Source organism: Variovorax sp. F042 (assembly GCF_057814215.1).
The window spans coordinates 107,860-152,041 of record NZ_JBVASX010000017.1 but is presented as its reverse complement, the minus strand read 5'-3'; the positions used below and the strand labels follow the sequence as shown (position 1 = coordinate 152,041).

Below are 44,182 nucleotides of genomic sequence, written 5' to 3'. Positions count from 1 at the left end.
AGTCGTTCTTGCCGATCATGTCCTGGTCCTGGCCACGGAACTTGTAGTTCGTGGTGATGGACACGTTGCCCGTGAGATTCGGGGCGGGAGCGGCTGCCGGTGCTGCTGCGGCATCCGTCGTTGCTGTCTGCGCCAGGGCTGCGCCCGAAGCGGCGAATGCAGAGATCAACACGAGCGCGTGCTTGACTGTGATGGTGGAAGCGGCCCTGCTGGGGATTTTTTTCATGAGGCAATAGTTAAAAAAACGGAAGCGCATAGCCTAGAAGCCGCCTCATAAAAGCCTTGTAAAAAGTAGCGCCGCGCGCATAAAGATTTCATCGCGGCTTCATGCTCCGGCGCTGCCGGACCTGGTCAGACGGACAGCCTGTAACCCACCGCCGTCTCGGTCAGCAGATGGCGCGGCTGCGCAGGGTCGACTTCCAGTTTCTGGCGCAGATGCCCCATGTAGATGCGCAGATAGTGGTTCTGCTCCGTCTGCGCCGGACCCCACACAGTGATCAGCAACTGGCGTTGCGTCAGCACGCGCCCCACGTTGGCAATCAACACCGACAGGAGGCGATATTCCGTTGGCGTGAGGTGCACTTCGACACCGGCGCGCCGCACCACCCGGGCGACGTGGTCGACCTCCACCTCGCCGAAGCGAAAGACGGCTTCGGCCTCCTCCGCACCGCTGATCGGGCGCGGCCGGCGCAGCGTGGCCCGCACGCGCGCCAGCAACTCGCCGGCGCCGAAGGGCTTGGTCAGATAGTCGTCGGCGCCGGCATCCAGCGCGGTGATCTTGTCGGCCTCGCTGGCGCGTGCCGACAGCACGATGATCGGCACGGCGGACCAGCGGCGAACGTCGAGGATGAGCGATACGCCGTCGCCGTCCGGCAATCCAAGGTCCAGAACGAGCAGGTCGGGCCTGCGGGTTCCTGCGGCCGTCAGGCCTTCGCGCAGCGTGCCGGCCTCGTGCACCTGCCAGCCTTCGGTTTCGAGCGCACCACGCACGAACCGCCGGATCTGCGGCTCGTCTTCAATGACAACGGCTGTGTGTGAGGACATGTTCTTCAGAGCTGGGCTTCCATGGATACCGGCGGGGCCCGCCGCGGCAATGTCACGACGAACTCGGCGCCACCGTCCTGCGCGTTCGAGGCAGTCACGTCTCCGCCGTGTGCATTGACCACGGCCTTGCAGATGGCAAGACCCAGGCCGACGCCGGGCGTGGCCGATTCCGCCTGGCCACGCGTGAACTTGTCGAACAGCGTCTGCTCATGGCCCTTCACGACGTCGGGCAGGCCGGGCCCGTGGTCGCGCACCGTGAGCACCAGGGCGGCGTCGGTGACGGAGCCGCTCACCACGATCGGCGGCGCGCCGTATTTCGCGGCGTTTTCCAGCAGGTTGACGAGCACGCGCTCGATGAGCACGGCATCGAACTCGACGAGCGGCAGGTCGACCGGCAGCACCGTCTGCACATGCACGCCGCCCAGCGCCGGTTCGGCCGCCCGGATCGCCGACCCGAGGACTTCTTCCACCGACTGCCAGTCGCGCCGCAGGTTCACCGCGCCGCCGGCAATGCCGCTTTCGAGGCGCGCCATGTCCAGCAGATTGCTGACCAGCGCGTGGAGCTGGTGTGCCTGCGAGACGATTGCGCGAGCGGCCTCCACGTGCTCGTCGGACGGCAGGTTCTGCAGCGACTCGGCCAGTGCGATCAACGCTGTGAGCGGAGTGCGCACATCATGCGAAATTGCTCCGAGCAAGGCGTTGCGCAGGCGCTCCGATTCCATTTCGACCACCGCCTGCTGGGCTACCTCGACGTAATGCACGCGCTCCAGCGCGATGGCGATCTGCCGCGCCAGCGTCTCGAGCTGCTGCGCCTGCTCGGGAATCAGCAGCCAGCGCGGCTGCGCCGGCGACAGCGCGAGCACGCCGCGAATGCGCATCGGCGCCTGCAGCGGCACGTAGTGCCAAGGTTGTGCCGCCAGCGTGGCAGTTGCGAGTCCGGCCGGCTGGCCCTGGCGAAACGACCAATCGGCGACGGAGGCGTCGAATCCCTTGGGTGCCTGCGACGGCATCACGAGACGGTCGTTCGCGTCCGTCACCAGCACCAGCGCACGGCCGCCGAAATGGCCTTCGACCGCCGCTGCTCCGAGCTCGACGACCTGTGTGCTCTCGAGCGCAGCCGACAGCTCGCGCGTGAGTTCGAACAGCGATTGCGCCCGCCGCTCGCGGCTTGCCGAAACGCCGGCCGCGAAGCGCAGCCCGGCCGTGAGCTGTCCCACCAGCAGGCCAACGCCGAGCATGACGACGAAGGTCAGGACGTACTGCACGTCGCTGACGCTGAAGGACAGCCGCGGCGGCACGAAGAAATAGTCGAAGGCCGCAACATTGAGCAGCGCGGCGAAAGCCGCCGGTCCACGCCCGAAGCGCAGCGCCGAACCGACCACGCCGAGCAGGAACAGCATCACGATGTTGGTCAGCTCCAGCACATTCGACAGCGGCATGGCAACCAGCGTGATGCCCACGCTGATCGCCGCGGTAAAGGCGTAGCCGGGCCATCGCGCCCGTGGCCGGTCCGTGTCTTCCACGTTGTCGTCGGCAAGCCGACCGGGGCGCCCATGCGCAATGCGCCGGGAGCTTTCGGCTCGCGCGACCTCGACGATGTCGAGGCCTGGAGCGTGGCGGGCGAGCTCACGCGTCAGCGCGGCCGAAGGCCACCATCGCAGCCAGCCTTCGGCCGGTTCGGCGCGCCCCACGACCAGCGTTGCGCAGTTGAGCCGCTGGGCTTGCCCGGCAAGTTCCACCGCGACGTCGACGCCAGTCAGCACCGCAGTCACCGCGCCCAGTTCCTCGGCCAGCTTCAGCACTGCAAGGATGCGATCGCGCTCCTCCGCGGCAAGCCGCTGCAGCCTGGGCGTTTCGACATACACCGCATGCCAGCGCACATTGAGCTGGCCCGCGAGACGCGCGGCCGTGCGCACCGTCTGCGCCGCGCCTTCATGCGGGCCCACGCAGGCGAGGATCGCGCCCGAGGTGTTCCAGGCCTGCAGCTCACGGCCCTGCCCGTTGCCGCCAGCGCCCGATTGCTCCACGCGCCAGCCGCGCACGTCGTCTTCCACATGCTCGGCGGTGCGGCGCAGTGCGATCTCGCGCAATGCGATCAGGTTGCCCTTGCGAAAGAAGTTCTGCGCGGCGCGCTCGGCCTGCTGCGGCAGGTAGACCTTGCCGGCCGCGAGCCGCGCCGTGAGTTCGTCGGGTGTGACGTCGACCAGCACCACCTCGTCGGCCTCGTCGAGCACGGTGTCGGGCACGGTCTCGTGCACGCGCACGCCGGTGATGGTGCCGACCGTTCCGTTGAGGCTTTCGAGGTGCTGCACGTTGAGGGCAGACCACACCTCGATGCCCGCGGCCAGCAGCTCCTGCACGTCCTGCCAGCGCTTGGCGTGTCGCGAGCCGGGGGCGTTGGTGTGAGCCAGTTCGTCGACCAGCAGCACGGCGGGTTTGCGGGCGAGCGCGGCGTCGAGGTCGAATTCGGCGAGCGTGCGGCCGCGGTAGTCCAGCTCGCGCAGCGGCAGTGTGTCGAGCCCCGTGAGCAGCGCGGCGGTTTCGGTGCGGCCGTGGGTCTCAACCACGCCGATGAGCACGTCTCGGCCGGTGGCCCGCTCGCGCTGCGCGGCGCTCAGCATCGCCCAGGTCTTGCCGACACCGGCACTGGCGCCGAAGTAGATGCGCAGCTTGCCGCGCAGTGCGCGCGCTTCGTCGTTTCGCAATTGGGCCAGCAGGGCATCGGGGTCCGGGCGAATGACATCTTGCATGGACAAGGCCTGCTAGCGTTGCGTGGGGCCCTTGCGCGAGGCAGGACTGCTTGCCTTGGACTCCCTGCGCCTGGCTCCACGCGCATGCCGGCGCGCAGTGCGGGACACGATGAACCACGCGAACCCCAGAGGAATGAACAGCGCCGCCATCGCGCAAAGGACGTGGAACAGGTCAGTCACCATGGTGCAGCTCGCGCGACGCGGGAGTCGTCGCTCCTTACTTCACCTTGTCGAGGGCAATGTTGAGCGACAGCACGTTGACGCGCGACTCGCCCAGCAAGCCGAACAGCGGAGCCTGGGTGTTGCTTGCAATCAGCGCGTTGACCTGCTCGATCGGCACGCCGCGCACGCGCGCCACGCGCGCGGCCTGGTATTGCGCGGCGGCGGGGCTGATGTCGGGGTCGAGCCCGCTGGCCGAAGCCGTGACGAGGTCGACCGGCACCGGCGCGGTGTTGCCCGGATCGGCCGCGCGCAGCGCCTCGACGCGCGCCTTCACCGCATCGGTCAGCGCGGGGTTGAGCGGCCCCTGGTTCGAACCGCCCGAGGCGGTCGCGTTGTAGGGCTGCGGCGCGGTGGCCGACGGCCGGCCCCAGAAGTGCTTCGGGTCGCTGAAGTTCTGGCCGATGAGCCTGGACCCCACGGTCGTGCCGTCGAGCACGATCAGGCTGCCCGCCGCCTGCGAAGGAAACACCGCCTTCGCGGCGCCGGTGACGGCCATCGGATAGATCAGGCCGGTGAGTGCGCTCAGCAGTGCAAAGACCACGAGCACGGGACGAACGATATTGCCGTTGTTGTTCATGATTGGGAACTCCTCAGACGAGATGGACGGGTACAAGAAGCCAGTCGATCAACTTGATGCCGATGAAGGGAACGACCAGGCCGCCCAGGCCATAGATGGCAAGGTTGCGGCGCAGCAGCGCGGCGGCGCCGACGGGCCGGTAGCGCACGCCCTTCAATGCCAGCGGAATCAGGAACACGATGACCAGCGCGTTGAAGATCACGGCGCTCAGGATGGCCGACGACGGGCTCGCGAGCCGCATCACGTTGAGCGCGCCCAGCTGCGGATAGGTCGATACGAAGATCGCCGGAATGATGGCGAAGTACTTCGCTACGTCGTTCGCAATCGAGAAGGTGGTGAGCGAGCCGCGCGTCATCAGCAGCGCCTTGCCGGTTTCCACCACTTCGAGCAGCTTGGTCGGGTTGGAGTCGAGGTCGACCATGTTGCCGGCCTCCTTCGCAGCCTGCGTGCCGCTGCCCATGGCCACGGCCACGTCGGCCTGCGCGAGCGCGGGGGCGTCGTTGGTGCCGTCGCCGGTCATGGCCACGAGGCGGCCTTCGGCCTGGTACTGGCGGATGAGCGCGAGCTTGTCTTCGGGCGTGGCTTCGGCCAGGAAGTCATCGACGCCGGCTTCGGCTGCGATGGCCGCGGCCGTGAGCTTGTTGTCGCCGGTGATCATCACCGTCTTGATGCCCATGCGGCGCAGCTCGGCAAAGCGCTCCTTGATGTCGGTCTTGACGATGTCCTTGAGCTCGACCACGCCAAGCACGCGGTTGCCTTCGGCCACGGCCAGCGGCGTGCTGCCGCGACGGGCCGCTTCTTCGGCCGCGCGCAGCACCTCGGGCGCCATGCTGCCGCCTAGCGCCTCGACGTGGCGGCGCACCGCATCGACCGCGCCCTTGCGCAGCTGGACGGCATCAGTGTCGAGGCTGTTGGGCGCGGCGGGCAGGTCAACGCCGCTCATGCGGGTCTGCGCGGTGAAGGGCACGAAATGCGCGCCCTCGACCGACGTCGCTGCGTCGAGGCCGTCGCGGCGGGCCAGCTCCACGATGCTGCGGCCTTCGGGCGTTTCGTCGGCCAGCGATGCGAGCATCGCAGAGCGGGCCAGGCGGGCTTTCGGAATGCCGGGCGCGGGCAGGAATGAAGTGGCCTGGCGGTTGCCATGCGTGATGGTGCCGGTCTTGTCGAGCAGCAGCACGTCGACGTCGCCGGCGGCTTCCACCGCACGGCCCGAGGTGGCGATCACGTTGGCCTGCATCATGCGGCTCATGCCGGCCACGCCGATGGCCGACAGCAGGCCGCCGATGGTGGTCGGGATCAGGCACACCAGCAGCGCGACCAGCGCGGTGAGCGACACCACGGTTCCCGCATTGGATGCACCGACGCTGAATATCGAGAACGGCAGCAGCGTGGCGGTGACGATCAGGAACACCAGCGTGAGCGCAACCAGCAGGATGGTGAGCGCGATCTCGTTGGGCGTCTTCTGGCGCTTGGCCGCCTCGACCATGGTGATCATGCGGTCGAGGAACGACTCGCCCGGGTTCACCGAGACACGCACCACCAGCCAGTCGGACAGCACGCGGGTGCCGCCGGTCACAGCCGAGAAGTCGCCGCCCGATTCGCGCACCACGGGCGCCGATTCGCCGGTGATGGCGCTTTCGTCGACCGAGGCCACGCCTTCGATGACTTCGCCGTCGAGCGGAATGACGTCGCCGGTCTCGACCAGCACGACGTCGCCCTTGCGCAGGTTGGGCGCCTGCTCGGGCAGCCACTGCGCGCCATGGTGCGGCTCATGCAGCTTCTTGGCCCAGGTGTCCTTGCGCAGGCCGCGCAGCGAGGCGGCCTGCGCCTTGCTGCGGCCTTCTGCCAGTGCTTCGGCGAAGTTGGCGAACAACACGGTGAACCACAGCCAGATGGTCACGGCCAGCACGAAGGCGGGCTTCATGCCGGTGTCGCTCGGGAAGCTCATCGCATGCACCCAGAGCAGTGTCGTCAGGATGCTGCCGATGTAGACGATGAACATCACCGGATTGCGCCACTGCACCCGCGGGCTCAGCTTGGTGACGGAGGCCCAGAGGGCGGGCCGCAGAAGCGCTGCATCGAACAGCGAAAGGGAAGTATTGGTCTTTGTAGTCATGGTCCGGGCCTCACTTCGCCCACAGCATCAGGTGCTCGACGACCGGTCCCAGCGCGAGCGCCGGCACGTAGTTGAGCAAGCCCACCAGCAGCACGGTGCCGATCAGCAGCGTCACGAACAGCGGCCCATGCGTGGGCATGGTGCCGGCCGTGACCGGAAGGCGCTTCTTGGCGGCGAGCGCGCCGGCAATGGCGAGCACCGGCACGATCACGCCGAAGCGGCCGAACCACATGACGACCGCCAGCAGCGCGTTGTAGAACGGCGTGTTGGCCGACAAGCCCGCGAAGGCGCTGCCGTTGTTGTTGCCGGCCGAGGTCAGCGCGTACAGGATCTCCGAGAACCCATGCGCGCCGGGGTTGGCGATGCCGGCCTTGCCCGCATCGGCGATCACGGCAACGGCCGTGCCGGCCAGCACCAGGATCGGCGTCACCAGGATGGCGACCGAGGTGAGCTTCATCTCATAGACCTCGATCTTCTTGCCGAGGTACTCGGGCGTGCGGCCGATCATCAGGCCGGCGATGAACACCGCCAGGATCGCGAAGATCAGCATGCTGTAGAGCCCGGTGCCCACGCCGCCGAACACCACTTCGCCGAGCTGCATCAGCACCATGGGCACCATGCCGCCGAGCGGGGTGAGCGAGTCGTGCATGGCGTTCACCGCGCCGCACGAGGCGGCCGTGGTGATGGCGGCGAAGAGGGCCGAGGCGTCGATGCCGAAGCGCACTTCCTTGCCTTCCATGTTGCCGCCGCTTTGCAGCACGCTCGACACCTGGTCGACGCCCAGCGGCGTCAGCAGCGGGTTGCCGGCCTGCTCGGCGGGGGTGAGCACGACCACGGCGATGACGAAGATCACCGTCATGGCCGCGAGCACGGCCCAGCCCTGGCGGATGTCGCCGACCACGCGGCCGAAGGTGAAGCACAGCGCCGCCGGGATCACGAAGATCGCGAGCATCTGCAGCAGGTTCGCAAACGCCGTCGGGTTCTCGTACGGATGCGCCGAGTTGGCATTGAAGAAGCCGCCGCCGTTGGTGCCGAGCATCTTGATGGCTTCCTGCGAAGCGACCGGGCCCATGGCGAGCGTCTGCGTCTTGGTGGTGGCGTCTTCCATCACCGGCTGGCCCTTGTCGTCCTTCAGCGGCTGGCCATTGGCGTCGTTCTTCGGCTGCTGGAAGGCGGTGGTCTCGAGCGTGTCCACCGTCTTGTAGGCGTCGAAGTTCTGGATCACGCCCTGGCCCGCGAGGAGCATCGCGAGCACGAAGGAGATCGGCAGCAGAAGCCAGGTCGTGATACGCGTGATATCGACCCAGAAGTTGCCCACGAAGCCCTTGCCGTCGGTGCGGCGCGCCGCAAAGCCGCGCACCAGCACGAAGGCCACTGCAATGCCCGTGGCGGCAGAGAAGAAGTTCTGCACCGTGAGGCCGAGCATCTGCGTGAGATAGCTCATGGTCGATTCACCGGCATAGCCCTGCCAGTTGGTGTTGGAGACGAAGCTCACCGCGGTGTTGAAGGCCGAGTCGGGCGACACGGCCGTCATGCCCGCCGGGTTGAACGGCAGCCAGCCCTGCAGTCGCTGCAGGCCATAGACAGCCAGTGCACCGACCGCGTTGAACGCGAGCAGCGCAAAGGCGTAGCTGCGCCAGTGCATGGAGCTGTCGGGCGAGACCCCGGCAAGCTTGTAGAGAGGTGCTTCGACGCGTTGAGTCCAACGCGGCATATGGCCATTGCACATCGCCGCCAGGAAACGTCCGAGCGGCCATGCAAGCAACAGCAGCACGACGAGATAGAAGGCCAGAAGCCCCCAGGCCGAGCTACTCATGATCAGAACTCCTCGGCGCAGATGAGCGCAAAGACGAGGTAGGCGAACAGGATCACGGCGATAAGCCCGGCGAACCCGTAGAGGACTTCAAGTCCGATCATGGCCGTTCTCCCTTGGGCGTATCGAGCTTGTGCAGCCCGACTACCAGTTCGGCCACTACGACCCACATGACCGCAATGGCGGCAATCCACACGATGTCCATTCATCACTCCTGCAAACGAAACAAGTCAGTGAGTCTCTGCAGGCGCGCGTAAAAACAGGGATAAATCTTGGGAGCGGGCTGTAAAAAGAATATAAAAATCCGGAGAGCGCGGTATGCGAAGGAACGACGCATCGCTTGAAACAAGCGAAAGCACGTGCCCCTTGACGGCTGCCGGTAGGCCAAGGCTGCGGTTCGCCGCTGCGACAGCGCTCGAAAGACCCCACAAAGGACCCCGATGAACGCGATCAAAGAAGCACGCCAGATCATCACGGCCGACCCGAACGGCGAGGAGTCCCTGACTCTGGCCCGACTGGTGCTGGCCCTGGAATCCGAGGGCGACTTCCCTCTTGCCAGCCTCTACACGCTGAGCCTCGGCACCTTCAGTCTTGCGATGGAAGTCCTGAAGGAGTGGCGGCTCGACCGCTACTACGCGAGAAAGGGAAAGCTGCTGGATGTGTCCTATCAGGCGCAGGTCCTGGCAGCACACTGAAACTCCGCCAGAGGCCGCACCTTGGAACGCACCATGGTCCCGGCAAGCCAGCTCCGGGTCATCATCGACGAGGTTGAACCTCACGCGTTTTCCTGGACGCTCATGGAGCGCAAGGAGACGGACATCATCGATGTGCAGGTGGCGCGCTCTCCGAAGAACTTCCCTGAATTCGATCTTGCATTGGAAGACGGCTTTCTCGCGCTGAAGGAGTTGGCGCGCGAGCACAAGCGCTAACTGACGGTGCTGCCCGGTGCGTCGCACCAGGCAGCACCCGGATCCATTACTTGGCGGCGGCGGCAGACACCTTGTTCGCGGCTTGCTTGATCAACGCTGCAACAGCCTTGGGATTCGAAACGTAGACGGCGTGGCTGCCAGGGACTTCCGTGACGACGGAACCCGCGCGCTTGGACATGTTGCGCTGCGCAGGCGGCGGGATCATCTTGTCGTCCTTGGCCACGAGGTACCAGCTCGGCTTCGACTTCCATGCCGGTTCGCTCACCGCGCCGGCGAGGGCTGCAACACCCCATGGCACCTGCGAATTCGCCATGAACGCGGCCGTTTCGCCCTTCACGTCCGCTGCGAAAGAGGCAGCGAACTTCGTCTTGTCAAGCATCAGGAAGCCGTCGACCGGCGGGAGGATCGGGGGCACCGGCGCGCCAGGCGGCGGGTTCTTGATCAACGAATCGACCGACTCGCCCTTGTCGGGAGCGAACGCGGCGATATAGACGAGGCTCGCCACTTTTTCGTCATTGCCTGCCTCGGTGACGACGACACCGCCGTACGAGTGGCCGACGAGAACGACCGGCCCCTTCTGGGCGGCAATTGCGCGCTTCGTGACGGCGACGTCGTCAGCCAGCGAGATGGTCGGGTTCTGGACGATGGTGACGTCGTACCCATCCTTCGTGAGGATCTTGTAGACGCCTTCCCAGCCGGAACCGTCGACGAAACCACCGTGCACCAGAACGATGCCGGGCTTTGCCGTCGTGGCGGTGGCAGCGCTGGCTGCACCCGTTGCGATGACTGCGGCGCCGAAAGCGGCGGCGAAGAGCTTTGCGATCTTGAGCATGGACATTTGCAACTCCTGAATGCGCGCATCAGCGCGCTGCTGATTGAACAAGTGCGTTACGGGCGATGCCACCGAAAGCCGCACACGAACTCTCGTGGCGCCGTAAATTTATGACTCAATAGTTTACGTGTCAAGTATTTAGTGGTGAAGCTGTTTTCCGCTCTTGAGGGTTGACGGCAGCCGCGTTGGCGGGGATGAAAGTGACGCACGAAATTACGGCCGTCGGCACCTCGCGGGCGCGGACGGCCGTAATCTCGTGCGGCAGCGCGAGTCTTGGCTTATGCCTCGTAGTGGCTGAGGAACAGGTCTACCGCCGCATTGGCGATCTGCCGCTGCGCACGCGGCGCCAGCTTGGGCTGGCCCAGCGCGACCTGCGGCCAGAAGGCCACGCCCTTGACCAGGCTCTCCAGTTGCTGCGCGGCCAGTGAAGCGTCGCCTGCCTTCAGGCGGCCATCCTTCTGTGCGGCGCGAATCCAGCCGAGCACCCCGCCTTCCTTCTGGCCCAGGCGATTCATCATCTCCTGCACGCGTTCGGGCGAATGGATGGCGGCCGCGATGGCCACGCGTGCGAGGTCGAGAAAGTTGTCGTCGGCCAGCAGGGACATTTTCTGCATCAGCAGCGCGAGCAACTGCTCGCGCACCGGCGCATCGGCGCGATAGGGCAGCTCTTCCTGGCTCGCGGCGCTTTCCCACAGCACGCGCAGGATCTCGGCGAAGAGTTCGTCCTTGCTCGGAAAGTGGTTGTACAGCGTGCGCTTCGAAACCTCGGCGCGGGCGGCGATCTTGTCGACGCTCGTAGCCTCGAAGCCGCTGGCGCGGAACTCGGCGATGGCGGCCTGGACGATCGCCTCGCGCTTGCGGTCGGTAAGACGTATAGCCTGGGTCATAGGTAGATTTTACACCGCTGAGTTTACTTTTTTGAATTTCGCTGTACACTCCGAAAAATTACACCGCGTGGTGTACTTTTTATCTTCCCTCTTGATCGGAGTGCTCCGCATGACCAACCAGTCCCTCTGCCTTCGCCGCAGCGAGCCCGTCGTTCGCGCCTCGTCGCCGCGACAGCTTGACGGCAAGTTCCGCAACGCCGTACCACGCGAGGAACCCGGTTTCGCCAAGACGCTCGCCATCGCCTGGCGCATATTGACGCAGAAGCCCGACACCACGGTGCCGCGCGCGCCGATTCCGGTGCAGCCCCTCAGCACGGCAGCTCTGGCCGCCGCACCCGACGCGAGCCTGTTCCGTCTCGGGCATTCCACCCTGCTCCTGAAGCTCGCCGGCGAGTTCTGGCTCACCGACCCGGTGTTCTCCGAACGCGCATCACCGTTCCAGTGGATGGGGCCGAAGCGCTTTCATGCGCCGCCCATTGCCATCGACGATCTGCCGCCGATCAAGGGCGTGATCCTGTCGCACGACCACTACGACCATCTCGACCACGCAGCCATCATGAAGCTGGCGCCCAAGGTGGATGTATTCATCACGCCCATCGGCGTGGGCGACCGTTTGATCGCCTGGGGCGTGGACGCGGCCAAGGTGCAGCAGCTCGACTGGTGGCAGCAGACGGCTGTGGCGGGCGTGCGGCTGGTGGCGGTGCCGGCGCAGCATTTTTCCGGGCGCAGCCTTACCGACAGCGATCGCACCCTGTGGGTGTCGTGGGTGATCATGGCCGGCGACCTGCGCCTGTTCTTCAGCGGCGACACCGGCTACCACGCCGACTTCAAGACCATCGGCGAGCGCTTCGGCCCCTTCGATGTGACGATGCTCGAAACCGGCGCCTACGACGCACAGTGGCCCGAGGTGCACATGCAGCCCGAAGAAACGCTGCAGGCCCATCTCGATCTCAAGGGCCGCTGGCTGATGCCCGTGCACAACGGCACCTTCGACCTGGCGATGCACGCCTGGCACGAGCCCTTCGACCGCATCCAGGCACTGGCTGAAGCAGCCGGCATCGAACTGGCCACACCGGCCATGGGCGAGCAACTGTCGCTGGCCCAGCCGCACACAGGGCGGCGCTGGTGGCGCGAGCTCTAGCAGCAAACTCCGCATCGAAGGCACCCGCACAAAATAGAGAATGATTCTCATCCGTACGCATGAGATAAACTTCGCGTGAATTCTCTTTGAGTACTGCGCGCTTGCACGCGGCGCGGGCTCGCACGCTCCCATGCACAAGCTCCTTCTGGCAACGCCACTCGCGCTCGCGGGCGCCGTTTCTTACTCTCACGCACAAACGCCCGATCCCGCCTCCGATGCGTCCGGGCAGCTCAGCACAGTTACGGTGCAATCCAGCGCGACCAACGGGTTCGTCGCGAACACCGTGGAGGCCGGCACATTCCGGGGCGCCAACATCCTGGAGGTTCCCGCGACGGTCAACACGGTCACGAGCGATGTGTTCGAGCTCCAGGGCGCGACAGGTATCTACGACGTGCTGCGCAACACCGCCGGCGTGACGCGCCAGCAGAACGGCGGCGACACCTTCGACCAGCTCGTGATCCGCGGCATCGCGGTCGAGAACCGGACGAACTACCGGCTCAACGGCTCCCTCGCAATTCCCAACGTCTCCGAGATCCCCATGGAGAACAAGGAGCGCGTCGAGGTGCTGAAGGGTGCCTCTGCGCTCTACTACGGCTTCACCACGCCGGCCGGCATCATCAACCTGGTGACCAAGCGCGCCGGCAGCACGCCGGTGACTTCCGTCGGCCTCACCGTCGACGACAAGGGCTCCTTGCAGGCCTCCACCGACATCGGGCGCCAGTTCGGCGACCAGAACCAGTTCGGGGTGCGAATCAACGCGGCCGGCGGCCGCGTCGGCTCCAACATCGACGGCATAGACGGCAATCGCCGGTTCGTGTCGGCCGCTTTCGACTGGCGCGTCAACAGCCGCCTCACCCTCAAGGCCGACGTCGAAAACTACCGCAAGCGCATCACCGAGCAGGCCGGCATCACGAGGCCGGCGGCCGTCAACGGCGTGATCACCCTGCCAGCCCTGCCCGACCCGAACAGGCTGCTGGGCCCGGCCTGGGCGGTCTTCGACGCTGAAGTCACCAACACCCAGCTGCGCGCCGACTATTCGCTCAGCGACAACTGGGCGCTGACGGTGGAAGCCGGCCACTCCGAAGCCGAGCGCGACCGCAGGCTCGCCAGCTTCAGCAACTACAACGTGCTGACCGGCGCAGGCCGCATCACCGGCAACGACCAGAGCCTGAAGCAGACCTCCGACCTGTTCCGCACGGAGCTTTTCGGCACCTTCTCGACCGGCAGCGTGCAGCACGAACTCACCATTGGCGCCGCGCAGAGCAAGAAAACGCAGGATCCGATCTACCAGCGCAACTACGGCGGCGCGAGCACCGCGCAGAACCTGTACAACCCGGTCGTCATCGGCTACCTGCCGCTGACCGCGCTCCCGACCCGGCCCACCACCGGGGCGCAGGACAGCAAGGAACTGGGTCTTTACGCACTCGACCGCATCACCTTCTCGCCGCAATGGCAACTGGTGGTCGGTGCGCGCCATACGCACTTCGAGAGCACGCAGGGCGCCAGCGCCACGATCCCCCTGATCGCATTCGACGTGCGCAAGACCACGCCGCTCGCGGCGCTCAGCTACAAGTTCACGCCCGACCTGGTGGGCTACGTGTCGTACGCGCAAGGTGTCGAGGAAGGCGAAATCGCACCCGCCGGCACCACCAACCAGAACGCCCACATGCCGCCCGGCGTGAGCAAGCAGAAAGAAATCGGCCTGCGCTGGCTCACCAGCGGGGGCATGCTGCTGTCCGGCGCCCTGTTCGACATCGAACGCCCGGGCGCCTACACCAACAGCGCCAACACCTTCGTGGCCGACGGCCGGCAGCGCTACCGCGGCCTCGAACTCTCGGCACAGGGCCGCCTGACGCGCGCACTCGCTTGGCAACTCTCGGCCCAATCGCTCGACGCCGAGTTCCGCGACATCAACGCGCAGTACAACGGGAAGATGCCCGAGAACACCGCCAAGCAAACGGCCAGCGCCTTCCTCTCGTACGACATCGCGGCAGTGCCGGGCCTGTCGGTCAATGGCGGGGCCTACTACACGGGGCGGCGCCCGGTGGACGACCTGAACCAGGCGTTCATCGGCGGAAGCACCATCTTCGGCCTGGGCGCCCGCTACGTCACGCAGCTGTTCGGCAAGCGCACCCTGTGGCAGATCAACATCGACAACGTCGCCGACAAGCGCTACTGGGCGGCGGCCGGCACGCGGCTGGCCGTTGGAACGCCGCGCTCGGTCAAGGCAACGCTGAAGATCGATCTCTGACACCAACAACAACCCAGCCGCGCCCACGGCGGCCTCAACCCCACTTCCCGACATGGCCCTCCTGAGGCGCGCCTGGTTCCAGATCCACTGGTTCATCGGCATCACGGCCGGGTCCGTGCTCGTGCTGATCGGGCTGACCGGCGCCACGCTCTCCTTTCGCGCCGAGATCATCGACGCGATCAATCCCGAACTGCGCCATGCACCCAACCCGGGCGGCGCGGCGGCGCTGGTGCCCGCGGCACTGGCACAGCAGCTGCAGGCGGCGCATCCGAAACGCCGGATCGTCACGCTCACCGTGTTTGCCGAACCCGGGCGGCCAGCGCGCGTCAACTTCGCCCCACCGGAAGGCCAGCGCCAGGGCGAAGTGCGGCTGGTCGATCCATGGACGGCCGAGCTGCTGCCCGAGCCGAAAGGCGACGCCTTCTTCGAGTTCGTCGAAAGCCTGCATCGATGGCTGCTGCTGCCCCGCGACACAGGCAAGCCCGTCACCGGCACCCTGGCCACGGGCCTGCTGATCCTGGCGTTGTCGGGCCTCTATCTGCGCTGGCCGCGCCGGCCGCTTGCCTGGCGGGCCTGGCTGAAGCTGGACTTCGCGCTCACCGGTCGCGCATTCCTCTGGAACCTGCATGCGGTGGTCGGCACCATTGCGCTGCTGGCGTACCTGGCCTCCAGCCTGACGGGCCTCTACTGGGGCTTCGATGGTGTGCGAACGCTGATCGACAACGCAGCAGGCGAAGGTCGCATGGTCCGCACGCAGCGCATGCAGGCCGGCGGCGCGGCTGCCAAGGCAACTGCGGCGCCCAAGCCCGACCTGCAACGAGTGTGGCAATCCTTCCTGCAGGAAACCAACGGCGACTGGAGCCTGGTCACGCTGCGCATGCCCACGCGCAACGCAACGCAGATCGAAGCGACCTACCTGCGCGCCAACCCCGAGCACGAGCGCGCGCGCAACCGTCTCTATCTCGACGCCGTCACCGGTGAAGCCACGCAGCATGAACGCTACGCCGACAAGCCATTGGCGGGCCGGCTGGTCAACAGCATCTATCCGCTGCACATGGGAACCTACTGGGGCCTGCCGGGCCGCATCGTGATGACGCTCAGCAGCCTGGGGCTGTCGCTGTTCGCGATCACCGGATGGATGCTCTATCTCGGGCGCCGACGCACGAAGCGCGCGGTGCGCGACGAACGCGCACGCCTCAGCCCGGCCCTGCCACTGGACAGCCACGGCGCCGAGCCCGTGCTGCTCACCTTCGCGACCCAGACCGGCCATGCAGAGCGCATCGCGTTGCAGACGGCGGCGGTGCTGCAATCGGCTGGCGTCGCGGTGGTGCTGCAGCCACTGGTGCGCCTGAGCGTGGATGCGCTGCAGCGCTACCGCAAGGTGCTGCTGGTGGCCAGCACCTTCGGCGACGGCGATCCGCCAGACAGCCTGCGCGCCTTTGCACGCCAGTTCGCGCGACAGACCGGTTCCGGCTTGCAAAACGTGCACTACGGTTTGCTCGCATTGGGCGACAGGCACTACGCCAACTTCTGCGGCTTCGGCAGGGCGCTCGACCACGATCTGCGCGGCCATGGCGCGCAGGCGCTGTTCCCGATGATCGAGGTGAGCAACGGCGATGCCGGCGCCCTCGCGCGCTGGCAGCAGTCGCTGGCCGACACGTTCGCCGTGCAGGTCGACACTTGGCAAACGCACCAGCCGAAGGTGGCACCCTTCGAGCCGTGGCGCCTCGTGCGCCGCACCCTGCTCAACGCAGGCAGTCAAGGCGCGCCCCTCTTCGAGATCGAACTGGCCCGCCCCGATTCGGAAGCCTGGAAGCCAGGCGCACTCGTCGAACTGCTGCCGCGCCAGGCTGGCCCCGCAGTCGAGCGGGTCCTGCGCGACGCCGGGCTCGACGGACGAACACTCGTCCGCTTCGATGGCCATGAGCGCACGCTCGAAGATGCCCTGTCTCGCAGCACGCTTACGACGGCAACACCCGCCGCAACCGCGCAAGCGCTGGCCGACACACTGGTGCCGCTGGCGCCGCGCAGCTACTCGGTGGCATCGATCACAACGGACGGTTGCGTGCAATTGCTGGTGCGCCAGGTCCGCCACGATGACGGGCTGGGCATCGCATCGGGCTGGCTGACCGCCTCGGCCCCCGCTGACGCCACTATCGAGCTGCGCCTGCTGCCCAATCCCGGTTTTGCGCTGGTCGACGACGAGGTGCCGTGCATCTTCATCGGCAACGGCTCCGGCTTTGCAGGCCTGCGCGCGCATCTTCGCGAACGCGCGCGGCGAGGACACGGGCGCAACTGGCTGGTCTACGGCGAACGGAACGCCGCGCACGATTCCTTCTGCGCCTCGGACATCGCGCAATGGCAGGCCGCCGGAGCGCTTGAGCGCGTCGACCTGGTGTTCTCCCGCGACCAGGCCCAACGCCGGTACGTGCAAGACCGGTTGCGCGAGGCTGCCGATGCGTTGCGGCAATGGGTTGCCGAGCGTGCCGTGATCTATGTCTGCGGCAGCCTCGAAGGCATGGCCCCGGGCGTCGATTCGGCGCTGCGTGAGGCTCTCGGTGAGCAGGTCTTCGATGACCTGGTCGCGCAGGGCCGCTATCGCCGCGACGTCTATTGAGTCACGGCGGGACGCCGTATCCGGCGAAGGCCCGGCTCATGTGCAGCATCCCGAAGAGATTGGTCTCGAGTTGCTCGCGCTACTGCTTGCGCGTTGTCTTCCGTGGCTCGATGTCCATCCCTGAGATGCCGTTGACGAACAGCTGAGTCGCGATCGGCACCATCTGCTCGTAGGTGAATCGCCCCTCGGGGCGGAACCAGGTGAACATCCAGTTGAGCATGCCGAACCGGAACATCTGTCGAGCTGACGATCGTCGGCGCCTTGAAACGGGTCTTGCGCCGATCCGCAGAAATCCGGATGGGCACGAAGACGATCTTCAAAGCCCCGCGAAGGGCCTCGCGACTTCGCCGGCGGCCACGAAGCGGCGCTCGCGCATCCACTTGGTCATGACCCACTTCTCGCCAAGGGTCACGATCGCGCTGGCGTGCAGGGAGCGCGTGTCGACGCGGCCGTTTTCATCGGCGTACTCGAAGTAGCAGGCATTGCCGCGAATCGGCGAAACCGCCAGGCCAAGCTGCGGAAAGACGGTCTGGCCGCCGTCCTGCACGTCGTTGAGATAGGTCACCAGGGTGCTCACGCGCTGGCCGCTTCGCGCGATGGATTCACGGTTGGCGGCGTTGGTGGGTGCCAGATAGTCGTAGTGAGGCTCGCTGCCCGCGCCGCTCGGGTAGTACAGCACCTGCAGCCCCTCGCCGTTTTCCAGCGGAAGGTTCATCAGCGCCGACAGGCGCCGATCGAGACGGGCGACCAGGTCGTTCTCGCCCAGGCGGAAGAACATGCCCCAGCTGGCGCGCTTGTCGCTCACCACATCGCGGCCGCTGGTTGGATCGACCAGCGTGGAAGGCTTCAGGCGCGGGCGCGCCATTTCGATGATGCCCTTGCACTCGTCGGCATCCACAACGTTGCCGAGCGCAGCAAAGACCGGGTCTTCGCCGCGCGAGTGCACGACGATCTCGCGGTCGGCCGCTGCAATCCGCGTGCCTGGTGCAAGTCGCGCCACGGGCTTGGCCGGAGCCTCGTCCGGCAGTTCGATGGCGTCGGCCGGCATCGCTGCGCCACGCTGGCGCGCATCGACATAAGCCGCGACGATGGCCTGCGCCGCGCGCTCGTTCATGCCTTGCTTGAGCATGGTGGCCACCAGCACGTGCGGCGCCTGGCCGGCATTGAGGTTGTGCGTGAGCCAGCGGCCCAGGTCAGGCGAGAAGCGGATGACGGTGCTCATGAGGCACCACAGGTGCGAGTCAAACCGGCCCCTTCCGGGCGACCCAGCCCTTGTCGCCGAGCGTGAAGCCCTGGCGCAGCTGCAGCTGCCCGCCCGCGCCATTCGTGATGCGCGTGATCATCGGGAACACACGCTGCGCGTCGGCGTTCTGCATCCACGGCGCCGTGTCGATCTGGTAGGTGTAGCTCACCACCGCCAGCGGATGGCTTGCGTCGGATGCATCGACCTTGACGTCGACGATCTTCTCGCGCTTGAGGTGCGCCACGCAGAAGTCGTTGGCGTGCTCGGTGCCGTGGTTTGCGTACGGATGCGGCTTGTAGAACTTGCGGCCGGCGTCGGTCAGCTCGAATCGCTTGACCGCGCCGTCCGGGTTCTCGCTGCTCTTCGGTACAGAGACGATGGTGCTGTGCACCAGGCCCAGTTGCTCCATCACCGGAAACTGGATGGCGTGGCGTGCACCGGAGCCGGCCTCGGCTTCGGTCAGGTCGATCGGCCAGTCGAACATTGAAAGGCAGATGTCGCCACGCTGGGCCAGGTGGTCATCCAGTGCAGCCGCGAGGTTCTCGGCGGTGGGTGCCTTGGCGTCGTGGCTGGCGCTGCACGCGGCCAGCGCGCAGACAATGGCGATGCCCGTCAGGGTCTTGATCGAAGTCCGGGTGTGCCGGCCCGGGCGGATGGAGCGGAGATTCATGGGGTCTCTGGTTGATTTACGGGTAGCAGGCAGTGCATGGCGATCGCGGACCTAGTGCGCATCCAGTTCGTCCGCGACCCAGCCGCGCCGCGTGAGGTGAACGCCAAGGCGCACCTGCATCGTTCCTTCGCGCTGGATGGCGCGCGCCAGCAACGGAAAGACCTGCTGCACTTCGGGCGCTGTTGCCCAGGGATCGGGCGCGATGCGGTAGGTGAAGAGCAACGAGGTCGCGGTGCGGCCATCGCGTGTTTGCGGCGGGTCCCAGCCGATCAGGCGATCCAGGCTCAGGGTGGCCGCGCAGAAGTCGGCCGGGTGCGTGACCGTCTGCGTCGTGGTGCGGATCACCACGGGCACCTGGAGGTAGTACTTGCGCCCCGCATCGGTCAGCGCGTATTCGCGGGCCGGCACGGTGATGGCGACATCCTTGCCGGTCACCAGGCCCAGCTTTTCGAGCACCGGCATCTGCTGCGCATCGGGCTCGTGCGATCCGGCCGGCACCGTGATCGGCCAGGCGTATTTGGCCAGGCAGACGTGCCCGCGCTGCGCGAGATAGTCGTTGACTGTCGCCGTGAAGTTGTCGCGATCCGGAAAGCGCGCCTGTTCGTTGTCGCAGCCGGCGAGCAAGGCCAGCGAGGCCAGCAACACCAGCAGGGACGCGACGCCGCCGACGCGTCGGGCAAGGACCGAGGTTGTGTTCATCTTCACTTCACGCACCTGCCCGTGGTCGGTGCAGCGGAGGGAGGCTGGTAACCGTCACTGAACGTGCCCAGGAAGCAGACCAGGTCGGCGATCTGCTGCGGTGTCATGACCGGTGGGGAGCCGGGCGCGCGCGGCCGCGTGCCGCTGGCAAGCGTCTTCTCGCCGCCCTCGCCGGTGCCCAGCGGCACTTCCTCGTCGATGCTGCCTTGCTGCGAGCGCGGCAGGTCGTTGTACTTGTTGACCGTTGCGCCCGGCACGTGGGTGGGTTGCAACGCCCAGCCCGGGTTGGCCTGCGGCGCACCGGAGCCGTCGTTGTTGGCGGGGTACCAATACTCCGGGTTGGTATCCCGCGTGTTGTAGAAGTTGACGACCTGCTCCAGCGAGTGGAGCACGCCGTTATGGAAGAAGGCACCCCGCGTCGCCACGTTGCGCAACCCGGGAACCTTGAACATGCCGCAGTACGGGTTGGGCGTGTCCGGCGTGGCGGGCATGTGGTCGGTGCGGTAGGGGCCGCACAGTCCCATGTCGAAGTATTTCGGGTCGTCGTTGGCCGGAATCGGATCCGGATTGTTCGGGATCGACCTGTCATTGCGCGGCGCACCCAGGGCCTGGTAGGTGAAGTCCGTCATCAGGCCGGTGTTGCCGTTGAAGTTGGCGCCCGTGTAGTGGCAGCCCGAGCAATTGGTGACGCCGGTGCTGTGAAACAGAACCTCGCCGCGCCGCTCGGCCGGCGTCAGCGTGCCGCCGAGCTTGTTGAAGACATGGAGGTCGTACTTGCTGCTGTACGGGTGAAAGCTGATGTCTTCAGTCTCCAGCGCCTGGATTGCGGTGCCGAGGGCGTCGAAAGCCTTGTCGGTGTTGTTGAACACGTCGGCGCCAAAAGCCTGTTTGAACAAGCCGGCATAGGTGCTGCTCTGGACCACCTTCATGACGGCCTCCTTGGAGGCGTTGTTCATCTCGAGCGGGTTGAGCAGCGGCATTCCGGCCTGCGTCGCCAGCGTCGCCGCGCGGCCATCCGCCATGAAGCCGCCGCCGGGCGAACTGGTGGTCACGCCGTCGGGGTTCGGCGCGTTATCGTCGTAGGCCGGTGTCGATTCCCTGTAGCGCAGCGAGGGCACGGCGCGCGCGCCGGTCTGCTTGATGTCGGAGCCCAGCTGCACCGAGATGCTGTTCGGCGGACCGTAGGCGTATTGCGGGTCATGGCAGCTCGCGCACGACATGTTCCTGCCGCTCGACAGGTTCTTGTCGAAGAAGGCCAACTGCCCGACCTGTGCGCCCAGGCTCAGGGGCGGCTTGTGCGGGCCAGTGGTGCTGCCTGCCGTCGTTGCCGCGCTCTTGCCATCGCAAGCCACCAAAGCCAATAGCGCTACCGAGAGCGCCATGACGAGCGGGACTGTCTTGTCCATTGCCAGATTCATCATTCACCGTTGCATCTCGCAAGAGCTGCCATGTCGCCTTGCATGAGTTCGCCTTGCGCGAGCTCGAATGCCATAAAAATCTGTTCCAGGCGGCCCCGCGAAGGATTCCGCCTGGAACGCCGCCTCTTGGCGGGCGGCTTTCTGCTTACTTGGTCGCCCAGACGTTGTTCTGGCTCGCGTCAGGTCCCACCTGCGGGGTGATCTGGCCTTCCAGCTTGCCCGTGAGGGCGTCCTGTACACCCACGATGTCGTTCGCGTACAGCTTCTGGGTGTAGTTGGCCGGGATCACATAGGCATGGTTGATCGGCCGTACGGAGTCGAAGTGCGTGTCCGCGCTGTTCTGGTATTCCGGCAGCGCAAGGATGTTGGCCGTGATGAACGCTTCCGTGTATTTGGTGCGGTTCAGGTAAGACGCATCCACGGCCGGGTCGGCGATCTGGAACATGTCCTGCAGCGTGCGCAGGAACGCGAAGTGGCTGTATGCATCGCTGTCCGCAACCTGCTTCTTCGCCGTGCCCACGTCCTGCTGGTTGGACATGATGCCGAAGATCGAATTGCCGTGACCGAAGTTGCCTGCGGCGTAGTTGGCCGGCGGGGTGGTGGCCGTCGCCTTGCCGCTCGCGTCCACGGTCACCGGCGCCGCGCCGGAAGTCGGACCGCCCGCGTTCCAGCCGCAGCAGGAGCCGTTGCTGCCGCCTTCGCCTTCGTCGTACATCACGACGATCGCGACGCGCTTGTGCGGGTTCTTCCACAGCGCCGAGCTGCGGATCTTGTTGACCACCATGCCCAGGTAGATGTCGGCGCGCACGGTGCCGGCGGCCTGGCCGTCGTTGTTGGTGTTCGCGCAGCTCGTGTCGGAGCCGACACCGTGCATGTCGTCGCACTGGTCCGGAACGATGAAGTTGATGTTGCCCACATCGCCCGTGTCCAGGTCCTTGCCGAACTGGTCGTAGATCCAGCCGCCAGGAACCGGGAAGATCGATGACTTGAGCCAGTCCGCTTCCTGGTACTGCGTGCCGAAGATGGTGCGGTTGTTGGCCACGAAATCGGGCAGGCTGCGGGCGCCCTGGAAGGCGATCGACGGGCCGTGCTTGACCTTGTAGAGGCCGCCCTGCGCGGCGAAGTTGGGGGAACCGACGAGAGTGGGCGGGGCGGAGCCGTCGAGGCTGGTGGCGCCCTTGAGCTTGCTCGAGTCGTACGTGGCGGTCACGGCGTTATCGAGGATGCTGTCGGCGCGCACGTCCTGGCCGGGGTTCATCGACTCGCTGTAGGTGCGGATGGTCAGGCCCGCCTTGGACATCGCCGTGAACAGGTTGCTGCCCGGGATGTTGTGCACGGTGCCGCCGGTCGGGTTGTCACCGCAAGTCGGATCGGCTGCGGAGTAATGGGAGCGGCTCTGGCTGTTCGCCGGCGGGAGCTTGCCCTGAGCGGGCATGGTCTGGCCGTCGGAGGCCGCACCACCGGCAAATGCGACGTCCTTGATTTCGTAGGGGCTGCCGGGAACGGCGCCGCAACCGAACCAGTTGTCGTCGGTGATGCCGAAGTCGTCGCCGCCGCCCAGCGCGGTGTAGTTCGGCTCGGACGGGTTGCCGGTCGAGTAGTACGTCTTCAGCTGGTTGTAGTTGTTCAGGATGTAGTTGATGTTGGCCGCGCGCGGGTTGCCGACGATCACGTCGGTCGACTTGTTTTCCTCGACGATGACGAAGATGTTGTCGTAAGCCGGCACGCCTTCCACGTTGAAGGCCGCCTGCTGCGCCTGCGCGAAGGTGATGGGCGCCTGCTTCTGCGTCGGCACCGTGGGGGTGGCCTTGGTGCCATCGCTGTTGGTGAGCGTCACGCTCGACAGGCCTGCGAGACGAGGGTCGCCGCCCACGACGGCCAGGTTGTCGGGGAACAGGTCCTTGCGGTCGAGCTTGGTCGTCGCGTAGGTGTAGCGGTTGGTCAGCTGGTTGTCTTCATACAGCGCCGCATACTGGGTCGCGCCGGCCAGGGTGTTGATGTCCGCCAGTGGATCGGTGAACGCGGCCGTGCCCAGATTGAAGGCCGGCCCATTGAGGCGTGCGACGAGGTTGGCCTTTTCGGCCGCGTAGTTGCTGCCGTTGGCTTCCACCAGGCGTTGCGCTTCGCTCGACAGCGGGCTGATGACGATCTTGCCCGCGCCCTGGTCGGCGATCTGGGCAGTCGAGGCGCGCAGGATCAGGTGGCTGGCCACGGTAGCGCCGGTCGCGGTATTGATCGCGGCGGTGCCGATATCGGCCACCAGCGGTCCGGTCTGGGTGGTCGTCAGCGTGAACTTGCCGCTGGCATCGGTGGTGGTCGAGACTTCGCCGCTGTCGAGCACGCCATTGCCGTTGGCATCGACGAAGACCGTGGCCTTCTGGTAGTAGCCAGGCTTCAGGGTCGGGTTGCCCGTGGTGCTGCCCGGCACGTAGCCGCTGGCGGTCACCACGCCGCTGAAGGTCGTGCCGGGAGTGCTGGCGGGCGGAGTGGTGATCGGGAAGAAGCCGCCGCCCCCGTCGTTTCCTCCGCCGCAAGCGGCGAGCACGCAAGCTGCAACCGTCGTCAATGACGTGAGCAAAGCCTTTTTATTGAGAATTGGCATGTATATCCTGGGGCAGTGAGTTATGGATGGTTTTTACCGACCGGCAAGGGACAGCTGGGCATCGTCTTTTTCAGCAAGAAGCGCCAGATCGAGGAGGAATGTAGAAATAACGGGTGACATTCATGTGTCAAAAGAGCGATGAATATCCAATTCACGGAGCACGTGCCGACCCGTAATTTCGCTGCTTCCGCAATTAACTGACCGCAAGCTGACCAGAGAATTAGAAGACAATTAGCAACCAATTAGAAAGGAATTAGGAATGCAGTTTGCGGATACACCTTCGGCCTTTCCATCCAGCGAATGGAGACCGGTTTGCGCAGAGCTTCGCCTCCGGAATTTCCTGTTTGGAAATTGGAGATGGAGTTCTGCCTGGGAAGTCCTGGAAGGAAACTGCTGCGTCAAGTGCGCCGTTTTTCGGCAGCAATAGATTCACGGAATCAATGAATCCTCCGAGGCACGGCCCTACCCCGACCCGATTGCGAGCGCGAAATCAGAGACCCTCAGGCCTGGTGCGAGTTGGCGGGCCATGCAATTGACCACCGCCGAATTTGTGGAATTCAGCGCCCGTGGCGCGGAATCCAATACGCCAGCGTCCCCGCCGCAGCGAAGGCGATCAGTCCTGTGACGGCGATTCCCGCGGCAAGGGACAGGCCGCCCGCCAGCAGAGACAGCAACGCCGGGCCGCACGAGGAGCCGATGTCGGACATCAGGCGCCATATGCCGAGGAAGTGCGCGCGCCCGTGACGCGGCGAGTGGTCGGCGCCGAGGGTCATGATCATTCCCGAGCCGATACCGTTCCCGAAGCCGATCGCCAGTGCAGCGATCAACAGCGTGAGAACGCCGGACGTCAGGGGCATCAGCAGCATTGCCAGCCCCATGATCAGCATCGACGGCACCGCGACCCAGCGCCTGCCCTTCCTGTCCATCACCTTGCCGGCCGGGTAGAACACCAGCATGTCGACACCGCCGGCCAGGCCGTAGATCAGCGAGGCCACCGAGGGCGCAAGCATCAAGTGGTCGGCCCACAGCGGGATCACGGCCTGGCGCGAAGCACGCACCGCGCTGACCAGCACCACGCCGAGACCGAGCGTGAGGAACACATGACGGTGATCCCGCAGCGTCGAGACAACGGACGTCGAAGCCGGCGCCGCCTGCCCGGCCGGGAGCGGCGGCGCCTCGAGGTCGGGGATGCGCGCGCCGATGGCCGCAGCCGCCATCACCGCCACGATGCCGACCACATAGGCCGCCGACAGGCCGAACACGTGCACCGCCCCGGCAGCGAGAAAAGGCCCGGCGAACATGCCGATGCGCATGACGCCGCCCAGCGTCGACAGCGCCCGTGCGCGGTATTCGATGGGTACCGCCTCGGTCATGTAGCTCTGGCGCGCGAGGTTGTAGACCGCCTGCGACATGCCCACCATGAAGCACCCCGTGGCGAACAGGCCGAGATGCGAAGTCAGCACGCACAGGAGCATGCCAAGGCCGCTCCACACACCCGCCGCAACGATGGCCCAGCGCTCGCCCCAGCGCATGGTGATCATCGATGCCGGGATGTTGTTGAGCAGCGAGCCGATGCCGATCATCGCGATCACCAGCGCGGCCATGGGCACGGAAGCACCGAGGCCGCGCGCGGTCAGCGGCACGATCGGCAGGATGGCACCCTCACCCAATCCGAACAACAGCGAAGGGGCGAAGGCCGGTACGGCGATGCGCCAAAGAGAGAACGAAGGCGTGGGGGAAGAGGTCGAGGCGGCGGGCGGGGTTGACATGCGCAGAAGGGTTCGGATTTGTTGCCGCCACCCGCCGGGCGGACAAGGCGCGGCAATTGTCTCGCCGATGCCGAATGTCTGCAGGGCCTCTCCTTTCCTCACTCCGTCCTGCGCTGCAAAGCCTGCGCGGCGGCCACGTGGATTGCGGGCCTGCGATGCCCGGCATCTCAAGCGGTTGTGGGCCGCGCAAACTCGATCGGCAGATCCTTGAACTGCTTGCGCAGGCCCGGCACGGGCGCCCCGCCCACCACGATGCGCGCAAACGCATCGAGCGGACTGAAGAAAGCGGGCCGCAGGCGATTGAGCTTGCTTTCATCCACGATCAGGAAGCTCTGCGACGCGCTGCGGATCGCCGCCTGCTTCACCGGTACTTCGTGAAAATTGGAACAGCTCGCGCCCCGCTCCAGGTCCAGTCCGCCGGCCGAGATGAAGGCCTTGTTCACGCCCAGCCGGTTGAGATATTGCAGCCCCTCGTCGGAAAAGAACGTGGCCGACGACGCGTGGTACAGCCCGCCCAGCAGCATCAACTGCGTGTTCGGCCGGCGGCTGAGGATCGACGCGATGTTCGTGGAGTAACACACCACGCTCAATGGCATGTCGGGCGGCAAGGCCTCCGCGAAATGGACCATGGTGGTGCCGCAGTCGATGAACAGGCTGTCGTGCGCCTGCACCCACGTGGCGGCGCGTTCGCAGGCCACGCGCTTGTGCGCCGCGTGCTGGTCGCTGGCCTCGTCGAGCGAGTACCTGTCGGCGCCCGGCAGCGTGGTCGCAAGCACGTAGCCGCCGAGGGCGGTGAGCGGTGAATCGGCGGCCGACAGGTCGCGGCGGATCGTCATTTCCGTCACGTCCAGCCGCTGGGCGGCCTGCTTGATCGGCAACGGTCCGCCGGCCTCGACGAGCTCCTGCATCTTTGCAAGGCGCAAGGCCCGGGCCTCGGCGCCGGCGGTCTTTCGCATGTTCTGGTTCCTCTGGTCCACAAGCCTGAGTATCGGGCATCAAAAATGTTATTTCAAAAACATCTTGCGCAGATAAATGTTATTGAAATAACATTCACGCCAATGCGCCACCGGCCCTGCACGGCGGTCTGCACAACGATCGGAGACAAAGACATGCCCCTTGCCTGCCTGCCGCTCACGCGGCGCCTGCGCGCCCCGGCGCTCATCACTCCATGACCTCCACTTCCCTCGTTCGCGCCAGCGGCGCGGTGCGCTCGCGCCCCATTCCGGCCGCCGCGACTGCGTCGCCTCCAGCCACTGCCACCGCGACGACGCACGACAAAAAGCCGCACCCCATCGCACGCAACACTGCGCAGCCCTTCGACGCCGGCTGGTTCGACAACATCCGCGTCAACCTCTCGGCCGCCGAACGCCGCGTGGCCACGCTGCCCGGTCGCCGCTCGGTCAAGAAAGATGCGCAGGCCGGCTGGCTGCTCAAGGCCATCACCTGCATCGACCTGACCACTCTCAACGGCGACGACACGGCCGAGCGCGTGCGCAGGCTGTGCGCCAAGGCCGCGACCCCCGTGCGCCCCGACCTGCTGGCCGCGCTGGGCTTTGCAGATCGCACGCTGCACACCGGCGCGGTCTGCGTCTATCACCGCTTCGTGGCCACGGCCGTGGATACGCTCGCGGGCACCGGCATTCCGGTGGCGGCGGTGTCCACGGGCTTTCCGGCGGGGCTGATTCCGCACGAGCTCAAGCTCAAGGAGATCGAAGCATCGGTGCGCGACGGCGCGGCCGAGATCGACATCGTCATCACGCGCGAACACGTGCTCACCGGGCAGTGGCAAAAGCTCTACGACGAGATGCGCGACTTTCGCCTGGCAGCGGGCGATGCGCACGTGAAAGCCATCCTGGCCACGGGCGAACTGAAGACGCTGCGCAACGTCGCCAAGGCCTCGATGGTCTGCATGATGGCCGGCGCCGATTTCATCAAGACCTCCACCGGCAAGGAAGGTGTGAACGCCACGCCGCTGGTCACGCTGGTGATGCTGCGCATGATCCGCGAGTACGAAGCCCGCACGGGTTTTCGCGTGGGCTACAAGCCCGCCGGCGGCGTCTCCACCGCCAAGACCGCGCTCGACTACCAGGTGCTCATGAAGGAAGAGCTGGGCCGCGCCTGGCTCGAGCCCGACCTGTTCCGCATCGGCGCCTCCACCCTGCTGGCCGACATCGAGCGCCAGCTGGAACACCACGTCACGGGCCGCTACTCGGCCTTCCACCGCCACCCGATCGGATGACCCGATGAGCAGCAACAGCAGCGTCGCACGCTATTTCGACACCATGGATTACGGCCCCGCGCCAGAGAGCGACACCGACGCCCGCCAATGGCTCTCGCGCCATGCAGAAGGCTTCGGCCACTTCATCGGCGGGCACTTCACCCCCGCATCGGCCGGCCCGCATTTCGACACGGCCGAACCAGCCACCGGCCAGCGGCTCGCCGGCATCGCACAGGGGTCCGCGCAGGACGTGGACGCCGCCGTCGCCGCGGCGCGCGCCGCGCAGCCCGGCTGGCTGGCGCTCGGCGGCCACGGCCGTGCACGGCATCTGTACGCCCTGGCGCGCATGGTGCAGCGCCATGCGCGCCTGCTCGCGGTGGTCGAGGCGCTGGACAACGGCAAGCCGATCCGCGAGACCCGCGACCTCGACGTGCCGCTGGTGGCGCGCCACTTCTATCACCACGCCGGCTGGGCCCAGCTGCAGGAGCGCGAGTTCGCCGACCAGGTGCCGCTGGGCGTGATCGGCCAGATCATTCCCTGGAACTTCCCGCTGCTGATGCTGGCCTGGAAGATCGCGCCCGCGCTGGCGCTGGGCAACACGGTGGTGCTCAAGCCCGCGGAGTTCACGCCGCTGAGCGCCCTGCTGTTCGCCGAACTCGCGGCGCAGGCCGGCCTGCCCGCCGGCGTGCTGAACGTGGTGACCGGCGACGGTGCCACGGGCGCGGCGCTGGTGGCGCACGAAGGCGTCGACAAGATCGCTTTCACCGGCTCGACCGACGTGGGCCGCCTGATCCGCGAAGCCACCGCCGGCTCGGGCAAGTCGCTCACGCTGGAGCTGGGCGGCAAGTCGCCCTTCATCGTGTTCGACGACGCCGACATCGATGCCGCCGTGGAAGGCGTGGTCGACGCCATCTGGTTCAACCAGGGCCAGGTGTGCTGCGCCGGCTCGCGGCTGCTGCTGCAGGAGGGCATTGCGGCCGACTTCATCGAACGCCTCAAGCGCCGCATGCAGAGCCTTCGCGTGGGCCTGCCGCTGGACAAGGCGATCGACATCGGCAGCCTGATCGACCCTTCGCAGCTCGAACGCGTGCGTTCGCTGGTGGCCACCGGCGTGCGCGAAGGCGCAGTCTGCTACCAGCCGCCGGGCGCGCTGCCCGCGGGCGGCAGCTTCTTTCCGCCCACGCTGCTGACGGGTGTGCACCCTGCCTCCACCGTTGCGACCGAAGAGATCTTCGGCCCGGTGCTGGTGACCATGACCTTCCGCACGCCCGACGAGGCCGTGGCACTGGCCAACAACACGCGCTACGGTCTCGCGGCCAGCGTGTGGAGCGAGACCATCGGCCTTGCGCTGGGTATCGCGCCGCAGCTGCAGGCCGGCGTGGTGTGGGTCAACGCAACCAATCTGTTCGACGCGGGCGTGGGCTTCGGCGGCTACCGCGAATCGGGCTACGGCCGCGAAGGCGGACGCGAGGGCTGCTACGAATACCTGAAGCCGCGCGCATGGGCCGAGCGCAAGCCGCGTTCGGCAACTGCATTTGCCCAAGCTGCGAACGAGGCAGACAAGGCACCGGTCGCCGCGGGGCTTCCGGCCATCGACCGCACGGCCAAGCTGTTCATCGGCGGCAAGCAGGTGCGCCCGGATGGCGAGCTCTCGCACCCCGTGTTCTCCGCCACCGGCCAGCGGCTCGGCGAGGTGGGCACCGGCAACCGCAAGGACATCCGCAACGCCGTGGCCGCCGCGCGCGCCGCCACGGGCTGGTCGAGCGCCACGCCGCACCGCCGCGCGCAGGCGCTCTACTACCTGGCCGAAAACCTCTCGGCGCGGGCCGGCGAATTCGCCGCGCGCCTCACAAGCCTGACCGGCGCGGCCGCGCGCGCCGCACAGGCCGAAGTCGACGCCGCCGTGAGCCGCCTCTTCGCCTACGGTGCGTGGGCCGACAAGTACGAAGGCACGGTGCACGTGCCGCCGCTGCGCGGCGTGGCACTGGCCACCGTCGAGGCCATCGGCGTGGTCGGCGTGGTGTGCCCCGACGAAGCGCCGCTCTTGTCCTTCGTGAGCCTGCTCGCGCCGCTGCTCGCCATGGGCAACCGCACGGTGATCGTGCCGAGCGAGAAGCATCCGCTGATCGCGACCGACTTCTACCAGGTGCTCGAAACCTCCGACCTGCCGGCCGGCGTGGTCAACCTCGTGACCGGCCCTGTCGCCGGCCTTGCGCAGACGCTGGCCGAGCACGACGACGTCGATGCGCTGTGGGTCTTCGGTGCGAAGGAGCTGTCGCGCACCGCGGAGCGGCTGTCGATCGGCAACCTCAAGCGCACGCTGGTCGATCACGGCCTGGCCACCGACTGGCACGACGGCGCGGCGGCCGAAGGCCCGCTGTTCCTGCGGCATGCCACGCAGGTCAAGAACATCTGGATTCCCTATGGCGAATGAGCGCTGTCAGTGCTTCCAAAGCCTCGAAAACCAAGGGAAATCCCTCAATAGCAAACGTTTGCGCAAACGTTTTCTTTCCCTAAGATCGCAGCCAACCGAACCGTTCCATCGTCAGGAGTCCGCATGCTGAAGTCCATCCATCCGCTGCTCAATGCCGACGTGCTGTACGCCCTGCGCGCCATGGGCCATGGCGACGAACTGGTGCTGTGCGATGCCAACTTTCCGGCCGACTCGGTGGCGCGCCAGACCACGCTGGGCCGGCTGCTTCGCATCGACGGCGTGGGCACCACGGAAGCGGCGCGCGCCATCCTGTCGGTGCTGCCGCTCGACGAGGCGGTGGACGATCCGGCGCGCCGCATGGAAATCATGGGCCAGCCGCACGAGATCCCGCCGGTGCAGCAGGAAATGCAGCGCGAGATCGACGCCGCCGAGGGGCGCGCGCGCCCGCTGGGCTCGATCGAACGCTTCGCCTTCTATGAAGCCGCGCGCCGCGCCTACTGCGTGATCGCCACCGGCGAGCGCCGCTTCTACGGCTGCTTCATCTTCAAAAAGGGCGTGCTCGCGCCGCAGGCCTGACCCCATGACCGTCCTCACTTCCAGGCAGCACGGCGTCGCCGTGCTCGGCATCTTCGTTGCCGACCTTGCGTTTCGCGCGTCCAGCCTTCCGGGCGTGGGCCAGACCATCGCCGGCTCTGGCTTCGCAATGGGCCCGGGCGGCAAGGGATCGAACCAGGCCGTGGCAGCCGCACGCGCAGGCGCCGGGGTCACGTTCATCTCCAAGCTGGGGCAGGACGCCTTCGGCAACGACGCGCTCGCCCTGTGGTCGCGCGAGGGCATCACGCCGCGCGCGCCGCAGGTGACGGCGCAGCCGACCGGCGCGGCGTTCATCTACGTTCATGAAGTCACCGGCGACAACGCCATCATCGTGGTGCCAGGCGCCGCGATGCTGATCGATGCCGCCGACGTCGATGCGGCAGCCGATGCGATCCGCGGCGCACGCGTGTTCGTCACCCAGCTCGAGCAGCCGGCCGCCGCCGCGCGCCGCGGGCTGGAGATTGCCCGCGAGGCCGGCACGCTCACCGTGTTCAACCCCGCGCCCGCCCTGCCCTTCGACGACGCGCTCTACGCACTGTGCGACTACATCACGCCCAACGAGCACGAAGCCGCAGCCCTGAGCGGCATGCCCGTCGAAACCATCGAGGACGCGCGCCGCGCGGGCGACTTCTTCCTCGCCAAGGGCGTGGGCTGCGCGCTCATCACGCTCGGCGACAAGGGCGCCCTGCTGCACAGCGCCAGCGGCTCCGAGCACATTCCGGTGTTCCGCGCCGGCGAGGTGAAGGAAACCACCGGCGCGGGCGACGCCTTCAACGGCGGCTTTGCGGCCGCGCTGGCCGAGGGCGCCACCGCCCGCGAGGCGGCGCGCTTCGGCGCGGCGGTCGCGGCCATCTCCGTGACACGTGCCGGCACGGCGCCCTCGATGCCCACGCGCGCCGAGGTCGATGCGCTGCTGGCCCGCGTCGCCTGACAGGACCCTGCCCATGAAGCTCAGGTTTTCAGACCGCGAACTCAACTTCCTGGTCGGCATCAACGTCCTCATCCTCGTGGTGGCGACGGTGCTGTCCAAGGGGGACTTTCTCGACGTCTACAACTTCCAGTCCATGGGTGGCCAGCTGCCCGAACTCGGCCTGCTGGCCATGGGCGTGGCGCTGTCGATGATCTCGGGCAACGGCGGCATCGACCTGTCGGGCGTGGCGCTGGCCAACCTGGCGGGCGTGGTGGCCGCCACCCTCGCGCCGCAGCTGGCCGCGCTCGATGTGTCGCCCTGGCTCTACACCGGCTGGTTCGCCGCCATCGCGCTGGCGGTGGGCCTGGCCGGCGGATTGCTCAACGGCGTGCTGATCGCGAAGGCGGGCCTCACGCCCATCCTCTGCACGTTGGGCACGCAGCTGCTCTACACCGGCCTGGCAGTGGTGCTCACGGGCGGCTCCAGCCTGCGCGTGGGCGATGCCGAGGCGCTCTCGGCCATCGGCAACGAGATGGTGCTGGGCGTGCCGATTCCGTTCGTGATCTTCCTCGTGATGCTGCTGGCCGTCGGCTGGCTGCTGCGGCAAAGCCCCTTCGGCATCCGCCTGTTCCTGCTCGGCACCAACGCCAAGGCGGCGCGCTACGCCGGCATCTCGCAGGCCCGCATGCTGATCGCGACCTACGCGCTGTGCGGATTCCTCGCAGCCGTGGCCGGCGTGATCATTGCCGCGCGCACCGCGAGCGTGAAGTCGGACTACGGCAACTCCTACCTGCTGATCGCCATCCTCATCACGGTGATGGCGGGCGTGCGGCCGCAGGGCGGCTACGGACGCATGGTGTGCCTGTTCTTCTCGGCGGTGGCGCTGCAGCTGCTGTCGAGCACCTTCAACCTGCTGGGCATTTCCAACTTCTTCCGCGACTGCGCCTGGGGCCTGCTGCTGCTGTTCTTCCTGGCCTACGGGCGCTTCGGCCTGCAGGACCTGCGCATCTTTCTTTCCACTTCGCGCTCCAGCGCACCGCCGCACCAGCTCCCTCCTGGCGCGACGCAAAGAAACCCCGAGGGCTAGGAGACAACATGCTGAAGAAAACAAAGATCGCCTGCACCGCACTCGCCCTCACCACCGTGGCCTTCGCCTCGGCACTGCACGCGCAGGGCAAGCCGCAAGACATCGTCACCGTGGTGAAGATCACCGGCATCAGCTGGTTCAACCGCATGGAAGTGGGGGTGAAGGAATTCGGCGCGAGCACGCCGGGCGTGACCACGCGCCAGATCGGCCCGGCCCAGTCGGACGCCGCGCAGCAACAGCGCCTGGTCGAAGACCTGGTAGCCAAGAAGGTCGACGCCATCGCCGTGGTCTCGATGGACCCGCCCACGCTGGAGCCGGTGCTCAAGCGCGCGATGGAGCGCGGCATCAAGGTCGTGACGCACGAGGCCGACAACCAGAAAAACACCATGGTCGACATCGAAGCCTTCGACAACACGGCCTACGGCGCGCGCATCAACGAGCGCCTGGCCGCCTGCATGGGCCAGCAGGGCAAGTGGACCTCGCTGGTGGGCTCGCTGGGCAGCCAGTCGCAGGTGCAGTGGGCCGACGGCGGCGCCTCGAACGCGAAGAAGTATCCCAAGATGACGCTGGTCGACGCCAAGAACGAATCGCTCAACGACGCCGAAAAGGCCTACGGCAAGGCCAAGGAAATGCTGCGCAAGCACCCCGACCTCAAGGGCTTCCAGGGCTCGTCGTCGCTCGACGTGCTGGGCATCGGCCGCGCGGTGGAAGAAGCCGGCTTGCAGGGCAAGGTCTGCGTGTTCGGCACGGGCCTGCCCAGCGAGGCGGCCAAGTTCCTCGAGTCGGGCGCGGTCGGCGGCATCGCCTTCTGGGACCCGAAGGACGCCGGCCTCGTCATGAACAAGGCAGCCAAGATGCTGATCGACGGCAAGACCATCACCGACGGCACCGACATGGGCGTGCCGGGCTACAACAAGGTCTCGGTCAAGAAGGGACCGGGCGTCGGCATCGTCGTCACGGGCCAGGCCTGGGTCGAGGTCGACAAGCAGAACTACAAGAAGTACGCCTTCTGAGCCTGCGAACCATGACTCTTGCAGCAGCGCCCTCCATGCAGGCCACGCACGCCCCGGCCACGCCGACGGGGCGCCGCGTCTTTCTCGAGGTGCAGGACGTGCACAAGCGCTTCGCGGGCGTGCACGCGCTGCGCGGCATCGACCTGACGATCGAGGCCGGCGAGATCTACCACCTGCTCGGCGAGAACGGCTGCGGCAAGAGCACGCTGATCAAGATCATCTCGGGCGCGCAGCCGCCGAGCCAGGGCCGCATCGTGATCGACGGCAGGCCGCACGATGCGCTGTCGCCGCTTCAGGCGCTCACGCTCGGCATCGAGACGGTCTACCAGGACCTGTCCCTGCTGCCGAACATGAGCGTGGCCGAGAACGTCGCGCTCAGCGAGCAGTTGGTGAGCACCGGCGGCAAGCTGGCGCGCCGTTTCGACGGCAAGGCGGTCGCGGCCACGGCCGTGCGTGCGCTGGAGACGGTGAAGCTGCCGACCGACGCCGCCTTCCTGGCGCGCCGCGTCGACGAACTGCCCATTGCCACGCGCCAGCTGGTGGCGATCGCGCGCGCCGTGGCCACGCGCGCGCGCATGGTCATCATGGACGAGCCCACCACCTCGCTCACGCAGAAGGAAGTGGACAACCTCGTGCACGTGGTCGAGGCGCTGCGCGCGCAGGGCGTGGCGGTGCTGTTCGTGAGCCACAAGCTCGACGAGTGCATGGCCATGGGCGGCCAGGCCATCGTGTTCCGCGACGGCACCAAGGTCGCGCAGGGACCGATCAAGGGTTTCACCAAGGCCGAGCTCGCGCACTGGATGACCGGCAAGCAGCTCGACGGCGCCCGCTACCGTCACCGCTCGCACGACGGCGACGTGCTGCTGAAGGTCGAGGCGCTGGGCCGCGGCACGCAATTCAGCGACGTGGGCTTCACGCTGCACAAGGGCGAGATCCTGGGCATCACCGGGCTGCTCGACTCGGGGCGCAACGAGCTGGCGATGGCGCTCGCGGGCGTGCAGGCCGCGGACCGCGGCCGCATCTCGCTCGCAGCGAAGGAGATCACGCTGAAGACACCGGCCGACGGCATCCGCCAGGGCATCGGCTATGTGCCCGAAGACCGGCTCAGCGAAGGCCTCTTCCTCGACAAGCCCATCCGCGACAACATCGTCACGGCCGTGCTCGGCCGCCTGCGCGGGCGCTTCGGCGCGCTCGATGCGCGCCAGTGCCAGGCGCTGGCCGAACGCACCGTGGCCGACCTGCAGATCGCTACGCCCGACGTGGACCGCCCGGTGCAGTCGCTCTCGGGCGGCAACCAGCAGCGCGTGCTCATCGGCCGCTGGCTCGCCATCGATCCGCGGGTGCTGATCCTGCACGGCCCGACCGTGGGCGTGGACGTCGGCTCGAAAGACACCATCTACCGCATCGTGCAGCGGCTGGCCGAGCAGGGGCTGGGCGTGATCCTGGTCAGCGACGACCTGCAGGAACTGCTGCAGAACTGCGACCGCATCCTGCTGATGCGCAAGGGCCGCATCGCCCACGACTTCGACGCGCAAGGGCTGGCCGAAAGCGAGCTGTACCGCGCGCTGGTTTCCGACACCCCCTCTCCCGCATTCTCATGACGGCTTCCACCATGCAAGCGCACACCACCGCTGTGCCCGCAGCGCCCGAGCCCCGGGCCCGCACGTCCTGGCGCCACTGGCTCGCGCAGCGCCCCTCGGTCTTCACACTCGCGCTGATCGTGCTGGTGAGCCTGGTGGTGGGCGCGATCAACCCGAGCTTCTTCCAGTTGCCGGTGCTGTTCGATATCGTGCGCGCCTGCACGGTGCTGGGCCTGTTCGCGCTCGGCGTGCTGATCGTGCTGGCCGCGGGCGGCATCGACGTGTCGTTCGCGGCGATTGCCGCGCTCACGATGTACAGCATCACCAAGCTCGTGCTGAACTACTTTCCGGAAGCGCCGATCGCGCTGCTGCTGGTGGCGGGTGCGGCCAGCGGCGCGGTGCTCGGCGTGCTCAACGGCCTGCTGGTGCACTGGCTCAAGGCGCCCTCGCTGATCGTGACCATCGGCACGCAGTACCTGTACCGCGGCATCCTGCTGACCTTTGTCGGTACCGTGTTCTTCATGAACGTGCCGCTGCCGATGGATGCCTTCGGCAAGCTCGCGCTCTGGCGCTTCGACACGCCGCAGGGCCTGCACGCGGTGCTGCCGGCCACCGTGCTGGTGCTGGCCGGCGCGGCGGCGCTGACCTGGTGGCTGCTGAACCGCACGCTGATCGGCCGCGCGGTGTACGCCATCGGCGGCAGCCTGGCGATTGCGGAGCGGCTGGGCTACAACCTGCGCACCGTTCACGTCTTCGTGTTCGCGTACGCGGGTTTCCTGTCGGGCCTGGCGGGCATCGTGCATGTGTCGAGCACGCGGCTGGCCAATCCTTTCGACCTGGTGGGCAACGAACTGGACGTGATCGCCGCCGTGATCCTCGGCGGCGCCCGCATCACCGGCGGCAGCGGCACCGTGGGCGGCACGCTGCTCGGCGTGGTGCTGGTCACGCTGATCAATAACGTGCTGATCCTGGCGGGAGTGCCCAGCACCTGGCAGAAGGTCATCATCGGAGCCTTCATCCTCGTGGCCGGGGCTTGCTTCGCGATGCGCAAGCAGGGCTGAGGGCTTCACGCCGCTACGCGCGAGCAGGTTGACGGCCTTCGGGATGTGAAGGCCCGGCGGCCATGTCGCCGCGCCCGGCTCGACTGAAACACCGGATGTCTGGGCCTGCCGCCCCCTCGCCGTCACCTCGTTCGACGGAAGAAATCTTCCCGTCTGAAATCCCGATGGCGTAGTGGTCGTCACCGAAGTAGCGGTCACCATCGACCAATCTTGCGTGGGTGAGAACGAGCTGCGGTGACATGGATGCCCCTTTTGCGGGAATTCTAGAAATGGGGGTGGCATTTCTCTTGTCCCTGCATGCATGGCGATTGATCCTGCGTGCCGATCCCGGGCCCTTCGGGGCCCTTTCCATGGGATATGCTGCGCCGCGCAATCTTTGTTTGAACTTGGAGTAACTCGATGGAAGACGTGAAGATCCTTCAGATCATGCCCGCCGAAGGGTGGGTCGCTGTGTACGACGGCGGCGATGAAGGAGAAATGGAAGAGCCGCTGGCCTGCTTTGCGCTCGTGCAGGTCGACTACAAGAATGGCGACGGCATCCAGACCGAAGTACGCGGAATGGCGCCCGACGAAAAGCTCATGGCATTCGTGGAAGACGCTACAAACTTCGTGACGGTTCGCCGCGCTGAAGAAGCCGAAGACGAAGAGGAAGATGAAACCGCCGAGTAGTTACACGCCCAATCAAACCTTGAGCCTGTACCCGGTCTTGAAGATCCAGCGCACGGCGACCAGGCACAGCGCCAGGAAAACCAGCGTCACGCTCATGCTGATCGGCAGGCTCACGTCGGAGACGCCGTAGAAGCTCCACCGGAACCCGCTGATCAGGTAGACCACCGGATTGAACAGAGAGACCTTCTGCCAGAACGGCGGCAGCATGTTGATCGAATAGAAACTCCCGCCCAGGAAGGTCAGCGGCGTGACGATCATCAAGGGAATGATCTGCAGCTTTTCGAAGCCGTCGGCCCAGACGCCGATGATGAAACCGAACAGGCTGAACGTCACCGCGGTGAGCACGAGGAACGCCACCATCCACAGCGGGTGCGCGATCTCGTACGACACGAACAACCGGGCGGTGATCAAGATGATGATCCCGAGGATGATCGACTTGCTCGCCGCCGCGCCGACATAGCCGCACACGACCTCGACATACGAGACGGGCGCGGACAGCACCTCGTAGATCGTGCCCGAGAACTTGGGAAAGTAGATGCCGAACGAGGCATTGGCGATGCTCTGCGTCAGCAGCGACAGCATCACAAGGCCCGGGATGATGTAGGCGCCGTAGGCGATGCCGTCGACATCCACCATGCGCGAGCCGATGGCCGAACCGAACACGACGAAATAGAGCGACGTGGAGAGCACGGGCGAGGCCACGCTCTGCATCAGGGTGCGCCACGTGCGCGCCATCTCGAACAGGTAGATGGCGCGGATTGCGTACATGTTCATGCTTGCCCCCTCACGAGGCTGACGAAGATTTCCTCCAGCGAGCTTTCGGAGGAATGCAGGTCCTTGAAATCGATGCCGAGCTCGCCGAGCTGGCGCAAAAGGCCGGCGATCTGGTTGTCGTCGCCCTGCTTGTCGAAGGTATAGATCAGCGAGTGGCCGTCGTCGGCCAGATCGAGCCAGTAGCGGTCGACGAGTGCTTCGGGAATGGCAACCAGCGCGTTCCGAAGGCTCAGCGTCAATTGCTTCTTGCCGAGCTTTTTCATCAGTGCGGCCTTGTCCTCCACCAGGATGAGCTCGCCCTTGCGGATCACACCGATGCGGTCGGCCATCTCCTCGGCCTCTTCGATGTAGTGCGTGGTCAGGATGATGGTGACGCCGCTTTCCCGCAGCTTGCGCACCATCTCCCACATGCCGCGTCGCAGCTCCACGTCGACGCCGGCGGTGGGCTCGTCGAGAAAAAGAATCCGGGGTTCATGCGACAGCGCCTTGGCGATCATCACGCGACGCTTCATGCCGCCCGAAAGCGCCATGATCTTGGTGTCCTTCTTGTCCCAGAGGGAAAGATCGCGAAGCACCTTCTCGATATGGGCCGGATTCGGCGGATAGCCGAACAAGCCGCGGCTGAAGCTCACCGTGCCCCATACGGTTTCGAAGGCGTCGGTGGCCAGCTCTTGCGGCACCAGGCCGATCTTCGTGCGTGCGGCCCGGAAGTCGGTGACGATGTCGTGCCCATCGGCCAGCACCGTGCCTTCGCTCGGGTTGACGATGCCGCAGATGATGTTGATCAGCGTTGTCTTGCCCGCCCCGTTGGGGCCGAGCAGCGCGAATATCTCTCCTTGGTGGATATCCAGATCGACACGCTTGAGTGCCTGGAATCCCGACGCGTAAGTCTTGGAAAGCTGATTGACCGAGACGATTGAAGGCACGAGACCTCTTTTGAGTCTGTAGGGGGAGGCTGGAATCTTACGCTTGGGTCGCGCTGGGGCTGAGGCTGCACTCGCTGCCTCCTGGAGCGCGCGGTCGAAGTGGCAACCGGCCGTCTCAAAAGCTGAAGAGGTCTTGAGCACTTCCATTCGATCTCGCTAGAAGAGCCCGCGCTGTGACGTCGTCAAAGCCATGAAGCTTTCTCCAATGGGCTGAAGAATGGCATCGGCAATCGGCTGAAGCTGCCTGGTCAGGTAGTGCTCGTAGTCGATCCGGGACTGACGAATCTCCATGGGTTCAGGGCCGCTGCGAGTCATGACATACCGGATCCAGCCGCCGTTCTGATACTGCCTGGGTCGGTTGACCCGACTGTTGTGATCGTCGGCAATCCTTGCCGCACGTACCTGCGGCGGTACGTTGACCAGGTAGGCATCGAGGCGGTGGCGCAGGCGCTTCCTGTAGATGAGCAGGTCGTCCATCTTGCCCGCCAGCATCGACTGCGCATAGTCGGTCACGAACTCCTTGTAAGGCTCGTCGTGGAAGATGCGCGAAAGCAGCCCCTCCTGGAACTGGCGCGCCAACGGGGTCCAGTCGCTGCGGGCCATCTCGAGACCGCGGTAGACCATCTCCTCCTTGCCGCTGGCGTCGACGCTCAGGCCTGCATACCGCTTCTTGCTGCCCACATCCGAGCCGCGAATGGTCGGCATGAAGAACTTCTTGTAGTGGGTGTCGAACTCGATCTCGAGAAAGTTCTGCAGGCCGTGCTCCTCGCGAAGGGAGTTCGTCCACCACGCATTGATGTCTCTCACCAAGGTGGTCGCGACGGCATGCGCGTTCTCGTTGGTGTGGGTACGCCTGAGCCAAATGAAGATGGAGTCGGTGTCGCCGTAGATGACCTCGTAGTCCCGGTCTTCCACGAATTCGCGCGTGAGCTTCATCATCTCGTGGCCACGAAGGGTAATGGCGGACACCAGCTTGGGATTGAAGAAACGGCAGTCGGCCGCACCCAGCACGCCGGCGAAGGAATTCATGAGCAGCTTCAGGGCCTGGGACAGCGGCTCGTTCTTCGTTCGCTTGGCTTCGTCCCGGGCGCGCCAGAGCGTGGTCACGATTTCCGGCAGGCAGTGCTTTTCGCGCGAGAAGACAGTTCCCTGCGGGCCCTTGACGAGCGTGGCCGCGTCGCCAGCGTTCGAGCCCTCGATGAAGCCGACCGGATCGACAAGGAAGGTCCGGATGATCGAGGGATAGAGGCTCTTGTAGTCCAGCACCACGACGGAGTCGTAGAACCCCGGCTTCGAGTCCATCACGTAGCCGCCGGGGTAGGCCTTGCTCGCAATCTCGCCCACGTTCGGCGCCACGTAGCCCTGGCGATGCATCCGCGGCAGGTAGTGGTGGCTGAACGCGGCGATGGAGCCACCGAAGTGGTCGGCCTGCAGGCCCGTGGTCTGGGCCCGCTCCATCACGAACTGCAGCAGCTTCGCCTTGTCGAAGATGCGCAGGACCAGTTCGCAGTCCCGGATGTTGTAGAGCGCGAGCGCGGGCTTGTCTTCCTGGTACCGCCGCTCGATCTCCGCCATCTTGTCGTACTCGTCGCCGATGGCCTTGCCCTCGCCCAGCAGCGTTTGCGAGACGGTCTCCAGGCTGAAGGAGGGAAAGCTCCACACGGCGGCCTTGAGGGCGTCGATGCCGTCGATGATCACCCGGCCGGGCATGGGCGCGAACAAGTAGCCCTGCTTGCCCGGATGGGTGCGCCATTCAATGGGCCGCCGCTCCCGCCCCAGAAGGAGCTGCGTCCCGCACTCGTTGGCTGTCTTCTGAAGCACTCGCAGGTCGAACTGGATGACGTTCCAGCCGATGATGACGTCCGGGTCGTTTCGCTCGAACCAGTCGTTGAGCCTCTCGATCATGGCCTTGCGGGTCGGGCAATAGATGAGCGAAAAGCCCGTGGCCCCACCCGACCCGGACGGCGGCGCGGGTGGCGGCTCTCCCAGCATGAACACGACACGGTCTTGCGTCCCATCCAGCGCAATGGAATAGAGCGCCTCATGCTGGCTCGTCTCGATGTCCAGCGACACCACCTTCAGCACCGGCCGGAACTCGGGCGCTGGCCTGAGCTTGCAGTCGACGATGGTGGAGCGGTCTGCGCGCCCTCCTTCCACCAGCACGCCAGCGGTGATGAACCGTTCCATCAGGTAGCGATCGTGCGGGCGCACATCGGCTTCGAACAGGGGAATGCCCTGTGCCTGGAGGGCGCGCATCAACCGGCCGAGTTGGCGGAAGTGCTTCGCATAGACACCGGTGACGGGTTCCTGATGAAAAGTCTTGAGCTCGAGTTCACGCATCTGCAAGCCTGGCATGGCCACGAGGTGCGCTTCTACCGCCGCCCTGTGCCGGGTTGCGACGAATGCGACGGAGGTCTGGGCGGTCAGGACCACTTTCACCGGACCCGCATCCGTTGCCAGCCAGTACTCGATCTCCGTGCCGGCGGGAGCATCCCGCCAGTGGCGAGTGAGGATGAAGCCCTTGAGTTCGGTGGACGTCACGAGAGCTTGGCGAATCGGATAGGACAAGAGAGCGGGCTTGGAGTGGCCGATTTTCGCCCGGCTATGTCCAATTGCTGTCTGTGCAGGCGGAGGCCAGGCAGTCCCGTGTCATCTGCCCCTGCTGGAGGTCAGCCGTGCTTGTGCAAAGCAGGCCAAAACGAATCAGTTCAGTACAACAATAAAAGGGGGCAATACAAGGGGCAAAGTATCCGCCCTGCCCGCAAACCCGTGTGAATACTGGGTTTCTGGCGAAGTGTGTCCGCACAGTACTCAGTATCTATTCGGTCTTCCCGACCATTTCCCTCATCTTCCACCATCCTTGTCACCAAAAAGAAGCACTCTAGCTCATGGCACATATCGAGCGGCCAAGCAACGCCCGCGCATGTCCGTTTCGCAGCGATTGCTGGCGTTCGAAGGGTTTGTGATCACCGCACCCTGTTCCGCATCTATTCCGATCTGGTTCGGGCCAAGGACAGCGATGACTTCGAAGGAATGGGGGTGCTACTTTACGATCTCAAGTATGCATCGCAGACCCATTTGATGGTCGAGAACGTGCGCTTCTATGTCTACCTGCAGCAGCAGTACTCGATCGACCGCGACACGTCTGCCTTCATCGCCGAGCTGCGCAATTGCTGGACTGCTCGCCAACGAATGACTCGAATTTTCTGTGATCCAAACCTAGTCTTACTGTGTCATAAATGAAATAATGCGATCCTCTCGTCTTCGCACCGGAGGATTGATGAATGCAGCCGAGCGCTTCGATAGCTACCTGGAGCACCTGAGCGCAGGCTTGGGTCACACGGACCGGCATGCGGGCCTTCGCGGTTACTGCACGGGCCTGATGCTCCCCCTGTCGCGCAAGAGCGTGGAGCCTATGGCCGCGCGGGTGGATCCGACGCATGCCAGCGCGCGGCACCAAGCACTGCACCACTTCGTGGCCAAGGCCGAGTGGTCTGACACGCAGATGCTGCGGCGCGTGTGCCAGTGGGTGATGCCCAGGATGGACTTCAGCCAGGGCGGCTGGTGGATCATCGACGACACCGGATTCCCGAAGAAGGGTCGCCACTCGGTCGGTGTCACGCGCCAGTACTGCGGGATGCTGGGCAAGCAGGACAACTGCCAGGTGGCCGTGAGCATCTCGCTTGCAAGCAAGCAGGGCAGCCTGCCCGTGGCTTGGCAGCTGTACCTGCCCGAGGACTGGGCGGCAGATGCTGAACGCCGCGTCAAGGCCGGCGTTCCCGATGAAGTGCGCTTCGCCACGAAGACGCAGATCGCGTTGCAGCAATTGCGCACGCTGTTGGACGAAGGTGCACCGCGCCATTGTGTGCTGGCCGATGCCGGCTACGGCGTGGACAACGCCTTCCGGCAGGCGCTCAGCGACATGAGTTTGGTCTATGCGGTCGGCGTCACTTCAGCTGTCGTGGTCTGGCCGCCCGGAGTCCAACCGCTGCCACCCAAACCTTACAGCGGCATGGGCCGCCCGCCAGTGATGCCCAGACGCACGGCGGCGCTGCAGCCCATGAGCGTCAAGGCATTGGCGCAGTCGCTGCCAAGCCGAGCGTTCCAGAACATCAGCTGGCGCGAGGGAACCAACAACACACTGAACGGCCGCTTTGCGGCCGTGCGGGTGCGCCACGCTGGCGGCAATACGGGCAAGGCACGTCTGCGTCCCGAGCAATGGCTGCTCATCGAGTGGCCGGCAAGCGACGCTGAACCGAGCAAGTACTTCCTGTCCACCCTGCCAGAGGACACGCCGATCAACGAGTTGGTCGGCGTCGCCCATCAGCGCTGGCGCATCGAGCGCGACTACCAGGATCTGAAGCAGGACTTCGGTCTCGGCCACTATGAGGGCCGAGGTTGGCGGGGATTCCACCACCATGCCGCCTTGAGCATCGCGGCCTACGGGTTCTTGATGGCTGAACGCCTCGTCGCCGACAAGTCTGTCGGCGGTAAAAAAAACTTCATCGAACGCCAAGTGCCTGCCCTTCCCGAGGATTACATCCCCCGCGGCAGTCCTGCGCGCGCAGCGCCACGTGGCGATGTTGATCACGACACTGCGCCATCGACTGAGCTACCAGCTGATCGCTCGTCTCGGCCAGTGCCCCTGCTGCGGAAGGGCAAGCGAAAAACTGCTCTTGTGACACAGTAAGACTAGAGCGGCATCACAACAACATCATTTGCCAGATCGCGAACCGCTCAAAGCCGGCCAATTTAGCTGCACTACCAGTCCCACTGGTCGTGGTTGGTCATCAAATCAAGCTGCCATCGCTCCCGGGTTGGCGGTCGTAGAGCGCTTGCTCCAATGCATCGAGGACGAAGGCCGTACACATCGAGCTGCTGACCCGCCAGCCCACGATGCGCCGGGCGTGTTGATTTCCGCGCGTACCTCATCCCCATTGGGTCAAACAAACACGGAAATCCACAGCCGAGTTCACCTTGACGATAGGGCCAGGTAGCAAGAGCGACCCAAATTCGCGTAGGGCCGTCTATGGCGAACGAATTCCGTCACGGCACCGATAGACATGCTCGAAAAGCGCAGGCAGCTGACGGAAGACTGGTCTGTGTTTGTGAGCAGCAATTCAAGCGGCAGCCTCCCCAGAATTGCTGAAAAACAGGCAAAGCCGGCTTGGCCGGTCTGGTTCTCCCCTCCTTCCTCCATCGCGGCTGATTCTCAGCCGGTGGGCGCGCGCGTGGAATTTCCCCAGAAGGCCCACACACATGTCGAATCATCGGCAGGGCAACGCTCGTCCGAAGTTTGCGCTTGGCCGCATCTACGCCACCCCTGGCGCGCTCAA

At 65.9% G+C, this 44,182-nt stretch carries 36 protein-coding genes and 1 pseudogene (1 of these 37 cut by a window edge); 17 read left to right on the top strand and 20 right to left on the bottom strand.

Translation table 11 applies throughout. From position 1 onward, the window contains the following. The 7 genes and pseudogenes from ACZYSP_RS32315 to kdpF form a co-directional block, all read right to left on the bottom strand. Nucleotides 1-226, bottom strand: a pseudogene (locus tag ACZYSP_RS32315) (hypothetical protein); the annotation flags it as partial. A gap of 125 nt (nt 227-351) precedes the next feature. After that, nucleotides 352-1,044, bottom strand: a complete 693-nt coding sequence (gene kdpE / locus ACZYSP_RS32310; protein ID WP_093060147.1) for a two-component system response regulator KdpE — start codon at nt 1,042-1,044, stop codon at nt 352-354. Between the two features lie 5 nt (nt 1,045-1,049). Then, the gene (locus ACZYSP_RS32305) at nt 1,050-3,794 is read right to left on the bottom strand and encodes a DUF4118 domain-containing protein (RefSeq protein WP_489018596.1); all 2,745 of its coding nucleotides are present in this window, start codon (nt 3,792-3,794) and stop codon (nt 1,050-1,052) included. 217 nt (nt 3,795-4,011) lie between these two features. Further along, nucleotides 4,012-4,593, bottom strand: coding sequence for a potassium-transporting ATPase subunit KdpC (gene kdpC, locus ACZYSP_RS32300; protein ID WP_093059546.1), 582 nt, complete (start codon nt 4,591-4,593; stop codon nt 4,012-4,014). 13 nt (nt 4,594-4,606) lie between these two features. Then, nucleotides 4,607-6,709 carry a potassium-transporting ATPase subunit KdpB gene (kdpB, locus tag ACZYSP_RS32295; protein ID WP_489018594.1) on the bottom strand — a complete coding sequence of 701 codons (2,103 nt, stop codon included), beginning with the start codon at nt 6,707-6,709 and terminating at the stop codon, nt 4,607-4,609. A gap of 10 nt (nt 6,710-6,719) precedes the next feature. Continuing rightward, nucleotides 6,720-8,525, bottom strand: coding sequence for a potassium-transporting ATPase subunit KdpA (kdpA, locus tag ACZYSP_RS32290; protein ID WP_489018592.1), 1,806 nt, complete (start codon nt 8,523-8,525; stop codon nt 6,720-6,722). A 2-nt stretch (nt 8,526-8,527) separates the two neighbouring features. Then, entirely contained in the window at nt 8,528-8,626 is a 99-nt protein-coding gene (gene kdpF, locus ACZYSP_RS32285; RefSeq protein WP_093059552.1) for a K(+)-transporting ATPase subunit F, read from the bottom strand. A 336-nt stretch (nt 8,627-8,962) separates the two neighbouring features. Here kdpF and ACZYSP_RS32280 point away from each other — a divergent pair, with 336 nt between their 5' ends. Further along, nucleotides 8,963-9,217 (top strand): hypothetical protein, encoded by a 255-nt coding sequence (locus ACZYSP_RS32280; protein WP_489018589.1) that lies wholly within the window; start codon nt 8,963-8,965, stop codon nt 9,215-9,217. A 21-nt stretch (nt 9,218-9,238) separates the two neighbouring features. Then, nucleotides 9,239-9,451 (top strand): hypothetical protein, encoded by a 213-nt coding sequence (locus ACZYSP_RS32275; RefSeq protein ID WP_093081869.1) that lies wholly within the window; start codon nt 9,239-9,241, stop codon nt 9,449-9,451. 46 nt (nt 9,452-9,497) lie between these two features. On the opposite strand, the gene ACZYSP_RS32270 is transcribed toward ACZYSP_RS32275, so the two are convergent. Continuing rightward, the gene (locus ACZYSP_RS32270) at nt 9,498-10,367 is read right to left on the bottom strand and encodes an alpha/beta hydrolase (RefSeq protein ID WP_489018587.1); all 870 of its coding nucleotides are present in this window, start codon (nt 10,365-10,367) and stop codon (nt 9,498-9,500) included. A 194-nt stretch (nt 10,368-10,561) separates the two neighbouring features. Next, a complete protein-coding gene (locus tag ACZYSP_RS32265) occupies nt 10,562-11,170 on the bottom strand; it encodes a TetR/AcrR family transcriptional regulator (RefSeq protein ID WP_093059556.1) in 609 nt (202 codons plus the stop codon). Nucleotides 11,171-11,279: 109 nt separating this feature from the next. Between ACZYSP_RS32265 and ACZYSP_RS32260 the strand changes: the two genes are divergently transcribed. From ACZYSP_RS32260 to ACZYSP_RS32250, 3 genes are all read left to right on the top strand, one after another. Beyond that, nucleotides 11,280-12,311 carry an MBL fold metallo-hydrolase gene (locus tag ACZYSP_RS32260; protein ID WP_489018584.1) on the top strand — a complete coding sequence of 344 codons (1,032 nt, stop codon included), beginning with the start codon at nt 11,280-11,282 and terminating at the stop codon, nt 12,309-12,311. A 130-nt stretch (nt 12,312-12,441) separates the two neighbouring features. Then, nucleotides 12,442-14,562, top strand: coding sequence for a TonB-dependent siderophore receptor (locus ACZYSP_RS32255; RefSeq protein ID WP_489018582.1), 2,121 nt, complete (start codon nt 12,442-12,444; stop codon nt 14,560-14,562). A 52-nt stretch (nt 14,563-14,614) separates the two neighbouring features. Then, nucleotides 14,615-17,179 (top strand): PepSY domain-containing protein, encoded by a 2,565-nt coding sequence (locus ACZYSP_RS32250; protein WP_489018580.1) that lies wholly within the window; start codon nt 14,615-14,617, stop codon nt 17,177-17,179. A 79-nt stretch (nt 17,180-17,258) separates the two neighbouring features. Here the strand turns inward: ACZYSP_RS32250 and ACZYSP_RS32245 are convergent, their stop codons facing one another. The 8 genes from ACZYSP_RS32245 to ACZYSP_RS32210 all read right to left on the bottom strand — a co-directional run bounded on the left by ACZYSP_RS32245 (nt 17,259) and on the right by ACZYSP_RS32210 (nt 26,536). Further along, nucleotides 17,259-17,414 carry a TetR-type transcription factor C-terminal domain-containing protein gene (locus tag ACZYSP_RS32245; RefSeq protein ID WP_489018579.1) on the bottom strand — a complete coding sequence of 52 codons (156 nt, stop codon included), beginning with the start codon at nt 17,412-17,414 and terminating at the stop codon, nt 17,259-17,261. A gap of 81 nt (nt 17,415-17,495) precedes the next feature. After that, the gene (locus ACZYSP_RS32240) at nt 17,496-18,401 is read right to left on the bottom strand and encodes a 2OG-Fe(II) oxygenase (RefSeq protein ID WP_489018577.1); all 906 of its coding nucleotides are present in this window, start codon (nt 18,399-18,401) and stop codon (nt 17,496-17,498) included. Nucleotides 18,402-18,420: 19 nt separating this feature from the next. Next, nucleotides 18,421-19,092 (bottom strand): hypothetical protein, encoded by a 672-nt coding sequence (locus ACZYSP_RS32235; protein ID WP_489018575.1) that lies wholly within the window; start codon nt 19,090-19,092, stop codon nt 18,421-18,423. Between the two features lie 51 nt (nt 19,093-19,143). Further along, nucleotides 19,144-19,791, bottom strand: a complete 648-nt coding sequence (locus ACZYSP_RS32230) for a hypothetical protein (RefSeq protein WP_176929031.1) — start codon at nt 19,789-19,791, stop codon at nt 19,144-19,146. A 2-nt stretch (nt 19,792-19,793) separates the two neighbouring features. Beyond that, on the bottom strand, nt 19,794-21,197 hold the full coding sequence (locus ACZYSP_RS32225) for a cytochrome-c peroxidase (RefSeq protein ID WP_489018572.1): 1,404 nt from the start codon (nt 21,195-21,197) through the stop codon (nt 19,794-19,796). Nucleotides 21,198-21,354: 157 nt separating this feature from the next. Then, the gene (locus ACZYSP_RS32220; RefSeq protein WP_489018570.1) at nt 21,355-23,811 is read right to left on the bottom strand and encodes an alkaline phosphatase family protein; all 2,457 of its coding nucleotides are present in this window, start codon (nt 23,809-23,811) and stop codon (nt 21,355-21,357) included. A 557-nt stretch (nt 23,812-24,368) separates the two neighbouring features. After that, the gene (locus ACZYSP_RS32215; RefSeq protein ID WP_489018568.1) at nt 24,369-25,580 is read right to left on the bottom strand and encodes an MFS transporter; all 1,212 of its coding nucleotides are present in this window, start codon (nt 25,578-25,580) and stop codon (nt 24,369-24,371) included. Between the two features lie 167 nt (nt 25,581-25,747). Then, nucleotides 25,748-26,536 carry a DeoR/GlpR family DNA-binding transcription regulator gene (locus tag ACZYSP_RS32210; protein WP_093059624.1) on the bottom strand — a complete coding sequence of 263 codons (789 nt, stop codon included), beginning with the start codon at nt 26,534-26,536 and terminating at the stop codon, nt 25,748-25,750. A 212-nt stretch (nt 26,537-26,748) separates the two neighbouring features. Here ACZYSP_RS32210 and deoC point away from each other — a divergent pair, with 212 nt between their 5' ends. From deoC to ACZYSP_RS32165, 9 genes are all read left to right on the top strand, one after another. Beyond that, entirely contained in the window at nt 26,749-27,819 is a 1,071-nt protein-coding gene (deoC, locus tag ACZYSP_RS32205; protein WP_489018566.1) for a deoxyribose-phosphate aldolase, read from the top strand. A 4-nt stretch (nt 27,820-27,823) separates the two neighbouring features. After that, nucleotides 27,824-30,232, top strand: a complete 2,409-nt coding sequence (locus ACZYSP_RS32200; protein ID WP_489018564.1) for an aldehyde dehydrogenase family protein — start codon at nt 27,824-27,826, stop codon at nt 30,230-30,232. A gap of 123 nt (nt 30,233-30,355) precedes the next feature. Continuing rightward, entirely contained in the window at nt 30,356-30,808 is a 453-nt protein-coding gene (locus tag ACZYSP_RS32195) for an RbsD/FucU family protein (protein ID WP_093059596.1), read from the top strand. A 4-nt stretch (nt 30,809-30,812) separates the two neighbouring features. Further along, nucleotides 30,813-31,757, top strand: a complete 945-nt coding sequence (gene rbsK, locus ACZYSP_RS32190) for a ribokinase (RefSeq protein ID WP_489018562.1) — start codon at nt 30,813-30,815, stop codon at nt 31,755-31,757. Between the two features lie 13 nt (nt 31,758-31,770). Next, nucleotides 31,771-32,823: an ABC transporter permease gene (locus tag ACZYSP_RS32185; protein ID WP_489018560.1), complete on the top strand. Its 1,053-nt coding sequence runs from the start codon at nt 31,771-31,773 to the stop codon at nt 32,821-32,823. Nucleotides 32,824-32,831: 8 nt separating this feature from the next. Next, entirely contained in the window at nt 32,832-33,836 is a 1,005-nt protein-coding gene (locus ACZYSP_RS32180; RefSeq protein WP_258353098.1) for a substrate-binding domain-containing protein, read from the top strand. An 11-nt stretch (nt 33,837-33,847) separates the two neighbouring features. Next, nucleotides 33,848-35,437 (top strand): sugar ABC transporter ATP-binding protein, encoded by a 1,590-nt coding sequence (locus tag ACZYSP_RS32175; protein WP_489018558.1) that lies wholly within the window; start codon nt 33,848-33,850, stop codon nt 35,435-35,437. After that, the gene (locus ACZYSP_RS32170; protein ID WP_489018556.1) at nt 35,434-36,477 is read left to right on the top strand and encodes an ABC transporter permease; all 1,044 of its coding nucleotides are present in this window, start codon (nt 35,434-35,436) and stop codon (nt 36,475-36,477) included. Before ACZYSP_RS32175 ends, ACZYSP_RS32170 begins: the two co-directional genes overlap by 4 nt. 399 nt (nt 36,478-36,876) lie before the next feature. Further along, a complete protein-coding gene (locus ACZYSP_RS32165) occupies nt 36,877-37,146 on the top strand; it encodes a hypothetical protein (RefSeq protein WP_258353096.1) in 270 nt (89 codons plus the stop codon). Between the two features lie 12 nt (nt 37,147-37,158). On the opposite strand, the gene ACZYSP_RS32160 is transcribed toward ACZYSP_RS32165, so the two are convergent. From ACZYSP_RS32160 to ACZYSP_RS32150, 3 genes are read right to left on the bottom strand one after another with little or no spacing between them, the layout of a single operon-like run. Continuing rightward, a complete protein-coding gene (locus tag ACZYSP_RS32160; RefSeq protein WP_258353095.1) occupies nt 37,159-37,920 on the bottom strand; it encodes an ABC transporter permease in 762 nt (253 codons plus the stop codon). Continuing rightward, complete coding sequence (locus tag ACZYSP_RS32155) at nt 37,917-38,993, bottom strand: ABC transporter ATP-binding protein (protein WP_489018553.1); 1,077 nt, start codon at nt 38,991-38,993, stop codon at nt 37,917-37,919. The genes ACZYSP_RS32160 and ACZYSP_RS32155 overlap by 4 nt, the downstream gene beginning before the upstream one ends. 9 nt (nt 38,994-39,002) lie before the next feature. Beyond that, nucleotides 39,003-41,387 carry a DNA polymerase II gene (locus ACZYSP_RS32150; protein ID WP_489018551.1) on the bottom strand — a complete coding sequence of 795 codons (2,385 nt, stop codon included), beginning with the start codon at nt 41,385-41,387 and terminating at the stop codon, nt 39,003-39,005. Nucleotides 41,388-41,642: 255 nt separating this feature from the next. Here ACZYSP_RS32150 and ACZYSP_RS32145 point away from each other — a divergent pair, with 255 nt between their 5' ends. From ACZYSP_RS32145 to ACZYSP_RS32135, 3 genes are all read left to right on the top strand, one after another. After that, nucleotides 41,643-42,089 carry a hypothetical protein gene (locus tag ACZYSP_RS32145; RefSeq protein WP_489018549.1) on the top strand — a complete coding sequence of 149 codons (447 nt, stop codon included), beginning with the start codon at nt 41,643-41,645 and terminating at the stop codon, nt 42,087-42,089. A gap of 37 nt (nt 42,090-42,126) precedes the next feature. Beyond that, on the top strand, nt 42,127-43,536 hold the full coding sequence (locus tag ACZYSP_RS32140; protein WP_354338100.1) for an IS701 family transposase: 1,410 nt from the start codon (nt 42,127-42,129) through the stop codon (nt 43,534-43,536). Between the two features lie 569 nt (nt 43,537-44,105). Further along, nucleotides 44,106-44,182: the 5' end (the start) of a hypothetical protein gene (locus tag ACZYSP_RS32135; protein ID WP_354338098.1), read on the top strand. It continues 241 nt past the right edge of the window; only the first 77 of its 318 coding nucleotides appear in the window; it begins with the start codon at nt 44,106-44,108; its stop codon lies beyond the right edge, outside the window.

Bases quoted from the DNA above. Each gene is read 5' to 3' on its own strand.
- ACZYSP_RS32140 (WP_354338100.1), top strand. From the start codon at position 42,127: ATGAATGCAGCCGAGCGCTTCGATAGCTACCTGGAGCACCTGAGCGCA.
- ACZYSP_RS32260 (WP_489018584.1), top strand. From the start codon at position 11,280: ATGACCAACCAGTCCCTCTGCCTTCGCCGCAGCGAGCCCGTCGTTCGC.
- ACZYSP_RS32160 (WP_258353095.1), bottom strand. From the start codon at position 37,920: ATGAACATGTACGCAATCCGCGCCATCTACCTGTTCGAGATGGCGCGC.
- kdpA (WP_489018592.1), bottom strand. From the start codon at position 8,525: ATGAGTAGCTCGGCCTGGGGGCTTCTGGCCTTCTATCTCGTCGTGCTG.
- ACZYSP_RS32245 (WP_489018579.1), bottom strand. From the start codon at position 17,414: ATGTTCCGGTTCGGCATGCTCAACTGGATGTTCACCTGGTTCCGCCCC.
- ACZYSP_RS32155 (WP_489018553.1), bottom strand. From the start codon at position 38,993: ATGGAAGTGCTCAAGACCTCTTCAGCTTTTGAGACGGCCGGTTGCCAC.
- ACZYSP_RS32175 (WP_489018558.1), top strand. From the start codon at position 33,848: ATGACTCTTGCAGCAGCGCCCTCCATGCAGGCCACGCACGCCCCGGCC.
- ACZYSP_RS32250 (WP_489018580.1), top strand. From the start codon at position 14,615: ATGGCCCTCCTGAGGCGCGCCTGGTTCCAGATCCACTGGTTCATCGGC.
- kdpB (WP_489018594.1), bottom strand. From the start codon at position 6,709: ATGACTACAAAGACCAATACTTCCCTTTCGCTGTTCGATGCAGCGCTT.
- ACZYSP_RS32170 (WP_489018556.1), top strand. From the start codon at position 35,434: ATGACGGCTTCCACCATGCAAGCGCACACCACCGCTGTGCCCGCAGCG.
- ACZYSP_RS32185 (WP_489018560.1), top strand. From the start codon at position 31,771: ATGAAGCTCAGGTTTTCAGACCGCGAACTCAACTTCCTGGTCGGCATC.
- ACZYSP_RS32195 (WP_093059596.1), top strand. From the start codon at position 30,356: ATGCTGAAGTCCATCCATCCGCTGCTCAATGCCGACGTGCTGTACGCC.
- ACZYSP_RS32255 (WP_489018582.1), top strand. From the start codon at position 12,442: ATGCACAAGCTCCTTCTGGCAACGCCACTCGCGCTCGCGGGCGCCGTT.
- ACZYSP_RS32215 (WP_489018568.1), bottom strand. From the start codon at position 25,580: ATGTCAACCCCGCCCGCCGCCTCGACCTCTTCCCCCACGCCTTCGTTC.
- ACZYSP_RS32220 (WP_489018570.1), bottom strand. From the start codon at position 23,811: ATGCCAATTCTCAATAAAAAGGCTTTGCTCACGTCATTGACGACGGTT.
- ACZYSP_RS32180 (WP_258353098.1), top strand. From the start codon at position 32,832: ATGCTGAAGAAAACAAAGATCGCCTGCACCGCACTCGCCCTCACCACC.
- ACZYSP_RS32280 (WP_489018589.1), top strand. From the start codon at position 8,963: ATGAACGCGATCAAAGAAGCACGCCAGATCATCACGGCCGACCCGAAC.
- ACZYSP_RS32305 (WP_489018596.1), bottom strand. From the start codon at position 3,794: ATGCAAGATGTCATTCGCCCGGACCCCGATGCCCTGCTGGCCCAATTG.
- ACZYSP_RS32225 (WP_489018572.1), bottom strand. From the start codon at position 21,197: ATGGACAAGACAGTCCCGCTCGTCATGGCGCTCTCGGTAGCGCTATTG.
- ACZYSP_RS32235 (WP_489018575.1), bottom strand. From the start codon at position 19,092: ATGAATCTCCGCTCCATCCGCCCGGGCCGGCACACCCGGACTTCGATC.
- rbsK (WP_489018562.1), top strand. From the start codon at position 30,813: ATGACCGTCCTCACTTCCAGGCAGCACGGCGTCGCCGTGCTCGGCATC.
- kdpF (WP_093059552.1), bottom strand. From the start codon at position 8,626: ATGATCGGACTTGAAGTCCTCTACGGGTTCGCCGGGCTTATCGCCGTG.
- ACZYSP_RS32165 (WP_258353096.1), top strand. From the start codon at position 36,877: ATGGAAGACGTGAAGATCCTTCAGATCATGCCCGCCGAAGGGTGGGTC.
- kdpE (WP_093060147.1), bottom strand. From the start codon at position 1,044: ATGTCCTCACACACAGCCGTTGTCATTGAAGACGAGCCGCAGATCCGG.
- ACZYSP_RS32230 (WP_176929031.1), bottom strand. From the start codon at position 19,791: ATGAACACAACCTCGGTCCTTGCCCGACGCGTCGGCGGCGTCGCGTCC.
- ACZYSP_RS32240 (WP_489018577.1), bottom strand. From the start codon at position 18,401: ATGAGCACCGTCATCCGCTTCTCGCCTGACCTGGGCCGCTGGCTCACG.
- ACZYSP_RS32200 (WP_489018564.1), top strand. From the start codon at position 27,824: ATGAGCAGCAACAGCAGCGTCGCACGCTATTTCGACACCATGGATTAC.
- ACZYSP_RS32265 (WP_093059556.1), bottom strand. From the start codon at position 11,170: ATGACCCAGGCTATACGTCTTACCGACCGCAAGCGCGAGGCGATCGTC.
- ACZYSP_RS32210 (WP_093059624.1), bottom strand. From the start codon at position 26,536: ATGCGAAAGACCGCCGGCGCCGAGGCCCGGGCCTTGCGCCTTGCAAAG.
- deoC (WP_489018566.1), top strand. From the start codon at position 26,749: ATGACCTCCACTTCCCTCGTTCGCGCCAGCGGCGCGGTGCGCTCGCGC.
- kdpC (WP_093059546.1), bottom strand. From the start codon at position 4,593: ATGAACAACAACGGCAATATCGTTCGTCCCGTGCTCGTGGTCTTTGCA.